Annotated in this window: 51 protein-coding genes; 34 read left to right on the forward strand and 17 right to left on the reverse strand. The window is 71.2% G+C overall.

Annotated features, from left to right (window positions below; all coding sequences use genetic code 11):
* The 9 genes from AB0J39_RS13715 to AB0J39_RS13755 form a co-directional block, all read left to right on the forward strand.
* On the forward strand, positions 1 to 590 hold a 590-nt coding region (locus AB0J39_RS13715; RefSeq protein WP_363464066.1), incomplete at its 5' end, for an EamA family transporter.
* A gap of 13 nt (positions 591 to 603) precedes the next feature.
* Entirely contained in the window at positions 604 to 1218 is a 615-nt protein-coding gene (locus AB0J39_RS13720) for a GntR family transcriptional regulator (protein WP_363464068.1), read from the forward strand.
* A gap of 75 nt (positions 1219 to 1293) precedes the next feature.
* The gene (locus AB0J39_RS13725) at positions 1294 to 1665 is read left to right on the forward strand and encodes a hypothetical protein (protein WP_363464070.1); all 372 of its coding nucleotides are present in this window, start codon (positions 1294 to 1296) and stop codon (positions 1663 to 1665) included.
* A gap of 526 nt (positions 1666 to 2191) precedes the next feature.
* The gene (locus AB0J39_RS13730; protein ID WP_363464072.1) at positions 2192 to 3661 is read left to right on the forward strand and encodes a sugar transferase; all 1470 of its coding nucleotides are present in this window, start codon (positions 2192 to 2194) and stop codon (positions 3659 to 3661) included.
* A gap of 1 nt (position 3662) precedes the next feature.
* Complete coding sequence (locus AB0J39_RS13735) at positions 3663 to 4727, forward strand: glucose-1-phosphate thymidylyltransferase (protein WP_363464073.1); 1065 nt, start codon at positions 3663 to 3665, stop codon at positions 4725 to 4727.
* A gap of 68 nt (positions 4728 to 4795) precedes the next feature.
* Positions 4796 to 5767 carry a dTDP-glucose 4,6-dehydratase gene (gene rfbB / locus AB0J39_RS13740; RefSeq protein WP_363464074.1) on the forward strand — a complete coding sequence of 324 codons (972 nt, stop codon included), beginning with the start codon at positions 4796 to 4798 and terminating at the stop codon, positions 5765 to 5767.
* A 10-nt stretch (positions 5768 to 5777) separates the two neighbouring features.
* The gene (gene rfbD / locus AB0J39_RS13745) at positions 5778 to 6635 is read left to right on the forward strand and encodes a dTDP-4-dehydrorhamnose reductase (RefSeq protein ID WP_363464075.1); all 858 of its coding nucleotides are present in this window, start codon (positions 5778 to 5780) and stop codon (positions 6633 to 6635) included.
* A 114-nt stretch (positions 6636 to 6749) separates the two neighbouring features.
* Complete coding sequence (locus tag AB0J39_RS13750; RefSeq protein ID WP_363464077.1) at positions 6750 to 7538, forward strand: WecB/TagA/CpsF family glycosyltransferase; 789 nt, start codon at positions 6750 to 6752, stop codon at positions 7536 to 7538.
* Between the two features lie 4 nt (positions 7539 to 7542).
* Positions 7543 to 8712, forward strand: coding sequence for a hypothetical protein (locus tag AB0J39_RS13755; RefSeq protein ID WP_363464079.1), 1170 nt, complete (start codon positions 7543 to 7545; stop codon positions 8710 to 8712).
* Positions 8713 to 8723: 11 nt separating this feature from the next.
* Here the strand turns inward: AB0J39_RS13755 and AB0J39_RS13760 are convergent, their stop codons facing one another.
* Positions 8724 to 9569: a glycosyltransferase gene (locus AB0J39_RS13760; RefSeq protein WP_363464081.1), complete on the reverse strand. Its 846-nt coding sequence runs from the start codon at positions 9567 to 9569 to the stop codon at positions 8724 to 8726.
* A 25-nt stretch (positions 9570 to 9594) separates the two neighbouring features.
* Complete coding sequence (gene rfbC / locus AB0J39_RS13765) at positions 9595 to 10161, reverse strand: dTDP-4-dehydrorhamnose 3,5-epimerase (protein ID WP_363464082.1); 567 nt, start codon at positions 10159 to 10161, stop codon at positions 9595 to 9597.
* Positions 10162 to 10338: 177 nt separating this feature from the next.
* On the opposite strand from rfbC, the gene AB0J39_RS13770 reads away from it, so the two are divergent.
* The 9 genes from AB0J39_RS13770 (at position 10339) to AB0J39_RS13810 (ending at position 19655) form a co-directional block, all read left to right on the forward strand.
* Positions 10339 to 11553, forward strand: coding sequence for a class I SAM-dependent methyltransferase (locus AB0J39_RS13770; protein WP_363464084.1), 1215 nt, complete (start codon positions 10339 to 10341; stop codon positions 11551 to 11553).
* Positions 11550 to 12329 carry a glucose-1-phosphate cytidylyltransferase gene (locus AB0J39_RS13775; RefSeq protein WP_363464085.1) on the forward strand — a complete coding sequence of 260 codons (780 nt, stop codon included), beginning with the start codon at positions 11550 to 11552 and terminating at the stop codon, positions 12327 to 12329. Before AB0J39_RS13770 ends, AB0J39_RS13775 begins: the two co-directional genes overlap by 4 nt.
* Positions 12326 to 12973, forward strand: a complete 648-nt coding sequence (locus AB0J39_RS13780) for a PIG-L deacetylase family protein (protein WP_363464087.1) — start codon at positions 12326 to 12328, stop codon at positions 12971 to 12973. Before AB0J39_RS13775 ends, AB0J39_RS13780 begins: the two co-directional genes overlap by 4 nt.
* The gene (locus AB0J39_RS13785; protein WP_363464088.1) at positions 12973 to 13992 is read left to right on the forward strand and encodes an SDR family oxidoreductase; all 1020 of its coding nucleotides are present in this window, start codon (positions 12973 to 12975) and stop codon (positions 13990 to 13992) included. Before AB0J39_RS13780 ends, AB0J39_RS13785 begins: the two co-directional genes overlap by 1 nt.
* Complete coding sequence (locus AB0J39_RS13790; protein WP_363464089.1) at positions 13989 to 15245, forward strand: DUF4910 domain-containing protein; 1257 nt, start codon at positions 13989 to 13991, stop codon at positions 15243 to 15245. Before AB0J39_RS13785 ends, AB0J39_RS13790 begins: the two co-directional genes overlap by 4 nt.
* A gap of 4 nt (positions 15246 to 15249) precedes the next feature.
* A complete protein-coding gene (locus AB0J39_RS13795) occupies positions 15250 to 16257 on the forward strand; it encodes a hypothetical protein (RefSeq protein WP_363464090.1) in 1008 nt (335 codons plus the stop codon).
* 16 nt (positions 16258 to 16273) lie between these two features.
* On the forward strand, positions 16274 to 17854 hold the full coding sequence (locus AB0J39_RS13800; RefSeq protein WP_363464091.1) for an oligosaccharide flippase family protein: 1581 nt from the start codon (positions 16274 to 16276) through the stop codon (positions 17852 to 17854).
* A gap of 1 nt (position 17855) precedes the next feature.
* Positions 17856 to 18743, forward strand: coding sequence for a glycosyltransferase family A protein (locus tag AB0J39_RS13805; RefSeq protein WP_363464092.1), 888 nt, complete (start codon positions 17856 to 17858; stop codon positions 18741 to 18743).
* A 93-nt stretch (positions 18744 to 18836) separates the two neighbouring features.
* The gene (locus AB0J39_RS13810; RefSeq protein WP_363464093.1) at positions 18837 to 19655 is read left to right on the forward strand and encodes a hypothetical protein; all 819 of its coding nucleotides are present in this window, start codon (positions 18837 to 18839) and stop codon (positions 19653 to 19655) included.
* 21 nt (positions 19656 to 19676) lie between these two features.
* Here AB0J39_RS13810 and AB0J39_RS13815 read toward each other — a convergent pair whose 3' ends face one another.
* Complete coding sequence (locus tag AB0J39_RS13815; protein WP_363464095.1) at positions 19677 to 20873, reverse strand: acyltransferase; 1197 nt, start codon at positions 20871 to 20873, stop codon at positions 19677 to 19679.
* Positions 20874 to 21059: 186 nt separating this feature from the next.
* On the opposite strand from AB0J39_RS13815, the gene AB0J39_RS13820 reads away from it, so the two are divergent.
* From AB0J39_RS13820 to AB0J39_RS13830, 3 genes are read left to right on the forward strand one after another with little or no spacing between them, the layout of a single operon-like run.
* Complete coding sequence (locus AB0J39_RS13820) at positions 21060 to 21959, forward strand: hypothetical protein (RefSeq protein WP_363464096.1); 900 nt, start codon at positions 21060 to 21062, stop codon at positions 21957 to 21959.
* A gap of 3 nt (positions 21960 to 21962) precedes the next feature.
* A complete protein-coding gene (locus AB0J39_RS13825; RefSeq protein WP_363464098.1) occupies positions 21963 to 22706 on the forward strand; it encodes a hypothetical protein in 744 nt (247 codons plus the stop codon).
* 23 nt (positions 22707 to 22729) lie between these two features.
* Entirely contained in the window at positions 22730 to 24124 is a 1395-nt protein-coding gene (locus tag AB0J39_RS13830) for an O-antigen ligase family protein (protein WP_363464099.1), read from the forward strand.
* Here AB0J39_RS13830 and AB0J39_RS13835 read toward each other — a convergent pair.
* From AB0J39_RS13835 to AB0J39_RS13850, 4 genes are all read right to left on the reverse strand, one after another.
* Positions 24080 to 24619, reverse strand: coding sequence for a dTDP-4-dehydrorhamnose 3,5-epimerase family protein (locus tag AB0J39_RS13835; RefSeq protein WP_363464100.1), 540 nt, complete (start codon positions 24617 to 24619; stop codon positions 24080 to 24082). The two genes, AB0J39_RS13830 and AB0J39_RS13835, sit on opposite strands and share 45 nt — an antisense overlap.
* Before the next feature lie 69 nt (positions 24620 to 24688).
* A complete protein-coding gene (locus AB0J39_RS13840) occupies positions 24689 to 25612 on the reverse strand; it encodes a glycosyltransferase family 2 protein (RefSeq protein ID WP_363464101.1) in 924 nt (307 codons plus the stop codon).
* A 128-nt stretch (positions 25613 to 25740) separates the two neighbouring features.
* On the reverse strand, positions 25741 to 26340 hold the full coding sequence (locus tag AB0J39_RS13845; protein WP_363464103.1) for a dihydrofolate reductase family protein: 600 nt from the start codon (positions 26338 to 26340) through the stop codon (positions 25741 to 25743).
* The gene (locus tag AB0J39_RS13850; protein ID WP_363464104.1) at positions 26337 to 27212 is read right to left on the reverse strand and encodes a metalloregulator ArsR/SmtB family transcription factor; all 876 of its coding nucleotides are present in this window, start codon (positions 27210 to 27212) and stop codon (positions 26337 to 26339) included. The genes AB0J39_RS13845 and AB0J39_RS13850 overlap by 4 nt, the downstream gene beginning before the upstream one ends.
* A 188-nt stretch (positions 27213 to 27400) precedes the next feature.
* Here AB0J39_RS13850 and AB0J39_RS13855 point away from each other — a divergent pair, with 188 nt between their 5' ends.
* The gene (locus AB0J39_RS13855; protein WP_363464106.1) at positions 27401 to 28210 is read left to right on the forward strand and encodes a 2OG-Fe(II) oxygenase; all 810 of its coding nucleotides are present in this window, start codon (positions 27401 to 27403) and stop codon (positions 28208 to 28210) included.
* Between the two features lie 148 nt (positions 28211 to 28358).
* Here AB0J39_RS13855 and AB0J39_RS13860 read toward each other — a convergent pair whose 3' ends face one another.
* Positions 28359 to 28670, reverse strand: coding sequence for a hypothetical protein (locus AB0J39_RS13860; protein WP_363464107.1), 312 nt, complete (start codon positions 28668 to 28670; stop codon positions 28359 to 28361).
* A gap of 13 nt (positions 28671 to 28683) precedes the next feature.
* Between AB0J39_RS13860 and AB0J39_RS13865 the strand changes: the two genes are divergently transcribed.
* From AB0J39_RS13865 to AB0J39_RS13875, 3 genes are all read left to right on the forward strand, one after another.
* The gene (locus AB0J39_RS13865) at positions 28684 to 29340 is read left to right on the forward strand and encodes a right-handed parallel beta-helix repeat-containing protein (RefSeq protein ID WP_363464109.1); all 657 of its coding nucleotides are present in this window, start codon (positions 28684 to 28686) and stop codon (positions 29338 to 29340) included.
* 481 nt (positions 29341 to 29821) lie between these two features.
* Positions 29822 to 30355: a hypothetical protein gene (locus AB0J39_RS13870; protein ID WP_363464110.1), complete on the forward strand. Its 534-nt coding sequence runs from the start codon at positions 29822 to 29824 to the stop codon at positions 30353 to 30355.
* A gap of 121 nt (positions 30356 to 30476) precedes the next feature.
* On the forward strand, positions 30477 to 31121 hold the full coding sequence (locus tag AB0J39_RS13875; RefSeq protein ID WP_363464112.1) for a hypothetical protein: 645 nt from the start codon (positions 30477 to 30479) through the stop codon (positions 31119 to 31121).
* 49 nt (positions 31122 to 31170) lie between these two features.
* Here AB0J39_RS13875 and AB0J39_RS13880 read toward each other — a convergent pair whose 3' ends face one another.
* The 5 genes from AB0J39_RS13880 to AB0J39_RS13900 all read right to left on the reverse strand — a co-directional run bounded on the left by AB0J39_RS13880 (position 31171) and on the right by AB0J39_RS13900 (position 36836).
* Positions 31171 to 31830 carry a class I SAM-dependent methyltransferase gene (locus AB0J39_RS13880; protein WP_363464114.1) on the reverse strand — a complete coding sequence of 220 codons (660 nt, stop codon included), beginning with the start codon at positions 31828 to 31830 and terminating at the stop codon, positions 31171 to 31173.
* 67 nt (positions 31831 to 31897) lie between these two features.
* Positions 31898 to 32779 carry a phytanoyl-CoA dioxygenase family protein gene (locus tag AB0J39_RS13885; protein ID WP_363464115.1) on the reverse strand — a complete coding sequence of 294 codons (882 nt, stop codon included), beginning with the start codon at positions 32777 to 32779 and terminating at the stop codon, positions 31898 to 31900.
* Between the two features lie 31 nt (positions 32780 to 32810).
* A complete protein-coding gene (locus AB0J39_RS13890) occupies positions 32811 to 33704 on the reverse strand; it encodes an NAD(P)-dependent oxidoreductase (RefSeq protein ID WP_363464117.1) in 894 nt (297 codons plus the stop codon).
* A 221-nt stretch (positions 33705 to 33925) separates the two neighbouring features.
* Entirely contained in the window at positions 33926 to 34996 is a 1071-nt protein-coding gene (locus AB0J39_RS13895) for a 2-oxoacid:ferredoxin oxidoreductase subunit beta (protein ID WP_363464118.1), read from the reverse strand.
* Complete coding sequence (locus tag AB0J39_RS13900) at positions 34989 to 36836, reverse strand: 2-oxoacid:acceptor oxidoreductase subunit alpha (RefSeq protein ID WP_363464120.1); 1848 nt, start codon at positions 36834 to 36836, stop codon at positions 34989 to 34991. Before AB0J39_RS13900 ends, AB0J39_RS13895 begins: the two co-directional genes overlap by 8 nt.
* A 367-nt stretch (positions 36837 to 37203) precedes the next feature.
* Between AB0J39_RS13900 and AB0J39_RS13905 the strand changes: the two genes are divergently transcribed.
* The 4 genes from AB0J39_RS13905 to nuoH all read left to right on the forward strand — a co-directional run bounded on the left by AB0J39_RS13905 (position 37204) and on the right by nuoH (position 39631).
* The gene (locus tag AB0J39_RS13905; protein WP_363464122.1) at positions 37204 to 37575 is read left to right on the forward strand and encodes an NADH-quinone oxidoreductase subunit A; all 372 of its coding nucleotides are present in this window, start codon (positions 37204 to 37206) and stop codon (positions 37573 to 37575) included.
* Between the two features lie 109 nt (positions 37576 to 37684).
* Entirely contained in the window at positions 37685 to 38140 is a 456-nt protein-coding gene (locus tag AB0J39_RS13910; RefSeq protein WP_346225149.1) for an NADH-quinone oxidoreductase subunit B family protein, read from the forward strand.
* Positions 38137 to 38667, forward strand: a complete 531-nt coding sequence (locus AB0J39_RS13915; protein ID WP_363464123.1) for an NADH-quinone oxidoreductase subunit C — start codon at positions 38137 to 38139, stop codon at positions 38665 to 38667. Before AB0J39_RS13910 ends, AB0J39_RS13915 begins: the two co-directional genes overlap by 4 nt.
* 10 nt (positions 38668 to 38677) lie before the next feature.
* Entirely contained in the window at positions 38678 to 39631 is a 954-nt protein-coding gene (gene nuoH, locus AB0J39_RS13920) for an NADH-quinone oxidoreductase subunit NuoH (RefSeq protein WP_363464124.1), read from the forward strand.
* Between the two features lie 6 nt (positions 39632 to 39637).
* Here the strand turns inward: nuoH and AB0J39_RS13925 are convergent, their stop codons facing one another.
* The 4 genes from AB0J39_RS13925 to AB0J39_RS13940 all read right to left on the reverse strand — a co-directional run bounded on the left by AB0J39_RS13925 (position 39638) and on the right by AB0J39_RS13940 (position 43018).
* Positions 39638 to 39829, reverse strand: coding sequence for a hypothetical protein (locus tag AB0J39_RS13925; protein WP_363464126.1), 192 nt, complete (start codon positions 39827 to 39829; stop codon positions 39638 to 39640).
* 146 nt (positions 39830 to 39975) lie between these two features.
* Positions 39976 to 41979 (reverse strand): hypothetical protein, encoded by a 2004-nt coding sequence (locus AB0J39_RS13930; protein WP_363464127.1) that lies wholly within the window; start codon positions 41977 to 41979, stop codon positions 39976 to 39978.
* A gap of 24 nt (positions 41980 to 42003) precedes the next feature.
* Positions 42004 to 42264 carry a hypothetical protein gene (locus AB0J39_RS13935; RefSeq protein WP_363464129.1) on the reverse strand — a complete coding sequence of 87 codons (261 nt, stop codon included), beginning with the start codon at positions 42262 to 42264 and terminating at the stop codon, positions 42004 to 42006.
* Positions 42265 to 42364: 100 nt separating this feature from the next.
* Complete coding sequence (locus AB0J39_RS13940; RefSeq protein ID WP_363464131.1) at positions 42365 to 43018, reverse strand: helix-hairpin-helix domain-containing protein; 654 nt, start codon at positions 43016 to 43018, stop codon at positions 42365 to 42367.
* 533 nt (positions 43019 to 43551) lie between these two features.
* Here AB0J39_RS13940 and AB0J39_RS13945 point away from each other — a divergent pair.
* The 5 genes from AB0J39_RS13945 to AB0J39_RS13965 all read left to right on the forward strand — a co-directional run.
* On the forward strand, positions 43552 to 44370 hold the full coding sequence (locus tag AB0J39_RS13945) for a 4Fe-4S binding protein (RefSeq protein ID WP_363464132.1): 819 nt from the start codon (positions 43552 to 43554) through the stop codon (positions 44368 to 44370).
* Positions 44367 to 44906, forward strand: a complete 540-nt coding sequence (locus AB0J39_RS13950; RefSeq protein WP_363464133.1) for an NADH-quinone oxidoreductase subunit J — start codon at positions 44367 to 44369, stop codon at positions 44904 to 44906. The genes AB0J39_RS13945 and AB0J39_RS13950 overlap by 4 nt, the downstream gene beginning before the upstream one ends.
* A 43-nt stretch (positions 44907 to 44949) precedes the next feature.
* A complete protein-coding gene (gene nuoK, locus AB0J39_RS13955; protein WP_363464134.1) occupies positions 44950 to 45303 on the forward strand; it encodes an NADH-quinone oxidoreductase subunit NuoK in 354 nt (117 codons plus the stop codon).
* Positions 45300 to 47216: an NADH-quinone oxidoreductase subunit L gene (locus AB0J39_RS13960; RefSeq protein ID WP_363464135.1), complete on the forward strand. Its 1917-nt coding sequence runs from the start codon at positions 45300 to 45302 to the stop codon at positions 47214 to 47216. Before nuoK ends, AB0J39_RS13960 begins: the two co-directional genes overlap by 4 nt.
* 52 nt (positions 47217 to 47268) lie before the next feature.
* On the forward strand, positions 47269 to 48806 hold a 1538-nt coding region (locus AB0J39_RS13965), incomplete at its 3' end, for an NADH-quinone oxidoreductase subunit M (protein ID WP_363464136.1).

A 48806-nucleotide genomic window follows, 5' to 3' on the forward strand; every position in this document is an offset into this window, starting at 1 on the left:
CCTGGCTGGCCGGGCGGGAGCGGCCGAGCGGGCGCTGGGCGCTCGCCACGGCCGCCGCAGTCGCCGGATGCGCGGTGCTCGTCACCGGCGGAGCAGCCGGCGGCGCGGACGCCGCGGGCATCGCGCTCGCCCTCCTCGGCGGGCTCCTGTACGCCTTCTACGCGGTCGTGGCGGCCCGGGCCATCGGCGGGGGCATGGAGTCGGGGACGGTGATGGGCGTCCTGTTCGGCGGCGCGGCCGTGCTCATGCTGCCGGTCCTCGTGCTGACCGGACCGGCCTGGCTCGCGCGGCCGGCCGGCCTGCTGACCGCGCTCTACCTCGGCTGCGCGACGACCGGGCTGGCCTATCTCCTGTACGGCCGTGGGCTGCGCACGACCCCCGTCGCCACGGCGGCCACGCTCGCGCTGGCCGAGCCGGCCGTCGCGGCCCTGCTGGGCGTCGTGGCGCTGCGCGAGCACCTGTCCCTCGTCTCGTGGGCCGGTCTGGTGCTGCTCGCCCTGGGACTGGTCGTGGTGGCGCTGCCCGCCAGGGCGGCCGCGCCGGACGCCCCCGCGCCGGACACGCCCACGGCGGCGGCCGCGACCCGTTAGTAGGCTCGGCCACGTGACCACCCTCAGACCCGTCTCCACCGTCGAGGCGCTCGCCGCCGCGTTGCGCGAGCGGGTGCTGTCCGGGGACATCGAGCCGGGCGCCGCGCTGCCCGAGCAGGAGCTGTCCGCACGCTACGGCGTGGCCCGCCCCACCGTGCGGGAGGCGCTGGCGCTGCTCGTCCACGAGGGACTGCTGCGGCGCGAGCGCAACCGCAGCGCGTACGTCCCGGTGATCACCCCCGCGGACCTGGACGACCTCATGTACGTGCGCGGGCCGCTGGAGGAACTGATGGCGCAGGCCGTCGCGGGGCGGCGGGTGACGGCGGCGGAGGAGGCGCTGGACCGCCTGTCCGGACTGCCGCCCGGCGCGCCCTGGGCGGCCGTCGTGGCCGAGCACATGGCCCTGCACGAGGCGCTCGTCGCCGCCGCGGGCAGCCCCCGCCTGGAGCGGCTGTACGCCACGCTCGCGGCCGAGACGCGGCTCGGGCTGGTCCGGCTCAGGCACGCGTACGAGGACCCTCACGAGCTCGCGGCCGAGCACGCCGGGCTGCTGCGCGTCATCGCCGAGGGGCCCGCGGACGCGGCGGTCCGCGCGGTGCGCGAGCACCTGCGGTGGCGGCATCCCTGAGCCGTGCGGGCTCCGCGAGGCCGGTGATCCGGATTCCCTTGCACGGCGCCGCTTCAAGTCGTCACAATCGCGCCCATGCACGGCAACCCTGTGCCGGACACCTATGTGTACGTCACCGAAGAAGGCGTGACGCGTCACTACGCCGACGGCAGCGTCGAAGCCCTCGCATGGGAGGACGTGGTAGAGGTCCGCGTCGGCGGCCACGGCCACCGGGAGCCGCCCGGCCAGCCGGAGGAGGTCTTCATCGTCCTGCTGGACCGTGAGGGCGAGGGCTGCGTGGTCCCCCACTCGGCGACCGACGCGAGCTTCCTGGCCCGGCTGCGCTACCTGCCGGACTTCGACCTCGACCGGCTGAGCACCGCGGTCGCGAGCGCGCGCGCGGACTACGTCGTCGTGTGGCGCAGCCCGGAGCCGCCGTCCCCGTTGCCCGACCTCGAATACGACTGAAGGCGGGCCGCTCCACGCCGGCCGTGAGCGTTTCACGCCGGCGCGGCGGCCTCCCGCGCTGCTCCGAATGCGGTTCGGAGAGTTCCGGGCCGGCATCGGCCGTCCATTCGGCGGCGCATTACGGCGAATTTGAATCGGCGGGTAAGGCCGAGTTCGATTATGGAGTTGATTCGACCAAATAGTATTTTCGAGGTGCAAGGGGCACGTCTTCGCTGGATTCGCGAGTCTGCCGCTCCTCTTCGCGGGCGTATGGGGCGACCGTATAGGCGTGTTATGTACCGGCAGATATTGGCGGTATACGCCGTGGTCGGGACCGGTGGTGCCATCGTGGACCGTTCCCGTCAAGTCCTCCAGCTGGGGTCATTGCGACCAATTGTGGACAGGGGGCTTGCGTTCCCTCCAGGGCCGTCGCTGTCTAACATCATCCTCGTGCGGGCACCCCCTCAAATGGGTGAGTCGTGAGTCAACCTTTGCGACGCGAGGGGCGTCAATCACCTGGACGGTCCGGCTACCTAGGCGCGGTGAGATGGAATCGCAAACGGAGTTGGCGGAATCGGGGGTGTTTCCCCGCGAAGTCCATGTGCGGCTGCCGGTGAGCGTGTCGTCGGGTTCCTATTCGAAGATCCTCCTGGCGGGAGACCTGCTCTGCGCTGTCGCCGCCCTCGCCGGCGTCGAGCTCACGCGGCTGTGGTTCGGCGCCTTCATCCCGGTGTACGACTTCGCGTTCGGGGCGACCCTGACGCTCTCCTGGCCGCTGGTCGTGGGCGTCGCCGGTGGCTACCGCGGCCGTACCCACGGCGAGGGGACGGAGGAGTTCCGCTCGGTCGCCCAGGCGGGCCTGGGCCTCATCGCGGCCGTCGCGATCGGGGCGTACCTCACGCAGACGAACGTCGCCCGCAGCTACGTCATGGCGATGCTGCCGCTCGCCACGGTGCTGACGCTGCTGATCCGGCACCGCATGCGCAAGCGGCTGCACCGGCTGCGCATGAAGGGCCGGTACATGCGGCCGGTCGTGGCGGTGGGGCACCGGCAGTCCATCCACGAACTGGTGCTGCAGCTGCGGCGGCAGCCGTACCACGGCATGCGGGTGGTGGCCGCGTGCCTGCCGAGCGGGCAGTACCGCAGGCAGCGCTCCGACGTCGACGGCGTGCCCGTGCTCGGCGACTTCAGGGACGTGCCCGCCGTGGTCGACAAGGTCGACGCCGAGGCGGTCGCGGTCCTCGCGTGTCCCGAACTCCACGGCGCGGCGCTGCGCCGCCTCGCCTGGGGGATCGAGTCGCGGGGGACCGACCTGTTCGTCGCCCCCGCGCTGATGGACGTCGCGGGGCCGCGCATCAGCGTCCGCCCGGTCGCGGGGATGCCGCTGCTGCACGTCGAGCACCCCGACCTCCAGGGCTCCCGGCGGCTCGTCAAGAACGGCTTCGACCGGATCGTGGCGGCCGCGTTCCTGCTCGCCCTGCTCTTCCCGATGCTGGCCATCGCGGCGGTCGTGCGCGCCACCAGCCCCGGCCCCGCCCTGTTCCGGCAGACGAGGATCGGCCGGTACGGCCGCGAGTTCCACATGCTGAAGTTCCGGACCATGGTCGTGGACGCCGAGCGGCTCAAGCCGGTCCTGGCCGCATCCAACGAATCGGACGGCCTGTTGTTCAAAATTCGGAACGATCCACGGATCACCCGCGTGGGCCTGCTGCTGCGCCGCTACTCGCTGGACGAGTTGCCTCAACTCCTCAACGTGCTGCGCGGTGAGATGTCGCTCGTCGGGCCGCGCCCGCCGCTGCCCGCCGAGGTCGAGCGGTACGGCACGGACGTGCACCGGCGCCTGGTCGTACGGCCGGGCATGACCGGGCTGTGGCAGGTCAGCGGCAGGTCGGACCTGTCCTGGGAGGAGTCGGTCCGGCTGGACCTGCGGTACGTGGAGAACTGGTCGCTCCTGCTGGACCTGCAGATCCTGTGGAAGACGTGGTCCGCGGTCACCGGCGGCAGGGGGGCCTACTGACATGAAGGCCCTCGTGCTCGCGGGCGGGTCCGGCACCCGGCTGCGGCCCATCACCCACACCCGCGCGAAGCAACTGGTCCCGGTGGCCAACAAGCCCGTCCTGTTCTACGGCCTGGAGTCGATCGCGGCGGCCGGCATCAGCGAGGTCGGCATCGTCGTCGGCGACACCCAGGACGAGATCGAGGCGGCGGTGGGCGACGGGTCCCGGTTCGGCCTGCAGGCGAGCTACCTCAGGCAGGAGGCGCCGCTGGGGCTGGCGCACGCCGTCCTGATCGCCCGCGACTACCTCGGCGACGACGACTTCGTCATGTATCTGGGCGACAACTTCATCGTGGGCGGCATCGAGAGCCTGGTCGGACGCTTCCGGGAGCGGCGGCCGAGCGCGCAGATCATGCTGACCCGGGTGTCCGATCCCCGCCAGTTCGGCGTCGCGGAGCTGGCCGGCGACGGCCGGGTCGTCGGCCTCGAAGAGAAGCCGCGCGAGCCGAAGAGCGACCTCGCCCTGGTCGGCGTCTATCTGTTCACCCCGGCGATCCACGACGCCGTGGCGGAGCTCAAACCGTCCTGGCGGGGGGAGCTGGAGATCACCGACGCCATCCAGTGGCTCATCGACGCCGGCCACGAGGTCGAGCCCGCGGTCATCTCGGGATACTGGAAGGACACCGGGAACGTCGCCGACATGCTCGAGGTGAACCGGCTGGTGCTGGAATCCCTGGAGCGCCGCGTCGACGGCGACGTCGAGGACTGCGAGCTCATCGGGCGCGTCGTGGTGGAGGCCGGCGCCTCGGTGCGCCGCTCCCGCGTCGTCGGCCCGGTGGTCGTCGGTGCGGGGACCGTCGTCGACCGTTCGTACGTCGGCCCGTTCACGTCGATCGGCGCCGACTGCGTCGTGAGCGGCAGCGAGATCGAGTACTCGATCGTGCTCGCCCGTTCGTCCATCGAGGGGGTCCGGCGGATCGAGGCGTCGCTGATCGGCCACGACGTGGAGATCACGCCGGCGCCGGACACGCCGAGGGCCCACCGGCTGGTGCTGGGGGACCACAGCAGGGTCCAGATCAGTTCCTGACGCCGCCTCCCGGCCCGTCCGGCACAATCCCTTTCCGTCCCGAGCTCGAAGACAGGTGTGGTTCTTCTGTGAAGTTACTGGTCACCGGCGGTGCCGGGTTCATCGGCTCCCACTACGTCCGTACGGTTCTCACGGGCGGATACCCGGCCTTCGCCGGGGCGTCCGTCACGGTGCTCGACCGGCTCACGTACGCGGGCAGCCTCGCCAATCTCGTCCCGGTGGAGGGGCGGTACGACTTCGTCCACGGCGACGTGTGCGACGCGGACCTGCTCGGACAGGTGGTGCCGGGCCACGACGTGGTGATCCACTTCGCGGCCGAGTCCCACGTCGACCGGTCGATCGACGGCGCGGCCGACTTCGTGCGGACCAACGTGCTGGGCACGCAGACGGTCATGGACGCGTGCCTGGCCGCCGGGGTGAGGCGCGTCGTCCATGTCTCCACGGACGAGGTGTACGGGTCCATCGAGACGGGGTCGTGGGACGAGAGCGCGCCGCTCGCGCCGCGCTCGCCCTACGCCGCCTCGAAGGCGGGCGGCGACGTGATCGCCCGCGCGTACGCGGTCACCCACGGGCTGCCGGTCTCCGTCACGCGGTGCGGGAACAACTACGGGCCGTACCAGTACCCGGAGAAGGTCGTCCCGCTGTTCATCACCAACCTGATCGAGGGCAGGCCCGTCCCTCTGTACGGCGACGGCGGCAACGTCCGCGACTGGATCCACGTGGCCGACCACTGCCGGGCCATCCAGCTCGTCGCCGAGGTGGGCGGGCCGGGGGAGATCTACCACGTGGCCGGCACGGCCGAGCTGACCAACCTGGAGCTCACGCGGCGCCTGCTCGACCTGCTCGGCGCCTCACCCGACCTCGTCAGACGGGTGGAGGACCGCAAGGGGCACGACCGCCGCTACTCCCTCGACGACCGGAAGCTGCGCGCCCTCGGCTACGCGCCCCAGGTGTCCTTCGACGACGGCCTGGAGGCGACCGTGCGGTGGTACGCCGACAACCCGTCGTGGTGGAAACCGCTGCGGGCGGAGGCCCGGTGACGGCGTCGCCATGAGGTGGCTGGTCACGGGCGCCGCGGGCATGCTCGGCGCCGATCTCACCGCGCTGCTGGCAGGCGAGGGCGAGGACGTCGCCGCGCTGTCCCGGCGCGACCTCGACCTGTGCGACCCGGACGCCGTCCGGGCGGCGGTCCGTACGGAGAAACCGGACGTCGTGGTGAACTGCGCGGCCTGGACGGCGGTGGACGAGGCGGAGACCCGCGAGCGGGAGGCGCTGGCGGTCAACGGCCACGCCGTGCGCCCGCTCGCCGCCGCGTGCGCCGGTCACGGCGTGACGCTCGTCCACCTGTCGACCGACTACGTGTTCGACGGCACGGCGCGGACGCCGTACGCCGAGGACGAGCCGGTCAACCCGGTCAGCGCGTACGGGCGGACCAAGGCGGCGGGGGAACGGGCCGCCCTGCGGCACGGCGGTTACGTCGTCCGCACCGCCTGGTTGTACGGCGCGCACGGGCCGAACTTCGCCAGGACGATGATCAGGCTCGCCGCCGGGGGCGACCCGGTGCGCGTGGTGGACGACCAGCACGGCCAGCCCACCTGGGCGGCCGACCTGGCGGCCCAGATCGTGCGGCTGGTGCGCGCGAGCCCGCCCCCCGGCGTCTACCACGGGACGAACGCGGGCCAGACGACGTGGTACGGCTACGCCCGGGAGATCTTCCGCCTGCTCGGCGCCGACCCGGACCGCGTCACGCCCACGAGCAGCCGGGACTTCCCCCGCCCGGCCCGGCGCCCCGCGTACGGCGTACTCGGGCACGAGGCGTGGGGCAGGGCGGGGCTGGCCCCGATGCGGGACTGGCGCGAGGCACTGCGCGACGCCTGGCCCCGGCTCGCCGGTTCCGGCGGGTTGTGACGTTCGCGGGCGTCCGCGCGATAACCCATGGACGGCATCCCGTGGCGGCATTCATGGACGGTGGGGATTGGTGGACGGATCGGTGGCGCACGCCGTGGACAGGACTGTCCCCCGATGACGGCGCCGGGACGGGCACACAGGCGGTCGGTGCTGGGCACGACGCTGGACGCGCTGACCATGCGGCAGGTCGTCGCCGCCTGCGTGGAGGCGGTGGACGGCGGCGGACGCCTCGACATCGGCGTGGTGAACGCCGCGAAGATCGTCACCATGCGCAGGGATCCCGAGCTGCGGCGGTCGGTGCTCGACTGCGATCTCGTCCTCGCCGACGGGCAGTCCGTCGTGTGGGCCGCGCGCCTGCTGGGCCATCGGCTGCCGGAACGCGTGGCCGGGATCGACCTGTTCACGGAGCTGCTGGCCGAGGGGGAGCGGCGCGGATACCGGCCGTACTTCCTGGGCGCGACGCCGGAGGTGCTCGCCCTGCTGATCGAGCGGGTGCGGCGCGACTTCCCCGCCCTGCGGATCGCCGGGTACCGCGACGGCTACTTCCCGGCCGAGGAGTCCGCGCGGGTGGCGGAGGAGATCGCGCTGTCGGGAGCCGACCTGTTGTTCCTCGGCATGACCTCGCCGAAGAAGGAGATCTTCGTCCGCGACTGGGGCGAGGCCACCGGGGCGAAGGTCGTGCACGGGGTGGGCGGCGCCTTCGACGTGCTGTCCGGACGCACCCGCCGGGCGCCCCGGGCCTGGCAGCGCCTCGGGTTCGAGTGGTTGTACCGCCTGCTGCAGGAGCCGGCGCGCCTCGGCCCCCGGTATTTCAAGACCAACGGGAGGTTCCTCCTCCTCGTGGCCGCGGGACTGATTCGTGACCGCGGCCGTCTCGCGAGTTCCGCCGATTCCCTGGAGTGACAACGTGACGCAGCACCGCAGAATCGCCCTGCTGGGCCCGGGCGCGCCGGCCGGCCTGCTGCCGGCCATGGTGGACCTGGCGGTGCGCGGACTGCCGCCGGGCTACGTGGACGGGGAGTTCGTGTTCACCCGCAGGGGCGTGCGGCGGCCCGACGGCACGTGGGACGCCGTCGCGGAGGGCCGCAGCGTGCGGTATTCGGCGATCGTCGCGCTCGGCGTGGCCACGCTCCCGCAGGAGCGGCAGCGCGCCGCGCTCGCCGGTGACACCGCCGCCGACCTGGCCGGGCGCCTCGTTGAGCGGCTGCCCGGCGTCCGCGGGCTCGGCGACGCGGCCCTGATCTGCTGGGCGGCGGCGGAGACGGGGCATCCGCGGCTCGACGAGGCGCTGCGGCACCTGGCCGGGATCGACCGGCTCGCGTCCTCGGGCCAGGTGTACACGGTCGAGGCCGCCTGGGAGCTCGCCGCGCTCGTCGCCGCCAGGACGACGCTGGGAGCGAGCTCCGAGCTGGACGGCAGGCTGGAAGCCACCCGGGCCCGGCTGCTCGACGGGCTGGCGTCCGACCGGCTCTACCGGCACGTGCTCGGCCCGTCGTCCGGGCCGCTCGTGCCCTGGTACCGGGCGCACGTCGGCTGCTTCGCCGACCAGGTATACCCGCTGCAGGCGCTGGCGCGGCTGCACGCCGCGGTCGGAGACGCCGACGCGCTGGCCGCCGCGGAACAGGTGGCCGCGGGGATCTGCGCGGCCCAGGGCGCCGAGGGCCAGTGGTGGTGGCACTACGATGCCCGCACCGGCGCCGTGGTCGAGGGATATCCCGTCTACAGCGTCCACCAGCTCGCGATGGCCCCGATGGCCCTGCTCGACCTCGCCGACGCCGGGGGCACGGCCTACTTCGACGAGATCGGCGAGGGCGTGCGCTGGATGAGCGAGCGGCCCGAGTCCGACGAGTCCCTCATCGACGAGCGGCTGAACCTGACCTGGCGGAAGGCGGCCAGGGCGGACCCGAAGAAGCTGGTGCGCGGCCTGCGCGCGGTGGCCACCCGCACCCGCCCGGCGGCCCGGCTCGCCACCCTCGACCGGTTCTACCCGCCGGTCGCCGTCGACCGCGAATGCCGGCCCTACGAGCTGGGCTGGCTGCTGTACGCCTGGCTGTTCGAGCTCCCGCGACCGTCATGACCTCGCGTCAGTCATGACCCCGGCGCCCGGCTGCTCTCGTCGCGCAGCCAGGTCGTGTAGTCGCCCGCCCGTACGGCGCGGCGCGCCCTGCGCCGCGCCAGCACGGTGACGCAGGCGAAGACGGCCGCCGCCGGGAGCAGCCACGGCTCCCGTGCGGCGATCCGGACCAGATCGCCCAGGCTCGTGCGCGCGGACGGCCCGCCCGGACCGGTCTCGCGTTCCAGCTCGCTCACGCTGGTCGCCGCGCGGACGCGCCGGCGCAGCAGGTCGGCGAACGTGCGGGGGGTCTGAATCCCGGCCCGCGCCTCCGCCACGACCACCCGCTCGTCCTCGCCGAACGCCAGGGAGGCGGCCAGGTCGTCGGCCATGACCGGCGGTAGCGCGCGAATCCGGTCGTTGCCCGCCTCGGTGACCGCGATGACCCCGCGGCCGAACAGTCCCGTGCGCACGTGCGGAAGCCGGGTCCAGATGGCGTAGTACGCGCGGACGGTCCAGGGCCGGCCGGCGAGCGCCAGATCGCGCTCGGGCGCCGCCGCGAGCGGCGTGCCCGGCCCGCCGAGACGGGCCACGAGCGCGCGTACGCCCGCGGTGCTCACGGTGACGTCGGCGTCCACGTAGAGCCGGGGAAAGCCGCGGGCCGCCCGGTCGCCGAGACGCAGCGCCTCGCGTTTGGACGCCACCGGCGTGCTCAGCACGCGCACGCCGTGCGCCCGCGCGACCGAGTCGGTCTCGTCGGTGCACCCGTTCGCGACGACCACGACGTCGAACTCGCCCGGCCGGGCGTCGCCCAGCAGCCCGGAGAGCAGACGGCCGAGGACCGGAGCCTCGTTGTGCGCGGGGATCACGACGCTCGTCACACGAGCAGTATGGGCCTCCGCCGGGTCAGGAGGCCCGATATCTCGGGAGGATCCCGGAATCCAGCGCCTCGCTCAGCGTGGGCGCCGCGGCGTCCTTGTCCGACAGGACCGGCTCGCCGTCGAGCCGCCAGTCGACGCCGATCTCCGGGTCGAGCGGGTGCACGCCGTGCTCGCGCCCCGGCGCGTACGGCTGGGAGCACAGGTAGAGCACCGTGGCCTGCTCGCTGAGGACGGCGAACGCGTGGCCGAGGCCCTCCGACACGTACACCGCGCGCCGCGACACGTCGTCGAGGACGAGCCCCTCCCACTTGCCGAAGGTGGGCGAGCCCACCCGCAGGTCCACCACGACGTCGAGCACGGCCCCGGAGACGCAGGTCACGTATTTGGCCTGGCCGGGCGGTACGTCCGCGAAATGGACGCCGCGCAGCACGCCGCGCCGGGAAATCGAGCAGTTGGCCTGGGCCAGCTCCATGCCGTGCCCGATCGCCTCGCGTAACTCCTGCGCCCTGAAACATTCGAGGAAGGCGCCCCGGGTGTCGCTGTGGATTCGCGGGGTGAAGCTCCACGCTCCCTCGATACTCATCCGCTCCATGGGCGGAAGCATGACACAGGCGTCTTGTAACGCTCGCAGTCCATCGCCCGACTTATGACTGTCGGACTCCGGTGCTGGGAGGGAAATGCCAGCTCAGTTTCTGTCGGTTACGCCTGCCCGGAATTCATCCGGAAAACGGCCTGCGCGAAGTTGTCCGCGCGGCCGGAGGAGGTCCTGATGACGACGTGCCGGCTGTGCGGGTCCGCGAGCCTCGTCGGCGTGGTCGACCTCGGCGCGACGCCGCCGTGCGAGCGGTTCCTCGGCGCGGAGCAACTCGACGAGCCGGAGACGACCTATCCGCTGCACCTGCGGGTGTGCACGGACTGCTGGCTCGCCCAGATCCCCGCGCTCATCACGCCGCAGGACACCTTCACCGAGTACGCCTACTACTCGTCGTACTCCACCTCGTGGGTGGAGCACGCGCGGCGGTTCGTGGCGGACGCGGCCGAGCGGCTGCGCCCCCGGTTCGTGGTGGAGGTGGCGAGCAACGACGGCTACCTGCTGCGGCACGTCGTGGAACGCGACATCCGGTGCCTCGGCATCGAACCGTCGGTCAACGTCGGCCAGGCGGCCAGGGACAACGGGGTCCCGACGCTCACCGCGTTCCTCGGGCCGGAGACGGCCGCCGCCGTACGGGCCGAGCACGGGCCCGCCGACCTCGTCGTGGCCAACAACGTCTACGCGCACATCCCCGACGTCATCGGCTTCACCCGGGGGCTGCGCGCGCTCCTGGACGACCGGGGCTGGGTCTCCATCGAGGTGCAGCACCTGCTCACCCTCATGGAGCTCAACCAGTACGACACGATCTACCACGAGCACTTCCAGTACTACACGGTCGCCTCGGCCGAACGGGCGCTGGCGAGCGGCGGGCTCGCCCTGGTGGACGTCGAGCTGCTGCCGACCCACGGCGGATCGATCCGGCTGTGGGCCCGCCCGGAGGAACTCGGCGCGGAGCCGAGCCCGCGCGTGGCCGAGGTGCTGGCGGCGGAGAAGGCCGCCGGACTGCACGAGCTGTCCGGCTACGCGCAGTTCGCCGAGCGGGTGGCGCGGGTCCGGCGGGAGCTGCTGACCTTCCTCCTCGACGCCGCCGCGCAGGGCAGGACGGTCGTGGGCTACGGCGCCCCCGGCAAGGGAAACACCCTGCTCAACCACTGCGGCATCCGCCCCGACCTGCTCCGTTACACGGTCGACCGGAACCCCTACAAGCACGGGCGGTTCACCCCCGGCGCCCGGATCCCCGTCCTCCCGCCGGAGCAGATCGCCGCCGACCGCCCCGACTACGTGCTGGTGCTCCCCTGGAACCTGAGGGAGGAGTTGACCGCCCAGCTCTCGTACGTACGCGAGTGGGGAGGCCGGCTGGTCTTCCCGATCCCCAGACTGGAGATCGTGTGAAAGTCGTCCTCTTCTGCGGAGGCCGGGGCACCAGGATGCGCAGCGACCTCCCCGGCGGGGACATTCCCAAGCCGATGCAGCTCGTCGGCCCCCGTCCGCTGCTCTGGCATGTGATGCGGTATTACGCGCATTTCGGACATCGGGATTTCGTCCTGTGTCTCGGATACGGCGCGCAACACATCAAGAGCTTCTTCCTGAACTATCAGGAAACGGCGTCCAACGATTTCGTCCTGCGCAACGGCCGGGTGGAGCTGTTGTCCACCGACATCTCCGACTGGTCGATCTCCCTGGTGGACACCGGGGTGGATTCGCCCATTGGGGAGCGGCTTCGCCGGGTGCGCCCCTATCTTGAGGGCGATGAGATCTTTCTGGCGAACTACGCGGACGTGCTCACCGACGCGCCGCTGTCCGACATCGTCGAGCGGTTCCGGGCCGCGGACGCCGGGGCGTCGATGATGGTGGTCCCGCCGTCCAACACCTTCCACTGCGTCGACGTGGGCGAGGACGGCAGGGTCGGCTCGATCACGCCGGTCAGCGAGATGCCGCTGTGGGTCAACGGCGGCTTCTTCGTGCTCCGCCAGGAGGTCTTCGACCACATCCCCGTGAACGGCGACCTCGTGGCCGACGGCTGCGCCGAGCTGGCCAAGCGCGGCCGGCTGCTCGCCTACCCCCACCGCGGCTACTGGCGGCCGAGCGACACCGTCAACCAGCGGCTGGAGCTGGATCACGCGTGGGCGCGCGGCGACCGGCCGTGGGCGCTGTGGGAGCACGTGTGATCGGCCTTCGGCCCGGCCGCGTGCGCGGGATCGCGGCACTCGCGGCGCACTGCGACGACATCGCGATCGGGGCGGGCGGCACGCTGCTGACCGTCTGCGCCGCGCACCCCGGCGTCCGCGTGGACGCCCTGGTGCTGTCCGGCGGCGGCACCGAGCGGGAGGACGAGGAACGGGCCGCGCTCGCCGCCTTCTGCCCCGGCGCCGACCTGCGGCTGACCGTGCTGAAACTGCCCGACGGGCGGCTGCCCGCCCACTGGGACGAGGCCAAGAACGCCGTCGAGGAACTGCGCGCGGCAAGCGACCCCGACCTGGTCGTCGCCCCCCACCGGGGCGACCTGCACCAGGATCACCGGGGCCTCGCCGAGCTGGTGCCGACCGCGTTCCGCGACCACCTGGTGCTGGGCTACGAGATCGTCAAGTGGGACGGCGACCTCGGCCGGCCGTCGGTCTACCAGCCGCTCACCCCCGATGTGGCGAAGGAGAAGGTCGCCCTGCTGCAGAGCCACTACCCCTCACAGCGGCACCGCCCCTGGTACGACCCGGAAGCCTTCCTCGGCCTCGCCCGCATCCGCGGCATCGAGTGCCACGCGCGGTACGCCGAGGCGTTCCACGTGGACAAGCTCACCCTCGACCTGGAGAACTGATGCGGCTACTGCTGACCGGACACCAGGGCTACCTCGGCACGGTCATGGCCCCGGTGCTCGCCGAGGCCGGCCACGAGGTGGTCGGCCTCGACTCGGGGCTGTTCGCCGACTGCGTGCTCGGCCCCCCGCCCGCCGACCCAGAGACGTACGCGGTGGACCTGCGGGACGTCCGGCCCGAGCACCTGGCGGGGTTCGACGCCGTCGTCCACCTCGCCGCGCTGTCCAACGACCCGCTCGGCTCGCTGGCCCCCGAGCTGACCTACGACATCAATCACCACGCCTCCTCGCGGCTGGCCAGGCTCGCCAGGGACGCCGGCGTGCGCCGGTTCCTGTACGCGTCGACCTGCTCGGTGTACGGCGCGTCGGGTGGCGACGACCTGCTGGACGAGGACGCGCCGCTCCGGCCGGTGACCCCCTACGCGGAGTCGAAGGTCCGGGTGGAGGACGACCTGGCCGCGCTGGCGGACGACGACTTCACCCCCGTCTTCATGCGCAACGCGACGGCCTTCGGCTTCTCGCCGCGGCTGCGGGCCGACATCGTGCTCAACAACCTGACGGGCCACGCGTGCCTGTCGGGGGAGGTGCGCGTGCTGTCGGACGGCACGCCCTGGCGCCCGCTCGTCCACGCCCGCGACATCGCGGAGGCGTTCGCCGCCGCGCTGACCGCGCCCAGGGAGGCGGTGCACGCCAAGGCGTTCAACGTGGGCACCGAGCGCAACAACCTGACCGTGGCGGAGATCGCGGCAGAGGTCGTCGAGGCCGTGCCCGGCGCCACGCTCGTGATCACCGGCGAGGCGGGCGCCGACCCGCGCTCCTACCGGGTGGACTTCTCCCGGATCAGGGCCGCCCTCCCCGGGTACGAGGCCCGCTGGTCGGTCAAGGACGGCGCGGTGGAACTGGTCGACGCCTACCGCGAGTACGGGCTGACCAGGGAGGACTTCGAGCGCCGCTTCACCCGGCTCGCCCGCCTGTCCGACCGGCGGGTGGCCGGCGCCGTCGACTCCTCGCTGCGCCCATGAGCGAGATGCACGCGCTGGTCAGGCGGCTCTACCCGCTGTGCCGCAGCATCACCGGATCCGGCCTGCGGCGCACCCTGGAGATCATCGGCGAGTCGATCCAGCTGGAGATCAGCGAGGTGCCCACGGGCACCCAGGTCCTCGACTGGACCATTCCCAAGGAATGGAACATCCGCGACGCCTACATCAAGGACTCCACCGGGACCCGGATCGTCGACTTCGCGGCGTCCAACCTGCACGTGGTCGGCTACAGCGTGCCGGTGTCGGCGACCATGACCCTGGAGGAGCTGCGCCCGCACCTGCACACGCTGCCCGGCCGGCCCGGCCTGGTGCCGTACCGCACCAGTTACTACGCCGAGACGTGGGGGTTCTGCCTCAGCGAGGACACGCTGGCGGGGATGGGGCCGGGGCCGTACGAGGTGCGGATCGACTCGACGCTCGCCGACGGGCACCTGACATACGGCGAGCACGTGATCCCGGGCCGCAGCGCGGAGGAGGTCCTGATCTCGTGCCATGTATGCCACCCCTCGCTGGCCAACGACAATCTGGCGGGCGTCGCGGTGGCGACCCGGCTGGCGCGGCTGCTGGCGCGGGAGGAGCGGCACTACACCTACCGCTTCCTGTTCGCGCCCGGCACCATCGGCTCCATCGCCTGGCTGGCGCGCAACCGGGACCGGGCCGGCCGGATCAGGCACGGGATCGTGCTCGCCTGCGCGGGCGACCGGGGACCGATCACCTACAAGCGCAGCCGGCGGGGGGACGCCGAGATCGACCGGGTCTTCGCCCACGTCCTGCGGGACCGCCCGCACACGCTGGTGGACTTCTCCCCCTACGGCTACGACGAGCGGCAGTACTGCTCGCCCGGGTTCGACCTGCCGGTCGGCTGCCTGACCAGGACCCCGTACGCCGGCTATCCGGAGTACCACACCTCGGCGGACGACCCGGACTTCGTCACCGAGGAGGCGATGGAGGACACGCTGGACGCCTGCCTGCGGGCCGTCCGGGTGCTTGAGCGCAACCGCGCCTACGTGAACCTCAGCCCGTACGGCGAGCCCCAGCTCGGCAGGCGCGGCCTGTACGAGTCGCTCGGCGGGCGCAGCGACACGAAACAGGCGCAGATGGCGATGTTGTGGGTGCTGAACCAGTCCGACGGCGCGCACAGCCTGCTCGATATCTCGGAACGTTCTGGACTGCCGTTCGACGTGGTGGCGGACGCGGCCCAGGCTCTGCTGGTCGCGGGACTCGTGAAGGAGTAGCCGGATGACGCAGTTCGAGACCTCCGCACGACCGGAGGCCCTCGGCCTCAGGGTCGGCGAGGTGGTGGAGGTCCGCAGCGTCGAGGAGATCATGACCACACTCGACGAGAAGGGCGAGCTCGACGGCCTGCCCTTCATGCCGGAGATGCTGTCGTTCTGCGGGCGGCGGATGACGGTGCACAAGGTGGCCCACAAGCTGTGCGACACGCTGACCGGCACGGGCATGCGGCGGATGCGGGACGCCGTGCACCTGACCGGGGCGCGCTGCGACGGCTCGGCCCACGGCGGCTGCCAGACCTCGTGCTCGCTGTACTGGAAGGAGGCCTGGCTCAAACGGGTGGACCCGGGTGCGCCCGTGCCCGATGCCGCACCCGAGCCCGTACGCAGCCTTCCCCTGCTTCAGATCAATTCCCGCCGGGAGCCGGCGGCGGACGGCGAGGTGCGGTACCGCTGTCAGGCGACCGAGTTGCTGCGCGCCGCTCCCGAGCCCCTGCCCTTCAGGGACCTCGGCCAGTACGTCACGGACGTCCGGGTGGGCAACGCCGGCGTCCTGGCCACCCTCCGCACGGTCTTCTTCGGGCTGTTCAACCGATTACAGCGGGCGAGCCGCAGGCTGCCCCGCCGGCTGCGGTTCAGGGACGGCATGGCGTGGGGCTTCGTACCGGCCGGCCCGAACACCACGACCCCGACCGAGCTGAGCGACCTGCAACCGGGCGAGCTCGTGCGGGTCAAGTCGCGGGAGGCGATCGTCGCCACGCTCGACACGAAGCGGCTCAACCGCGGGATGGGGTTCGAGGAGGAGATGGCGCGGTACTGCGGGCGCGAGGCCCGGGTCGCCGCGCGCGTGGAACGGTGCATCGACGAGAACACCGGGCGCATGCTGCAGATGAAGAACCCCTGCATCATCCTCGACGGCGTCGTCTGCGCGGGTGTGTACAAGGCCAACTGCCCACGGGCGTTCGTGCCGTTCTGGCGGGAGATCTGGCTGGAGCGGGTCACCGAGGAGAGCTAGGGATCGGGGAGTGCCGATGCGAGAGAGCCAGGACGCGGAGCCGGCGGAGTCAGCGGAGTCAGCGGAACCGCCGGAGCCGGCCGAGCCGCCGGACGGCGAGGCCGGCCACCTCCGGGATATCGGCCGTAAGGCCGGACGCGGGCTCGGCTGGAGCCTGCTGGGCACCCTGGCGACCCGGGCCGGGTCGTTCCTCATGGGCCTCGTCCTGGCCCGTCTGCTGAGCCCGGAGGACTTCGGCATCTACGCGGTCGCGCTGGCCGCGACCCAGTTCGTCATGGTCGTCAAGGACATCGGCGTCATGGCCGCGGTGGTGCAGTGGCGGGGCAAATTGGAGGACGTCGCGCCGACCGCCACCACCCTCTCGATGATCTCCGCCGTCACCCTGTACGGCGCGTTCTACGTGGGCGCGCCGTACTTCTCCAGCCTCGCGGGCAGCGAGGAGGCCACCCCGGTCGTCCGGCTCCTCACCGCGGTCATCCTCATCGAGGCCGTGACCGCGGTGCGCAGCGCGACACTGCTGCGCAGGTTCCACGTGGGCAAGAGCTCCAAGGCGATCCTGGCGGGGTTCCTGGTGAACGCCCCGGTGGCGATCGCGCTCGCCGCCGGGGGCGCCGGGCCGTACAGCTTCGCCTGGGGACAGGTGGCCGGAGCCGTCGTCACCGGCGTGTTCATGCTCGCCTACGCCCGGCTGCCCTGGCGTCTGGGATTCGACCGGGGCGTCGCGAAGAGGCTGCTGGGGTTCGGCATCCCCTCCGCGGCGGGCATCGCCCTGGAAATCGTGCTGCTCAACGTCGGCTACATCATCGTCGGCGCCATCATGGGGCCCGACTGGCTCGGCTTCTACCTGATGGCCTTCAACGTGTCGAGCTGGGTGCCCGGACTGATCGGCACCGCGATCCGTTCGGTGTCCATCGCAGGCTTCTCGCGCCTCGCCGAGCGTGACGAGGAGTCGCTGTCGCTCGGCGTGCAGAAGTCGGTGCCGATCCTGGTCACCGCGATCCTGCCGCTGGCCGTGGCCATGGCGGTGCTCGCCCACCCGCTCATCCACTTCCTGTACGGCGACAAGTGGGGGCAGGCGGCCGGCGTCCTGCGGTTCCTCGCGGTGCTGATGGTGGTGCGCATGCTCACCTCCTTCGCCCTGGACATCCTCAACGGGCAGGGGGCCACCCGCTCGACCGTCTGGATGAACCTGGGGTACGGCGTGGCCCTGATCCCCGCGGTGATCGTGGGCACGCACCTCGACGGCATCCGGGGCGCTGCCGTGGGCCAGGCGGCGGCCGCGCTGCTGGTGGCCCTCCCGCTCGCGATGCTCGCCGTGCAGCGCACGGGGGTGCGGCTGCGGCCGATCCTGCCCCAGCTGGTACGGCCGTTCGCCGGGGCCGCGGTGTCGTTCGCGGTCACCGTGGGCCTGGCCGCGCTGACCGCGGGCAGCCAGTTCCTCCAGCTCGTCGTGGGAGGCGCCGGAGGACTGCTGGTCTACGTGCTGATCGTGGTGCCGCTGCACCAGATGAGAACGGTGGGCGGACACGTGATGGAGCGGCTGCCCGCCGGTCACCGGCATCCGGTGCCGGTCGAGGCGACGGCGAAGGAGCACTGAGTTGGCGGATTCACGGAGACTCGTCTCCATCGGCATACCGGTCCGCAACGGCGCGGACCGGCTGGAGGAGGCCGTGCGGTCCGTCCTCGCCCAGGACCACGAACGGCTCGAGGTCGTCATCTCGGACAACGCGTCCACGGACGGAACGGAGGAGCTGTGCCGGCGGCTCGCCCGGGAGGACTCCCGGGTCGTCTACCACCGCCAGCCCCGCAACATCGGCATCGTCGGCAACTTCACCGAGGTGCTGCGCCTGGCGCGGGGCGAGTTCTTCCGCTGGATGGGCGACGACGACCATCTCGAGCCCCACTGCGTGTCCCGTTCGATCGAGCCGATGCTGGCCGACGAGCGGCTCATCCTGGTGACCTCGGACACGGCGTACACCAGCCCGGACGGCTCGGTGCACCGGCCGTCCTACCAGGGCACGGGGATGCTCTCCGACGATCCCGTCGACCGGCTGGCGGAGCTGTGGGACGCGGTCACCACCGAGCACATGCGCCTCGACCCGCTGTACGGCGTGATGCGGCGCGCGGCGGTGGTGGGCATCCGCAGACCCGTGATGATCCGCGAGGACGAGGTGTACGCCACCATGCTCGCCCTGACCGGGCCGTGGGGCCACGTCCCCGAGGTGCTGGCCCAGCGCGACCTGCGCTGGAAACGGCTGCCGAACATCGCCCGGGCCCTCGGCGTGCCGGTGTGGACCGCGCACTTCGCCAACACGCTCCAGTTCCGCGCTATGTACCGGGCGCTGCGCGCCGTGGACCTCACCCCCGAGCAGCGCCGCCGGGGCCGGGCCGTGCTGGCCCGCACATACGGGCGCCGCCAGCGCCAGGTGCTGGCCCACCGCGGCCGCAAGCTCACCGGTCTCGCCGTTCGCCTCCTGGGAGGCTGACCCGCGGGCACGGCGGCCGCAATCCACCCACGTGACCAGAAGAAAGGCCGACCCACCATGACGTCCTCGCCGCGAAGCGGGTTCGACCGGAACGTGATACGCCTCGTCCGGGTGCTGATGCAGCCCGGACGGTCGGTTCTCGCCGTCATGCGCCGCCTGCCCCTCGGCTCGTACGAGCTGCGCTGCGCTCTCGATCTGTTCCCCCGGCCGCACTACGCCTACGGCGTCCAGCAGGCGGCCGAACTGGCCAGGCGGCTCGGCGTCGACCGCATCAGCGTGGTCGAGTTCGGCGTCGCGGGCGGCGCGGGCCTGGTCGAGATGTGCCGCCAGGCACGGCTGGCCACCGCCGCCACCGGCGTGCGGATCGACGTGTACGGCTTCGACACGGGGGAGGGCCTGCCGAAGCCGACCGACTACCGCGACCTGCCCTACATCTGGCGCGAGGGCGACTTCAGCATGGACGTCGCGGCCCTGCGCGCGCGCCTGCCCGAGGCCCACCTGGTCCTGGGTAACATCACCGAGACCGTGGCGGAGTTCCTGGACGACAGGCGGCCCGCGCCGATCGGCTTCGTCTCCGTCGACGTGGACTTCTACTCCTCCACGGCCGCCGCGCTGCGGATCTTCGCGGGCGACCACAAGTACTTCCTGCCCCGCGTCTTCTGCTACCTGGACGACACCGTCGGCGACGACGACCAGATCCTGCACAACGACTACGTCGGCGAGCTGCGGGCCATCAGGGAGTTCAACGAGGCGAACGAGACCCTGAAGATCGCCCCGATCAACGGCCTGCGCCACAAGCGCGCCGTGCCCGCGCCGTGGAACGACAACATCGTCGCGCTGCACCGCTTCGACCACCCCGACTACGGCCGGTACGTCGGCCGCCCCGACAGCCAGACGGAGCTGCCGCTCTAGACGGAAGTGATCGGGCGGCGGCTATCGCCGCAGGACCGCCGCCCGCAGCGCGCCCCAGCCGCGGTGACGCTGGAACGGCAGCTCGAAGACCGACGCGAACAGCCACGCCGCGAGCAGCGTGAGCGGCACGGTCAGCACGAGGGTGGCCAGGAACATCGTCACGCCCGGGGCGAGACGGGGGGCGAGGACCATGCGGTTCACCACCACCACGATCGGCGCGTGGATGAGGTAGAGGCTGTAGGAGAACGAACCGAGCCGGCGCAGCGCCCGCGTGTCCAGCAGGCGCACGAGGAGCCGGGGCCGGCCGGCCGCCACGGAGGCGAGCAGCAGCCCGGCCGCCGGGCCGACGGCCAGGTCGACCCAGAAGTAGTGGTCGACCGTCCACTCGGGACCACGCACGACGATCAGCAGGACGACGGGTGCCGCGGCGGCCAGGGCCAGCCAGGGAAGACGCGACGGCCACGGCGACGCGTTCTCATGAGTCTCCCCGTGCGCCGTCATGCCCGCCGCCACTCCCGCGGCGACCGCGCCGATCGCGAAGAGCACCGCGAACTGCGGGGTCAGCCGCATGAACAGGTCCACCGCGGGGACGCTCGGCGCGAGCAGCCCGATGAGGGCCACGACGACGGTCAGGACGGCGAGCAGGACGGCCGCGCCGGCCCGCCGCAGCACGAGGAGCATCAGCGGGAACACCACGTAGAGCTGCGCCTCCACCGCGATGGACCAGAAGGCGCCGTTGGGGCTCGGCGAGCCGAACAGGTCCTGGACCAGCAGGCCGTAGACGACGACGGACTTCACGGTCGGGCTGCCCTGCCCGGGCTGCGGGATCAGCGTCCACGCGACCACGAGGCTGAACAGCAGGGCCGCCCAGTAGGGCGGGAGGATGCGCCAGGCCCGCCGGTAGGCGAACCGGCGGAGGCCGTTCAGCCGCCAGCCCGACCTGGCGGGCGAGACCGCCAGCGAGAAACCCGACAGGACGATGAACATCACCACCGCGAGGTGCCCGTAGACGAGCCAGCCGGCCCACGCGGGGCCCGTGTCGGCGGGGAACCCAGGGAAGGACAGCAGCCAGCAGTGGTGCAGGACCACGAACAGGGCCGCGACCCCGCGGATCCCGTCGAGGCCCGGCAGACGCGCGGGCGCGCGTGTCGCCCGGGTGGACGCGGAGGTGGACGCGGAGGTGGCCGGAGCCGTCGCCTGGTCCGCAGAGGACTCCATCCGCCGCACTCCCGTCGTCGCCCGGACCGGTCGCCGCAACGTATATCGGAGGAAGTTCGCCGAACGTAACCACCCGGCGCGGGACATCGGATCGTTGTAACGTGACAGCCGCGCGTGACGATGTATCCAAGCAGGGTCCGGACGCCTGCTGGCAGGCCGACGGCACTGGACAGGCCGGGGGGATACGTGGAGTTCTGGACGACGATCGCCGGTCTCCTACGGAAATGGTCGGTCGGACTCCCCCTGCTGGCGATCTCGATCCTGGCCGGCACGGTCACCTTCTTCGTCGCCCCGACACGTTACGAGGCGGACACCTCGCTGGTGCTGGCCACGCCCGTCAACGGCGGCGTCTACTCCAGGGACCCGAACCGCCCGCTGCCCCGGGGCAACCCGCTCCTGCAGTTCAACGACGCGCTGAAGACGGCCGCGAGCATCGTCATCCAGTCCATGAACACGCAGGACGTGTGGACGCAGCTCGGCGCGCCCAAGGACGGGCCCACGACGATCACGATCGACGACGGGCGTAGCAACCCCCGGGTTCTGGACATCAGCGGGCCGTACATCTACATCCGCGTCGTGGCGCCGTCCCCGGCCATCGCCTCCGACGTGCTGACGAAGGCGCAGCGACGCGTCCGCGACGAGCTGACCGGGTGGCAGCGGACGCTCGGCGCCCCGCCCTCGACCTACCTCACGGTCGCCAACATCGTGCCGCCCTCCAAGCCGGAGGCCATGCTGTCCACGCGATGGCAGGTCGCGGCCGGCGCCGGCCTCCTGGTCGCCTGCGCGGGTCTCGGCCTGGTCTACGCCCTGACGCGCAGGGGCGAGCGCCCGCTGCTCCGCAAGGCCCCGCCGCCCCCGCGTGCCCCCGTGCCGCAGGCCGCCGCGCTCCCGGCGGTTCCCGTCGCCCCCGTCGTCTCCGCGTACGAGGACGACGACGTGGACGTGGTCCTATGGGACACCCAGGAGATCGTCGTCGTGACGGAGCCGGTGAAGGGGCAGGACGCGGCCGAGGCGCTGCGCGCCGACGACGACCGTCGCTTCGCGAGTGTGACCAGAGACGCGCGCACGGACGACGACAAGGACTGACGCATGGACTTCTGGGCGACGGTCCTCGTCCTGTTCCGGCGGTGGTACGTCACCTTCCCCGTCTTCGTGCTCGTGCTCGCGGGGGCGGCCGGCGTCTACGTCAAGTTCCCGAAGACCTTCGTGTGCTCATCGAGCTTCGTGCTGACCGTGCCCCGCGACGGGGGAAGCCTGCCGGCGGACCCCAAGTTCCCCAACCCGGTGACGAACCCGCTGGTCAACGTCGACAGCGGGCTGGGCCTTTCCGCCTCGATCCTCATCCAGGGCCTCAGCTCGGCCGAGGTCGCGCAGCGGGTGGGGGTGGCGCCCGGCGGACGGACCACGTTCAAGGTCAGCAACGGCACGACCAACCCGGAGCTGATGATCACGCTGCCGTTCGTCGTCATCTCCGCGGAGGCCCCGACGGCGCAGGAGGCCCATGACGTGGTGGCGCGGCTCGGCCGGATCGCCCAGGACAAGCTGGTCGAGCAGCAGCGGGCGCTGGGCGCGCCGCGGGCCACCTATCTCAAGGCGTTCGAGGTCGTGCCGCCGACCACTCCCGAGGAGAAGACGGGGAGCAGGCTGCGGGCGGCGTGCGTCGCGCTGGCGATGGGCCTGTTCCTGAGCATGGCCGCCGCCTTCGCGGTCGAGAGCTGGGCGCGGTCGCGCCGCGCCCGCCGCTCCGGCGCCTCGAAGCCGCAGGCGTCTCTCAACGGATCCGCCTATCCGGCCGGCGCGCGGACGAAGTCGGCGCCGCTGCTCCGGCACTGACAGCCGTGACCATCGGGAGTCCCGTGAGGATCGACAGCCCGCTGCCGCCCGGATCGCGCCGGCGCGCCGACGGCGCGACGCTCGTCTGCCTGTTCGTGCTCTCCCTGCTGCTCATCCCGGCCCGGCTGGTCCTGCGCGGGCTGCCGATGTCGCTGACGCTCGCCGACGTCGTCGCCCTCCTGCTCCTCCTCGTGTGGCTCCTGGCGCAGTTCACGACCACCCTCGGCGCCGCCAAGGGCGCCAACCCCGTCCGCACCGCGATCTTCGCGTACGGGATGGCGTTCCTGACCTGCTACGGCTTCGCCAGCCTCGGATACCTGCCCTCGGACGAGCTCAACCTGGCGGACCACTCCCTGGTGCTGTTCGCCGGGTACATCGGGCTCGTGCTCGTGATGTGCGACGGCGTCAGGGGACGGGACCGGCTCGACTTCGTGCTCAAGACGGTCGTGGTGGCCGGGGCGATCGTGTCGGTCGTCGCCACGTGCCAGTACCTGCTGGAGTTCGACCCCACGACCTACATGTCCCTACCCGGATTCCGGCACACCTCCGTCGAGGGCACCGAGACCGTGATGTCGCGGGCGGACCTGCGCCGGGTGGCCGCGACGCTGGGCCACCCGATCGAGTTCGGCGTCTTCTGCTCGATGGTCCTGCCGTTCGCGGCGCACTTCGCCCTGCAGGCGCGGGACCGGGGCGAGCCGTGGCGGCGCTGGTGGCTGTGCGCGGCCCTGATCGCGGCCGGGCTGATGTTCTCGGTCTCCAGGTCGGCCGTGCTCGGGATGGTCGTGGTCGGCGCGGTGCTGTTCACCGGCTGGCCGCTCAGGCGCTGCCTGGTGAGCCTTGGGGCGCTCGCCGTGTTCCTGGGCGTGATGAAGGTGGCGGCCCCCGGGCTGCTCGGCACCTTCTACAACCTGTTCGCGAACGCCGGCTCCGACGACAGCATCCTCTACCGCACGCACGACTACCCGTTCGCGCTCACCGAGGTCACCAAGCATCCGCTCTTCGGCCGGGGCATCGGGACCTGGTATCCCTACAAGCACCAGGTGTTCGACAACCAGTACCTGCTCTCGCTGGTGGAGACCGGCGTGGTCGGCGTGCTGGCCTTCGTCGGCGTCATCGTCTGCGGGGTGGTCGTCGCGCTGCGCGCGCGGCGGCTCAGCGGCGATCCCAACGTCCGCAACCTGGCCCTGACCATCGCCGCCTGCCTGCTGGTTCCGCTCGTCGGCGCGGCCACCTTCGACCTGCTGTCCTATCCCGGCGTCACCAGCCTGATGTTCCTGCTGATCGGGGCCGCCGGCGCGCTGCTGCGCACGCTGAGGGCCGAGAACGCCGCCGCGGCCCCCGCCCCGCCTGCGGCGGAGGCGGCGCGTGCCGGGCTACGCCCCGAGGCGGTCGCGCAGCTCGGCCCAGGACCCGGCTGACAGGTCCCGGCCGCTGATCGCGCCGACCGGCAGCGGCCACGGAAGCGCGAGATCCGGATCGTCGTACCGCACGGCGAGATCCTCCGACGGGTCGTGCTCCCGGTCGATGCGGTAGCACACGTCGGCCTCGGTCAGCGCCTGGTAGCCGTGCAGGAGGCCCGGGGGCACGTACAGATGGGCGAACGTCTCGTCGTCGAGCAGCACCGTCAGGTGGCGGCCGAAGGTCGGCGAGCCGGGCCTGGCATCCACGAGCACGTCCAGGACGGCGCCTCGGGCGCACCGGACGAGCTTGGCCTCGCCACGCCCCGAACGGCCGTGCATGCCGCGGACGGTGCTCTTACGGGAGCGAGACTGGCTGTCCTGGATGAAGGCGGCGGGGTCGAGCCCGTGCTCGGCTGCGACGGCCGCGTCGAAGGTCCGGGTGAAGAAGCCGCGCTCGTCGTGGTGGGGCGTGGGGACGAACAGCAGCACGCCCTCCAGGGCGAGTCGCGTCACTTTCACATGTCTGTAGTCGCGGCGGACGGGCCGGCCGTTACGCCGCCTCCGCCGGGCCGCCCCGCCCGCTCACTGCGGCAGCACCCGCATGCGCCTGGAGGGCCGCAGCAGGGCCACCAGCGAGGCCCGTGCCGTACGCCGGCCGGCGAGCGCGCGCAGCGCCTCGCCGAGAACCACGGCGAGATAGAAGGCGAGGGAGGAGACGGGCCCGCGCCGCCGCCGGAACAGCCGCACCCGGTTCGTCGTGAGCAGCGCGGCCAGCACCGGGTTGACGTTCGCCTCGCCGCCGATGTGCTCGACGACGGCCTCGGGCTCGTACCAGAGCGTCCAGCCCCGGTCGGCCGCCCGCAGCGCGAACTCGGTCTCCTCGCTGTAGAGCAGGAAGGACTCGTCCCACGGCCCGAGGTCGCGTACGGCCGCCACGGAGACGAGCAGGGCGGCCCCGGTGGCCCACTCGGCGGCGCCGGGCGTCCGGTAGCGACGGGGATCGGTGATCACCTCGCCGAGCCGTCCGACGCGGCCCGCGAGCCGTCCGCCGATCACCGCCTCGGCCAGCGCGCCGCGTACGGTGGGGGCGCGGCGCAGGGAGGGATGCGTGTGGCCGTCCGGGCTGACCAGCCGGGGTACGGCAATGCCGTGACCGGGGGCGCGCAGCGCGGCTGCGAGACGGGTGAGCGCCCCTTCGCGGGTGCGGCAGTCCGGGTTGAGGATGGCGACCGCGTCGACGCGGTCGAGGTGTCCCTCGCGGTCGAGGGCGGCGATGCCCGCGTTGATGGCCGCCGCGTAACCGGCGTTGCGGCCCAGCGGCACCACCGTCGCCCCGGCCCGCTCGGCCAGCGGCACGGACTCGTCCCGTGACGCGTTGTCGGCGACGACCACCCGCACGAGGTCGGCGCCTCGCGCGCCCGCGGCGAGCGACTCCAGGCACTCTGCCAGCACGCGCGCGCTGTTGTAGGTCACGACGACGACCGCGATCCGCGGGGTCTCGGACATGCGGCCCTCCGGGGGTCGGGAACTGCCCGCCAGGCGCATGCTAGAGGCGGCGCACCCGGGAGGCAACGCATTCCTCGATCTTCACCCTGGTGGTGCCCGCCGGAACGTGGCCGGGTGGGCGTCACCGCTCAGCGGACGCGGTCGTAGACCATGGCGATTTCGCCCAGCTCGCCGGTCCGCTGATGTGCGAGCGTCCACTTCGTCGACGGCAGGCCGTCGTCGAACAGCCGCCGCCCGCCTCCGGCGATCTCGGGGAGGATCATGAGGTAGAGCCGGTCGAGCAGGTCCGCCGACAGGAGCGGCTTGATGACACTGGCGCTGCTGTTGACGAGGATGTCGCCCTCGCCGGTGGCTTTGAGGCCGGCGACGACCTCGGCGGCGGGAGCGTTCACCACGCGGGTGCGTTCCCACGGCGCCTCGGTCAAGGTGGTCGAGAGGACCACCTTCTCCGTGCCGACCAGCCACTTGGCGTATCCGCGATCACGCGGGTCGGCGTTGTCGTCCTCGGCGACCGGCGGCCAGTAGCCCATGAACCCCTCGGCGTTGATCCGGCCGAGCAGCGCCGTCGTCGCGTCCGCCCAGATGCGGTTCATGTGGTCCCGCGCGACCTCGGTGGTCACGTAGGGAACGAACGCGGCGAAATCGCCGGGCCCGCCGGGACCGTGGTAACGCCCGTCGAGGGTGAGGCTCAGGTTCGCGGTCACCCTGCGGCCGGTCGAGTGGGTCATCTCGTGCTCCTCGTGTCCGTGTCGTGCTCGGTGTCGTGCTCGGTGTCGTGGGGGTCGGCGGCGAGAATCGCCGCGAGTCTGTCGAGGCTCTGGCCGAAGCCGATCTCGATGCCCGCGATGAAGTCCGCGGATTCGACGGTGCTGTCGCTGACGCGGAAGAGGACGTCGAGGTCGGTGCCGGTGCCGGTGCCGGTGGGCCGGAGGCCGAGGTCGACATGGGCGGTGAAGGCGAGGCCGCCGCCGGGAAGCAGCGGGGAGAGCCGGTACGCGAGGTGTTCGTGGAGGCGCACCTCCTCGACGGTCCCCTCCGCGTGCCCGGCGACCAGGTCGGAGCCGTCGGCGTCGTCCGCGTCACGATACTGCTGGACGATCCGCCCACCCGGCCATGCCTCGAACGCGAGCTCGGAGACGCGTAGGTCGTCGGGCGTCCACCAGCGGGCGAGCAGGGCGGCGTCGGTCAGATGACGCCAGACCAGCTCCGGATGCCCCTGCAGAGACCGGTGGAACCTGAACGTGCGGCCGTCGGCCCATCCCGGCTCCTCCGCGGCGAGTCGCTCCGCGTCGAGGCTGAGCCCGTAGCGGTCGAAGGTCTCGCGCGCGCCGCCGGCCTGGTCGGCGGTGTCGGCGAGCCGGCCGAGCGCGGCCGCCAGCTCCCGCAGGGATTCGGGCCGCAGCGCGTAGACACGGCGCTGTCCGGTGCGCTGTGAGGTGACGACGCCGGCACGTTCGAGAGTCTGCAGGTGCTTGGTGGTCTGCGGCTGGCGCGCTCCGGAGAGCTGGGCCAGGACGCCGACCGGGCGGGGCCGCTCGGCCAGCAGGTTCACGAGCCGCCAGCGGGCCGGGTCGGCCAGTGCGGTGAGGAGTGCCTCCATGAGGATGAGTATTCCCCTCAGAGAATATTCGTGTCAAGGAATAAGCTGTGGCCGGACGCGGCGCTGTAACACGGGCGGATTCGCCGCACGATATTCAAGTCGGAGCCTCGCCGTTCCGTGTGCGGTGGCGAGCGCGGGGGCGACGGATCGGGACGTACACCTTTCAGCCGGCGGCGAGGGAGAGATCGATGCAGGAGACCCAGGCGTTCACCTTCCGTCGGGAGGACCTGTTCCCGCTGGCCGACCGCCGGCGCCAGGACTTCCTCGACGCCGCGCCGTTCCGGCACGTGGTGATCGACGACTTCCTGCCGCCCGGCGTGCTGGAGCCGATCCTGGAGGAGTTCCCGGAGCCGCGGGACGCGAGCTGGCAGCAGTTCGACAGCTCGCGCGAGATCAAGCTCGCGCTGTCGGACACCGAGCGGATGGGACCCGCCACCCGCCACCTGCTCGCCGAGTTCAACGGTCAGGTGTTCGTCGAGTTCCTCGAACGGCTGACGGGGATCACACAGCTCGTCTCCGATCCGCACCTGGAGGGCGGCGGCCTGCACCAGATCAAGCCCGGCGGGTTCCTGAAGGTGCACGCCGACTTCAACCGGCACCGCAGGCTCAACCTCGATCGCCGGCTCAACGGGCTGCTCTACCTCAACAAGGACTGGAAAGAGGACTACGGCGGCCACCTGCAGCTCTGGGACAAGGACATGACCCGGTGCGAGCACAAGATCCTGCCGGTCTTCAACCGCTTCGTCGTCTTCGCCACGACCGACGACGCGAACCACGGGCATCCCGACCCGCTGACGTGCCCGGACGACCGCGCCCGCCGTTCGATGGCGCTGTACTACTACACGAACGGCCGGCCGGAGGAGGAGACGGGCGCGGACCACACGACCCTCTTCAAGCAGCGGCCCGGCGAGCAGTGGAAGAGCAACCTGCGTCAGACGGTGAAGCGCTGGACGCCCCCGGCGCTGGTGGACCTGCTCAACCGCGACGGCAAGGCGTAGCCGGACGGGGCGCGGCAGGCTCGCCGCCGGTATTTCCGGCGTGGGACGGACCCGCCCGGTACGGTGATGGCGGCCGGAGATCCGCCGGGCTGCACGGCGCCGACAGGCCCGCCCGACGGGCTTAGGGGGGAGAGCGCGGTGAGTCGCATCACGTCATGCCGGTGTGTCCGAATCGCCCGTGGAATCGGCCCGGCGTGCGCCGGGCGGTGACGAGGCGTACGGCGGTCCTGCTCGCGGGAGCCGTACTGGTGACCTCGCAGACCGCGTGCCAGGCGACCACGGACGGCGGCCCGGGCCGCTCCACCCCTCCGGCGAGGCCGTCCGCGCCCACCACGCCGAGCCCCGCGCCCTCACCGTCGCGGCCGGCGGCCTGGCCGGGACCTGACAACACCGGGGTGCCGAAGGGGACGAAGCTGCGCCCGTCCGGATCGATCACCGTGACCAGGGACGGCACGGTCATCGACGGCCTGGAGGTGCACGGCGCGATCACGGTCGAGGCCGACGACGTGATCATCCGCAACACCAGGGTTCGCGGTACGCCGGGGTGGTGGGGGATCCTCCAGCGGCAGGGGCACTCCGGGCTGACGGTCGAGGACGTCGAGATCTTCGGCAACGGCAGGGAGCGCACGCAGTTCGGCGTTCTCAACCAGGGTGTGATGATCACCGTGCGGCGGGCGAATATCCACACGATTTCCAACGGCATCAGCACCGAGCAGGGTCTCATCGAGGACAACTACGTCCATGATCCGAAGCTCTACAAAGACGATCACGTCGATATGATCATGTCGTCCGGACCGCCCGCCCGGGGAACCGAATTGATCATTCGCCACAATACGGCGGTCAATACGCTCGACCAGACCAGTGCCATCGCGTTGTTCCAGGATTTCGGCGTGATCCGGAACGTGACGGTGGAGGGCAACCTGCTGGCGGGCGGCGGCTGGGCGTTGTACGCGGGGGCGGGCGTCAAGGGCACCTCGTCGAACGTCAAGGTCATCGGCAACGTCTTCAGCCGCAGGGTGTGGCCCAAGGGGGGATTCGCCGGTCCGGTGGCGTACTGGGACGCCCGCGGCCGCGGGAACGTCTGGCGGGACAACGTCTGGGAGAGCGGCGGGAAGGTAACGCCCGAATAACACCCGTTGTCGCCTGAATGCGATTTATACGCGGATTGGGACGCATGTAGATTGCGCTGAAAATGGTTCCTTTTGCGAAAACAGCCCACATTGTGTGTCAGGTGTGGCTACCCTCCCGAAGGAGCCTCCCCCTATAGAGGCGGACAGTCGGCATTACCGTGGACCGGAAGGAGTCGACTGTGCGGATATATAAGGACGCCCGGAAAAGCGGGCTGCTGGTCGTGGCGGGTCTGTCCGCCCTCGCCGTCCTCGCCGGCGGCGGATGCGGCGTCAGCGGCCAGGACGCGTCCGACGGGACGGTCGCGCTGACGGGCGCCGGCACGCGGGACGGCACGCGAGACGGCACGGAGCAGGACGCAGGGGCGGAAGCGCGGGCGGCCGGTGCCGAGGCGGTCAGGGCCTCGCCCTCCTCCCGCCGCGGCCGCAAGGGGGCGACGCCGGCTCCCGCAAGCCGGCGGAACCCGTATCCGGCGGTCACCTGGTGGACCACCCTGCCACCCCGGAGGGGACACCGGCCCACTGTACGGCCCACTCCGAGGGTGTCCTGGACGGCGAGACCGTCGGCCTCCCCACGTCCGGGCATCCCGGCCGGCCCTCCGCCGGACGCGTCGCCGACCCTCATTCCGACGACTCGCCCGACGACTCGCCCGACCTTCTGGCCGACGAGACGCCCGACGACCCGCCCGACCTCCTGGCCGACCATCCGGCCGACGGTGCGTCCCACGCGCAGTTCCTCTCCCAGCGCCGTCCCTTCGCGCAGCGCGACCCCTTCGCGGAGTGCCACCCCCTCGCGCAGCGCGAGTCCCTCGCCCGACGTGACGCCCACGCACAGCCCGGCGCACAGCGCGACACACAGCCCGGCACACAGCCCGGCGCACAGTCCCGCGCAGAGTCCGGCGCAGAGCCCGTCGCGTACCCCCTCCCCGGACCGGCCCTCGCCGACGCCGTCGAGGTCCGCGTCCGCCCGTCCTTCCCCGACTCCCTCGAACGGGCCGACGCCGCCGCGTACGGGTGACTGGCCGGGCCCGGGCAACACGGGCGTCCCCGCGGGCGTCACGCTCAAGAGGTCCGACTCGCTCGTCATCACGAAGGACGGCACCGTCATCGACGGCCTGGATGTCTACGGCGACATCACGGTGGACGCGGACAACGTGACCATCCGCAACACGCGGGTCCGCGGGCAGCGGGACTACTGGGGGATCCTCCAGCGTGAGGGCCACTCGGGGCTGACGGTCGAGGACGTCGAGGTCTTCGGCAACGGCAAGGTGCGCACCCAGTTCGGCATCCTCAACCAGGGCAGGATGATCACGATCCGGCGCGTGGACATCCACACGATCTCGAACGGCATCTGCACCGAGCAGGGCGTGGTGGAGGACTCCTACCTCCACGACCCCAAGTACTACGCGGGCGACCACACGGATATGATCATGAGTACCAGCGCGCCGGCCAAGGGCACGCAGCTGATCATCCGGCGCAACACGGTCATCAACACGCTCGACCAGACCGGCGCCATCGCGTTGTTCCAGGACTTCGGGGTGATCCGCGACGTGACGGTGGAGGGCAACCTGCTGGCGGGCGGCGGCTGGGCGTTGTACGCCGGGGCGGGCACCAAGGGCACCTCGTCGAACGTCAAGGTCATCGGCAACGTCTTCAGCCGCCAGGTGTGGCCCAAGGGCGGGCACGCCGGTCCGGTGGCCTACTGGGACCACGAGGGCTCCGGCAACGTCTGGCAGGGCAACACCTGGGAGGACGGCGGGGCCGTGAACCCCGGCAAGTCGTGACGACGACGAGCGGCCGGACCCTCGACGGGGCCCGGCCGCTCGTCCGGCGTCAGGCGCGCCTGTAGGCGATTACGGACTTCACCAGGCCGGCCAGTCGTTCGAACCGGATCCGCGAGCCGGGGAAGTAGTGCCGCATCTCCGTCACGCTGAGCAGCTCGACGTCCATCACGATGCGCCGCGCGGCCTCCCGATCGGAGGTCGGCGTGTGGATGAGCGGCCAGCGACGGAGGATCTCCGTCCGGGCCGTCAGCGGGAGGAACTGGAAGCCGGGGAACAGGAAGTGCGGCTCGACCGGGAAGTAGCGGTAGGGGGTCTGCACCCAGTGCCGGTCGGCCAGGGCGTGCACGGTGTCGGCGAAGATCTGCCGGCGCTGGTGACCACCCACGTGCTCGATCACCGCGTTGGAGAAGACCAGGTCGTAGCTGCCGCTCCGGATGGCGGCCGGCAGGTCGCAGGCGTCCGCGACGTCGGCGCGCAGCCAGGACGGCAGGTCCGCCGGCGGCTTCTCCAGGTTGACGATGTGCACGTGGGCCGGTCTGACCGGGGCGCGCAGCCAGGCTCCGGCCGTCCCGCCGAGGTCGATCACGTTCATCCGGTCGAGGTCCGGAAAGCACTCGGCGAACCAGCTCCACCGCCGCGCCCGGGCCTTCGCGCCCAGCGAGCCGGGAGCGTCGACGAAGCGGTTGCGCAGGGCGTTCAGACGGCTCATGGGCGGGGCCTCTCTGCTGCGGGGGCTCCTCGGGGCGTGCGGAGACTGTCCGATGCCGGACTGATCATCAGCCCTTGCCCTCGTAGGCGAGCGCGACATCCTCCGGCAGCCGCTCCAGATCGGAGACGCGCAGGAAGTCGCGGAGTGTGGTGCCGGTGCACGCGCAGTCGACGTTGGGCGCCTCACGCCGCGCGATGACGTCGTCCACGTTGACCGTACGGAAGTCGATGCTGAAGCGGGTCCTGCCCGACGTGTTCGGCACCGACGAGTGCAGCTGGTTGCCTGAGAAGATCATGACGCCGCCCGGCTCGGGCACGAGCGTCACCCGGGGTTCCAGCTCGATCGGCTCCTCCGGCTTGGGCTGCTCCCGGGTGTCGGTGCCGATGTGCTGCGCGGCGTTGAACCGGCTGGTCCGGTTCCACTCGTCATAGTCGTAGCGGGCGGACCCGTTCTTGACCGGGGTGCTCCAGTAACGCGGATGGAACGTCATCACGTTCTCGGGCACGACCTCGTAGATCGGGATCCACCAGTTGACCTGGCTCAGAGGCGCCGAATACCAGGTGTCCCGGTGGGGGTGGAACGCGTAGGCGATCCCTGTGGTGAGGTAGTCGTCGGAGGTGGACGACCGCATCCTCGGCACGTCGAAGTACGTCCGGTCGGCGTCGCAGCCGAAGGAGAGCAGCAGCGCCCGCAGCAGTTCCTTAGCGCGCGGGTGGTGGATGAACGTCGGCTTGAGCTCGGCGAGGATCGCGGCGAACTTCTCCACGGGCAGTTCGTACTGGGCCGTTTCCGGGTCCAACGCGCCGAACGCGTCGCCGATCAACTCCCGCGCGAACTCGATCAGCGCCAGGGACTCGGGACGGGCCGGATACAGGAAGACCTGCCCCTCGTAGAGGCGTGTGCGGCGCTCTTCGTCCGTCAGAAGGGGACCTGAGAAGATAACGGTCACGGTACGGCTATCGCCTTTCTGGAGTCTTCTGTTACCTGTGCTCGGCGTACCAGGCCAGCGTCCGCCGCAGCCCCTCTTCCAGGCCGACGACCGCCTTCCAGCCGAGGATCTCGGCGGCCGGCCCGGTGTCGGCGGTCTGGGCCACGTCGAGGGGACGGTCGGCGACCGCGCCGAACCGCGGCCGGAGTGGGGTGCCGGAGATCCGGAAGAGCATCTCCACGGTCTGCCTGACGGAGGTGAGAACCCCCGTGCCGACGTCGAGCACCTGCCCGGCGGCCCGGTCGCTCTCCCCGGCCAGGACGAACGCGTCGACCACGTCGTCCACGTACACCCAGTCGGCCCGCTTGCTCCCGCTGGTGAGACGTGGCTCCTCATCGCGCAGCAGAGACAGCGCCAGGTATGGCACCAGCTTCCGGGCGTCCCGCTGGCCGGGACCGTAGACCATGGTCGGCCGCAGCACGGTGACCGGGACGCCCCACAACCGGTGGAACAGCTGTGCGTAGCCGGTGGCCGCCCATTTGGCCATCGCGTACGGCGACGGGGGTGGCGACTGCTCGTTCGCGGGCCGGGGCTCCTCGCTGGAGCCACAGAGGATCACACGGAGCCCGGAAAGGGCCGCGGCGTGACTCAGCAGGTTCACCGTGGCCAGGAGATTGCTCTCCAGCGTGGGCGGCACGAGGCCGACGTCCCTCGCTCCGTCGACCTCGCCGGCCAGGTGGAAGACGACGTCCGGGCGGATCTCGTGGAGCAGCGCCCCGATCGTCTCCCGGTCGCGGAGGTCGGCCGCGTGCCAGATCGCTCGTTCACCCAGGCCTGGGTCCTGCCGGTGTGCCGCACTTCGGCTGACGGCGTGGACCTCGGCGCCCCTGCCGGCGAGCCGGAGGGCGAGACGGCTCCCGATGAATCCCGACGCTCCCGTGATCAAAACCTTCCTCCCCACCCATGGCGGTTCTTCCGGCCGTACGGGTGACGGCGGTCCGGAGGAAGGGGGCCGGGCCATGCGCTCTCCCTTGCTGCTCGATCATGCTGTGTCTCGGCAAGGGAGACGGTCCGGTCGAGAGCCGGGTTGACGGCGAGAACAATGTTCGGGGCCGCTAATGCGAAAAGGGACCCGTCCGAAGACGGGTCCCTTCTCTGGTGGTTCGCTCAGCCGATGGTCCAGGTGTCGCCACCGTGGAGGAGGTCGGCGAGGCTGCCGGTGCCCTTGTCGGTCGTGGCCGCCTGCACCTGCTCGTTCAGCAGGTGGTCGTAGGACGGCCGGTCGACCGAGCGGAAGACGCCGATCGGCACGTGCTGGAAGGCCGGCTCGTCGAGCCTGGACAGCGCGAACGCCAGCGACGGGTCGGGGTTGTGGGCGTCGTGGACGAGGATCTCGCTGTCGGCCACCTCCGAGCGCCGGACGACCTCGACGCCGCCCGTACGCGACAGCCGTACGGCCTGCTCGTTGTCGCCGGTGCCGAAGACGATCGGCTGGCCGTGCTCCAGCTTGACGGTGATCTCGTCGCGGGTGGCCGGGTCCTTCAGCGTGTCGAAGGCGCCGTCGTTGAAGATGTTGCAGTTCTGGTAGATCTCCACCAGCGAGGCGCCGCGGTGCTCGGCGGCCTGGCGCAGCACGCTCTGCAGGTGCTTGCGGTCGGAGTCGATGGTGCGGGCGACGAACCCGGCCTCCGCGCCGATCGCCAGGGAGATCGGGTTGAACGGCTTGTCCAGCGACCCCATCGGCGTCGACTTGGTGATCTTCCCGATCTCACTGGTCGGGGAGTACTGCCCCTTGGTCAGGCCGTAGATCCTGTTGTTGAACAGCAGGATGTTCAGGTTGACGTTGCGGCGCAGCGCGTGGATCAGGTGGTTGCCGCCGATCGACAGCGCGTCGCCGTCGCCGGTGATGACCCACACCGACAGATCCGGCCGGGAGGCGGCCAGCCCGGTCGCGATGGCCGGGGCCCGCCCGTGGATGGAGTGGAAGCCGTAGGTGTCGAGGTAGTACGGGAAGCGCGAGGAGCAGCCGATGCCGGAGACGAAAACGATGTTCTCCCGGCGCAGGCCCAGGTCGGGCAGGAAGGACTGCACCGCGGCCAGGATCGCGTAGTCACCGCAGCCGGGGCACCAGCGCACTTCCTGGTCGGACTTGAAGTCCTTCATGGTCTGCTTGGCGTCGGTGCGGGGGATCAGGGCCAGCCCCTTGCCGTTGAGGCTCCCGTTGAGGGTGTCAGTCACTTTCGATCACGTCCTCAATGACGGCGGCGAGCTCGGCGGCCTTGAACGGGAGCCCGCGCACCCGGTTGTAGCTGATCACGTCGACCAGGAAACGGGCCCGCAGCAGCATGGCCAGCTGGCCGAGGTTGATCTCGGGCAGCAGCACCTTGTCGTAGGAGCGCAGGACCTCGCCCGTGTTGGCCGGCAGCGGGTTCAGGTGCCGCAGGTGCGCCTGGGCCACCTTGTGACCGGCGGCGCGGACCCGGCGGGCCGCGGCCGCGATCGGCCCGTAGGTCGAGCCCCAGCCGAGCACCAGCACCCGGGCGTCCCCGTCGGGGTCGTCCACGGTCAGGTCGGGCACGTCGATGCCGTCGATCTTGGCCTGGCGCAGCCGGACCATCCGGTCGTGGTTGTCGGGGTCGTAGGAGATGTTGCCGGTGCCGTCGGCCTTCTCGATGCCGCCGATCCGGTGCTCCAGCCCGGCGGTGCCGGGCACCGCCCACGGCCGGGCCAGCGTCTCGGGGTCCCGTTTGAACGGAAGGTAGGTCGTGCCGTCCTCACCGTTGGGAGCGGTGGTGAACTGCACCGAGATGTCGGGCAGCTCGTCGATCTCGGGGATGCGCCACGGCTCGGACCCGTTGGCCAGGTAGCCGTCCGACAGCAGCATGACCGGCGTGCGGTACTTCAGCGCGATCCGGCCGGCCTCGACGGCCATGGTGAAGCAGTCCGAAGGGGTGGCCGGGGCCAGCACCGGCACCGGCGACTCGCCGTTGCGGCCGAACATCGCCATCAGCAGGTCGGTCTGCTCGGTCTTGGTCGGCATTCCGGTGGACGGGCCCGCCCGCTGCACGTCGACGATGATCAGCGGAAGTTCCGTGGTCACCGCCAGGCCGACGGTCTCGGCCTTCAGCGCGACACCGGGACCGGAGGTGGTGGTCACGCCCAGCGACCCGCCGAAGGAGGCTCCGAGGGCGGCGCCGACACCGGCGATCTCGTCTTCGGCCTGGAAGGTGCGGATGCCGAAGTGCTTGTGCTTGGACAGCTCGTGCAGGATGTCGGAGGCCGGCGTGATCGGGTAGGAACCGAGGAACAGCGGCAGCTTGGCCTGCACCGACGCCGCGATCAGCCCGTAGGCCAGCGCCTGGTTGCCGGAGATGTTGCGGTAGGTCCCCGGGCGCAGGGTGGCCGGCTTGATCTCGTAGGAGACCGAGAACGACTCGGTCGTCTCGCCGTAGTTCCACCCGGCCTGGAACGCCGCGATGTTCGCCTTGGCGATCTCGGGCTTGCGGGCGAACTTGGCCTCCAGGAACGCGACCGTGCCCTCGGTCGGCCGGTGGTACAGCCACGACAGCAACCCGAGCGCGAACATGTTCTTGGCCCGCTCGGCGTCCTTCTTGGAGATGTCGTAGCCTTCGAGCGCCTTGACCGTCAGCGAGGTCAACGGCACCGCGTGCAGCCGCCACTCGGCCAGGGAGTCGTCTTCGAGCGGATTGCCGTCGTAGCCCACCTTGGACAGGTTGCGCTTGGTGAACTCGTCGGTGTTGGCGATGATGTCGGCGCCCTTGGGCAGGTCGCCGAGGTTCGCCTTCAACGCGGCGGGGTTCATCGCCACCAGCACGTTGGGGGCGTCGCCGGGGGTCAGGATGTCGTGGTCGGCGAAGTGCAACTGGAAACTCGACACCCCGGGCAGGGTGCCCGCGGGGGCGCGGATCTCGGCCGGGAAGTTGGGGAGCGTCGACAGGTCGTTGCCGAACTGGGCCGTCTCCGCCGTGAACCGATCACCGGTGAGCTGCATTCCGTCGCCCGAGTCACCCGCGAACCGGATGATCACGCGGTCGAGTTGCTGAACCTGCTTGGTCACAGCTCCTCAGTCCTCCTTGACGCGCCCAGGCCAGCCTGCTTGTGGCACGTTGTCATATCCATGCTAGATCCATCGGGGTCACGCTGGTTTTTCGTAGATGCGCACTTGAGGTGCGGTCTACCGGGACTTTCCACGCCTGTGGCGCGTTCCCGTTTGGTGCCTGGCCGCCGGGGGCGGCGCACCGTCAGCCTCGCGAACCTTCCGGGCGACACAGGCCCGACGCGAGCCGGCACAGGTCCAGGTGCAAGCGGGCGACGAGCTTGATTCGGGTCACGATCCTCAACTATATGCGCGGGACTCACATGTGACCGCCAAGTGTTCAGCCCTTGAGATCGTGCCGGGGTTATCCTCGAAGTCTGGAGGCGGTATGAGTGGATATTTCGGCTCATATGCCGTGGTCGTCGCCCTCTTCCTCGTCGGCATCGCGATCTTCGCCGGCGGCCTGTTCGTGAACCGCATGTTACGACCCAGCCGGCCGACCCCCGAGAAGCTCACGACGTACGAGTGCGGAGTCGACCCGGTCGGCGAGGGCTGGGCGCAGTCGCAGATCCGCTACTACGTCTTCACCTATCTCTACGTGGTCTTCGCCGTCGACGCCGTGTTCCTCTTCCCCTGGGCCACCGTCTTCGCCGCGCCCGGGTACGGCATGACGACGCTGGTGGAGATGTTCGTCTTCCTCGCGTTCATCGCGCTCGGCATTCTGTACGCCTGGCGCAAGAGGGTGCTGGGCTGGACGTGACCCGACCGGCCACGGGGAGGACAATGGACGGCATGGCGGTGACCGCATGCCCGTGAACGATCTCCCGATGCCCACGGTGGGGCCGGTGTCCCGGCTGGCGCCCAAACCGATGAAGTTCGTGCTGAACTGGGGCCGTCGCTACTCCCTGTGGGTCTTCAACTTCGGGCTGGCCTGCTGCGCCATCGAGTTCATCGCCACGTCGATGAGCAGGCACGACTTCATCCGCTTCGGGGTGATCCCGTTCGCCAACGGGCCCCGGCAGGCCGACCTGATGATCGTGTCGGGCACGGTGACGGACAAGATGGCCCCGGCCGTACGCCGGCTGTACGAGCAGATGCCCGATCCCAAGTACGTCATCTCGTTCGGCGCCTGCTCCAACTCGGGCGGGCCGTACTGGGACTCGTACTGCGTCACCAAGGGCGTCGACCAGATCATCCCGGTGGACGTGTACGTCCCCGGCTGCCCACCCCGCCCCGAGGCGCTGCTGCACGGGATCATGAAGCTCCAGGAGAAGATCGCGGCCGAGACGCTGGAGGACCGCTACCTGCCGGAGGCGGACGCATGAGTGCGGACGCCGTGCGCGAGCGGTACGGCTCACGCGTCACCGACTCCTTCGGCCAGGACGTGCTCGACGTGGACCCCGGCGAGTGGGTCGAGGCGCTGGCGTTCGCGCGATTGGCCGGGTTCGAGTTCTTCGACTGGCTGACCGCCGTGGACGAGCCGCCCGAGGCGTTCGCCGTCGTGGCCCACGTGTTCGACCCGGTCGCGTTCGCGCACCTGCTCGTGCGCACCCGGGTCCCGCGCGCCGACCCTCGCCTGCCGACCGCCACCGGTGTCTTCCGCGGGGCGAACTGGCACGAGCGGGAGACGTACGAGATGTTCGGCGTGGTCTTCGACGGCCACCCGGACCTGCGCCCGCTGCTGCTGCCGGACGGTTTCGAGGGCCACCCGCTGCGCAAGGACTTCGTGCTGGCCGCCCGCGTCGCCAAGGCCTGGCCCGGAGCCAAGGAACCGGGGGAGTCCGGCCACGGCTCGCCGAGCCGCCGAAGGATGTCGCCCCCGGGCGTGCCGCCCGACTGGGCCTCCGGCTGAGAGGGGTTCCATGGCCGAGGTGCTCGACGTCGCGGTCCGGCTGGTCGTCGTGGTGGCGGCGTTCCTGCTGCTGCCGCTGATCGTCGGGCAGATGGAGCACAAGGCCATGGCCCACATGCAGTCCCGCCTCGGGCCGATGTACGCCGGCGGTTTCCACGGCTGGGCCCAGCTCCTCGCGGACGGCGTCAAGTTCGTCCAGAAGGAGGACGTGATCCCGGCGGCGGCCGACCGGCGGGTGTTCGCGATCGCCCCGGCGGTGGCGCTCGTGCCGTACCTGGTCGTGATGGTCGTGATTCCGGTCGGCCCCGGGCTGGCGGCCGTGGACCTCGACGCGGGGCTGTTCTTCGTGCTGGCGGTGATGGGCGTCGGCGTGCTCGGGGCGATCATGGCCGGGTGGGCCTCGGCCAACAAGTACAGCGCCCTGGGCGGCATCCGGGCCGCCGCCCAGCTCATGTCGTACGAGCTGCCGCTGGTGCTCGCGGCCTCCAGCGTGGCGATGGCCGCGGGCACGTTGTCCCTTCAGGGCATCGCCGAGCAGTGGCGCTGGTGGTGGCTTCCCTGGCAGGCGATCGGCGCCTTCGTCTTCTTCGTCGCCGGACTGGCCGAGCTGCGCCGGCCGCCGTTCGACATGCCGATCGCCGAATCCGAGCTCATCATGGGCCCGATGACCGAGTACACCGGGTTTCGCTTCGCCCTGTTCATGCTCGCCGAGTACGCCGGGATCGTCGTCCTGTCCGCCCTGACGACCGTGCTGTTCCTCGGCGGCTGGCAGGGCCCGCTCCTGCCCGGACCGGTCTGGACGCTCGTCAAGGTCTTCGCCCTGGCCTTCGTCGTCATCTGGGTCCGGGTCAGCTATCCCCGGATGCGCGAGGACCAGCTGCAGAAGTTCGCCTGGACCGTCCTTGTGCCCCTCGCCCTCCTCCAGCTCGCCCTCACAGGCGTCGTCAGGGTCCTCACAGCCTGATCGGCCTCACAACGGGCACCTCCACCCCGGCCACCCCGCCGTCGCCTCGTCCTCCCACACCTGCAGCGTCTTGCCGCGGAAGCTGGTTTCCGCGTGGCTGCTCGCCCAGTCCACGAGGGCCGCAGTCTGCTGCACCTTGCCGTTCTTGAACCATGAATGGCTCTCCGCCTCGCTCCGCGCCAGCACGTTGTGGTCCACGAAGCATTGGACGACGGCGACGAGAGCCTGGCCCCGTCGTTCTGCTTCGCTTGCCTCAGTAGCAGGGGGCGATTCTCTCCGGGTGCAACTCGCCAGCATCTGGGTGCAGACGGCGACGGCCAGGAGGCCCGCCAGGTGACGCCTGATCATTGTTGCAACCTCATCGCGTCCTGCGCCTCTTTGACCCATTCCGTGAGAGTCTTCCCCGAGTACCTTGTGTCGGCATGCCGGCTTACCCAGTCGACCATCGCCGCGTTGGGAGCGACAACGCCGTTTTTCGCCCAGCTTGCATCGTCGGGCGGATCGATCGCGCCGGCCAGTATCAATCCCTGTAATACGGGAGCCTCGACATGCAGGACCTGAGAACGAAAGTCGTCCGCGTTGCTTCTGAACGCCTGAAGGGCGTAGTCGGTGTCGAACTTGGCGCTGAGCGGCGGGGCGGCCAGGGCGACGAGGATCTGCGTGATCGTCCCTGGGCCGAGTGGATTGCTGAAACTCAATGCGCCGAAGCCTCCGCTGATTACCGAGATCGCGGTCTGTGTGCGTGTGGCTTGTTCGTCCTTCAGTTGTTCCTCGGCGAAGTGGTGGTCGCCCTGAATTCTCTGGATCATGCCGTAGAGGCCACCCATCTCCCGTAGGTAATTCTGATCTGAGGGGTCTCTGATTGTGGCGGCGACGGCAACGCTTATACGCCCGTCCATCTTTCCCTTGTAAGCACCGAACTCTTTCGGTTCCTGCAGTGCCTGCCCGAACAGAGCCTCCAGTTCAGCCGGCCGTACGACAGCAGCCCAGGGATTTGCGGCATCCTCGCCTCTCTGCATCGCGATGGATGCGGTGAACTCATGACTTGCCGAGGCGGCGAAATCGGGGAGGTGCCGGTCGGCGGTGTAGATCAGCGCGTGCCGGATCTCTCTGGGAAGCACCGTCTGCGGGTGGAGCTTGGAGAACTCGGCGGTGGCTTGGACTATGTGGACGACGGACCAAGCCGACTCCTTGGCGTCCACTGAGGTGCCCCGCTCCGCTGAGACGGCGGCCTTGAGGAAGGCGGCCGTGGAGGAAGAAGTGTCGACCTTCCCTGGTGGTTCGAGGTAGCCGGGGGCGGCATCCCTGCTGACTGGATCGAGATAGGCGCTGGAGTACAGGCTCGCGTCGTAGCCGGGGGTGTGCCAGGAGTCGCTGACGAGCATGCGGGCGTACTTGGGGCCGGTGGCAGGATCGCCCAGCACGTGCCGGGCGGCCATTCCGTTCTCCGCGGCCCGCTGGAGGACGGCCCCCACGGCGTCGTACTCCGCCATCAGTCGCTGGTGACGTGAGGCGTCGACGTCGGTCTCCAGCTTGCCTCGGGTGGGCGGCCAGATGGTCTTGCCGGCGGCGCGGGCGTCGAGCATGGCGCGGGTCAGGTCGGCGAGCAGGCGGGAGTCCCACGACCTGCCCTCGGGGCCGTACTTCACGAGCATGCCGACCGACCAGGGGTCGGAGCTTCCGGTGAGGGTGGCGCGGGTCGCGGCGGGCAGCAGGGGGCGGCGGTCCGTGCCCGTGCCGACGCGCATCTGGCTGGCGGCGGCCAGGGACGCCCCGAGCGCCCGCAGTACGCTCACGCTCTCCGCGCTGAAAAGGGCGCTACCCGCCCGTTCGTAGAGCGCGCGGGCGGCCCGCAGCGCGAGCGGGCCCGCTCCCGCCCAGAAGGCCGCCTGGTAGTCCTTGTCGGCCAGGTGCCGCCGCAGACTGTCGGGCAGTCCCAAGAGGGCGATGCGTGCGTCCTCGGGGTCCTTGGCCGCGAGGGCGGCGGCCAGCGTCTCCGCGTCGCGCTGGCCCTGGTAGCCGCTCTGCCCCGTCGCCTCCCAGTCCAGCCGTACGTGGGGCGGCCGATGGAAGGTGAGGCCGGGAACGCCGGGCGCAGGACCCAGCGCGCTCCAGCCCTGCTGCCGCGCCAGTTCGTACGCCCTGGTCGTCCGGGCGTCCATGTCGCGGACGTCGTCGAGCGCGGCGGCGATGAGGCCGGGCAGCGCGGTGACCGCGACTTCGCCCCCCCATTTCTGCATTTTCTGCTGTATGAGCGGACTATGCCGGGCCAGCAACTCATGAAGCTGTTCCAGTCGTTTGGTCAGCTCCTTGAGATTTTCGGGATCGACTCCGACGAATTCCCCCATGGCGATCCTTCCCGGTGCGGCGGCCTACGAGGCGGCTTTGCGGCGCTCCGCCTCCTCCACACGGGCGATCAGGTGCGGCTGCTCGGCGAGCACGGCGTCGAACAGCCTGGTGAGCTGGGTCCTCCTGGCGTTCCAGCCGGTCGCCCAGCGGTCGGCCGCCGGGCCCTGCCAGGTGTGGTCACCGAACAGGGCGGGGACGGCGCTGAGCATCTGGAGGATCTCCCGCACGGCGGTGGCGGCCGCGGCCATGTCCGCCCGGCATTCGGCGATCTCCGGTGACGTCACTGGCCCTCCCGTTCCTCACGGCCGACGCACCGTAAAGCCTAAGGAAACGCCGATCGGTCAGCCAGGGATATGTGCGACGACAACCGGGATTACCGAATGACTATGGGAGATAAATGCCGTATTCGGCGAGATCGGCGGTGAGGTTCGGAGGCAGGGACGCGGCGGCCGAGACGTCCTCGGCGGAGACGAAGCCGCCGACCTGGTCGCGTACACGCACGATCTGGTCGGCGAGCGCGGGGGTCAGGCCGGGCAGGCCGGCGATCACCGACGCGGGGGCATGGTTGACGTCGACGAGACCGCCGTCGTCGTATTGCCGGGGCAGGTCGGGCCGCCCGATCCGCAGCTCGCGCGCCATGACCGGATCGTGCTGCGCCAGTTCCCTGGCCTGCTGCCGCAGTGCGCGGCGCTGCTGAGCGATGGCCAGCGCGTGCTCGTTCCCGGGCGCGTACGGCGTGGCGTCGCCGAAGACCTGTCGCCTGACCGCGAGCGAGTGCACGGTGCCGAAGAGCCAGGGCCCGAGCATGCACAGGACCATGACGATGGACGCCAGAGCCGGCGCGTCCATGCCCTCGTACAGCTCGGACAGGTAGATCCAGGCTCCGGTGGCCGTGGCGTACCCGGCGGAGGCGGCCCCGTACCACGCGCTGCGCTTGCGGATGGCGGCGTACAGCATGCTGAAGGGAGTGCCGAAGCCGCAGGTGTACAGCGGGGCGAGCGCCCACAGGTAGCTTGGGGCGCTGGAAGGCCGCCGCACCGGGGGCGGTGGGGATGGCGGCATCGGCGGGGAAGGGGGTGGTGGCACGGGCGGCTGTGCATGCGGCGCCGGATGCGCGCCGTAGGGGCCCGGCCACTGCTGCCCGTACGGTCCCCGTTGCCGGTACGGATTCTGTGGTCCCTGCCCCTGCGGCCCCTGCTGTCCGTTCCCCTGCGGTCCGTGCGGACCGTTCCCCTGCGGTCCGTGCGGACCGTTCCCCTGCGGTCCGTGTGGTCCGTGCCTCTGCGGCCCCTGCGGTCCCTGTCCATGCGGTCCGTGCGGACCGTTCCCCTGCGGTCCGTGCGGTCCGTGCGGTCCCTGCGGTCCCTGCGGTCGTTGCGGTCCGGGCGGGTAACCTCCCGGCCCCCCATAGCCGTTCATGGTCCAGACGATACGGATATGTCGGTGTTTGCGCTGCCCCCTTCTCCCCACACGCTGTGGACAACCTGGGGATGACCATGTGGATGATGTGGAAAACCGTCGGGATGGAGTCACACGTTCACTCGCCGCCGATAGTGCGCGATGATGAGCGTGTGGCGCGCATTCCAGGAGAAGGGCTGGCCAAGGGCCTGGCCGTGACGATGCGGCACATGCTGCGTAAGTCGGAGACGCAGCAGTACCCGGAGGTCCATCCCGACCTGCCCGCCCGGAGCCGGGGCGTCATCGCCCTGGTCGAGGAGAACTGCACCGTCTGCATGCTGTGCGCGCGGGAGTGTCCCGACTGGTGCATCTACATCGACTCCCACAAGGAGACCCTGCCCGCGCCCGAGGGCGGCCGTCCGCGCGCCCGCAACGTGCTCGACCGCTTCGCGATCGACTTCTCGCTGTGCATGTACTGCGGCATCTGCATCGAGGTGTGTCCCTTCGACGCGCTGTTCTGGTCGCCGGAGTTCGAGTACGCGGAGTACGACATCCGCGACCTCCTGCACGAGAAGGACAGGCTGGGCGAGTGGGCCGCGACCGTGCCCCCGCCGCCGGCACACGAGGTCGGCGCCGAACCGCCGAAGGAACTGTCAGCAGGTTCCCGCCCGGCGCCGGCCGGCCGTACGGCGCGGCCCGCGCAGGTGAAGGGACCGGCCGAGGGCGCGTCCGCGGCCCAGGACACGGCGCAGGACCCGGCCCAAGGGACGGCACAGGACACGGCACAGGACACGGCGCAGGGGACAACCCAAGGGACGGCGCGCGAGACCGCGCGACCGGCGGCCGAACCGGCGGATGCCCCGGAGAGCCGCCCGCGGCGTGAGCCGCCGAGAGCCATGCGCGACATCCGCTCCATCCGGCCGCCGGGCTCGCTGCCCAGGAAGAACGGATCGTCGCCGGAGAAGAAGGACGGGCCCGAGGGGGAGCGATGACCTCCCAGGCTCCGGGGTTGTGGCCGCCCTCGGGGCCTGAGATCGTCTTCCTGTTGCTCGGCGCCGTCGCCGTCGGCTCGGCGCTGCTGGTCGTCACGACCAGGCAGCTCGTCCACGCGGCGCTGTGGCTCGTCGTCTGCTTCGGCGCGCTCGCGGGCGGCTACCTGGTGCTGACCGCCGAGTTCGTCGCCTGGGTGCAGGTGCTCATCTACGTGGGCGCGGTCGTGGTGCTGCTGCTGTTCGGGATCATGCTGACCCGCGCGCCCATCGGGCCCTCGGCCGGCCTCGACTCCGGCAACCGGTGGGCCGCCGCGCTGGTCGCCGTCGCGACCGCCGCCGTGCTGGTCACCGTGGTGGTCACCGGCTTCCGCTCGGCGTACGCGCCGCTCCGGCCCGGCCAGGGGTCGGCCGGTTCTCTGGGGGCGAGCGTCTTCCGCACCTGGGTGCTGCCGTTCGAAGCGCTGTCGGTGCTCCTGCTCGCCGCGCTGATCGGCGCGATCGTCCTGTCCCGCACCGACATCAGGGGGCGGGAATGACCTCGTTATCGGCCAGACCCGCGGTCCGAAGGCGGTGAACGCGATGCACGTCGTCTACCCGGTGGTGGTCTCCGCCCTGTTGTTCTCCATCGGTGTGTACGGCGTGCTGGCCCGGCGCAACGCGATCCTCGTGCTGATGTCGGTCGAGTTGATGCTCAACGCGGTCAACCTCAACCTGGTGGCCTTCGACGTCTGGCTCGCGGACCGTCTGCACGGCGGTCAGGTGCTCACGCTGTTCGTCATCGTGATCGCCGCGGCCGAGGTCGGCCTGGGGCTGGCGATCGTGCTGGCGGTCTTCCGCACGCGGCGGACCGTCGACGTCGACCGGTTGCGCGCGCTCGCCGAAGTCGTACGGACACCCGGCTCGGGGCGCCCGGAGGGGGAGGACGTCTCGTGATCGCCGTGGTGGCCCTGATCGTCCTGTTGCCGTTCGCCGCCGCGGCGGCCGGGCTGCTCGCGACCCGCCTGGGCACCCGGAATCTCGGCGCTCGCGGCGAACCGGCGGCGTACCGGCGGGCGGCGTGGATCGCGGTCGTCCCGGTCGCGGTGTCGGCGGCGCTCACAGTGTGGCTCGCCGCGGCCCTCGCGCGTGGTGCGGCCCCGGCGGACGGGCGCTTCTGGTCGGAGCTGCTCCCCGGGCGGGCCGAGGGCACGCTGACGCTGGTCGAGACGGGAACGGCGCCGATCTCCCTGACTCTGCGCGCCGACGGATTGTCAGTGCTCGCGGGCATCCTGGTCGTCGTGGTCGCGCTGGCGGTGCAGGTCTACTCGGTCGGGTACATGCGGGACGAGCCCCGCTACCCGTCCTACAGCGCGTTCGTCAGCCTGTTCACCAGCGCCATGCTGCTGGTGGTCTACGCGGGAGACCTGATCGTCCTCTACGTCGGCTGGGAGATCATGGGCCTGTGCTCCTACCTGCTCATCGGGCACTGGTGGGAGGACCGGGCCAACTCCCGGGCGGCGGTCAAGGCGTTCCTGGTCACCCGGCTCGGCGACGTCGGCTTCCTGTTCGGGATCTTCATCCTCGGCACCGCCGCGGGCAGCTTCCGGATCGACGACGTCCTGCGCGCGGACATCCTCCAGCACGCCGGAAACAGGGGCGCGCTGATCGCCGCGACGCTGCTGCTGCTCGCCGGGGTCGCGGGCAAGAGCGCGCAGGTGCCGCTGCAGACCTGGCTGCCGGACGCGATGGCCGGGCCCACCCCTATCAGCGCGCTCATCCACGCGGCCACGATGGTGGCCGCGGGGATCTTCGTCGTCGCCCGGCTCTATCCCGCCTTCCTCGCGGCGCCGCCCACGCTCGACGTGCTGGGCGTGGTCGCGGCCGTCGGCATGCTGGGCGCCGCGCTGGCCGCGCTGGCCCAAAGCGACCTCAAGCGCGTGCTGGCCTACTCGACGATCAGCCAGCTCGCCTACATGGCCGCCGCGCTGGCGGCCGGGTCCGACCGGGCGGCGATGTTCCACCTGGTGTCGCACGGTGCGTTCAAGGCCCTGTTGTTCCTCTGCGCGGGCCTGGTCATCCACCACGTCGGGTCGAATCTGATCAGCCACATGGGCGGGCTGCGCACCGCCCTTCCCGTGACGTTCTGGACGATGACCATCGGCTTCGCCGCCCTCGCGGGACTGCCGCCGGCGAGCGGCTTCTTCAGCAAGGACGCGGTGATCTCGGCGATCGAGCACGGCACGGGTCCCGCCCAGCCGTTCGTGCAGGCGTCGGCGCTGCTGACCGTGGGCGTGACCGGGGCGTACGCCGCCCGCGCGTGGCTGCGCACGTTCTTCGGTCCCACCCGGATCGAGCCGCTCGCGGAGCCGCCGCCCGGTGTCGCCCACGTCTTCGACGGCAGGGAGGCGCCCGCGTCGATGCTGTGGCCGGCCGGCGTGCTGGCCGTGCCCGCCCTCTTGCTCGGCCTCGCCGGTCCGATGACCGGCGTGGAGATCGAGTGGGGGCCGGCGGCCGTCAGCCTCGCCGTGGCGCTGCTCGGCGCGGGGATCGTGTACGCCGTGTGGCGGGCCGCGCCCGAGCAGGACCCCGCCCGCGTGCTCGGCCCGTTCCGGGTGCCGTGCGAGCGTGCCTTCTACGTCGACGCCGCGTACGCGGCGCTGGTCGCCCGGCCCGTCCTGCGCCTGGCCCGGGGAGTGGTACGCGCGGACGCGCGGCTGGTGGACGGCGCGGTCCGGGGTTCGGGCCGGGCGACGCTCGGCCTGTCCACCCTGGTGCGGTTCGCCCAGAACGGCAACGCGCAGCTCTACGTCACCGGCCTGCTGGCCGGGATCGTGCTGATCGCGGTCGCGGCGGTGGTGCTGACATGACGCGGCTGGCGCACAACGGCGGCACGCGGCTACACGCGGTGGTGGTGACGACGTGAGCTGGCTGCCGATCACGCTCGTCGCCGTGCCGCTGCTGGGAGCGCTCATCGCCCCTGCCGTCCGGGACAAGGCGGTGACCTGGGGGATCGCCGTCTCCGCCGTGGTGCTGGCCCTCGCCGTCACGCTCGCCGCGGTCTTCGACCACGCGCGCCCCGCCGCCATGCAGCTGCGGACCGACCGGCCGTGGATCCCCGGCCTCGGCCTCCGGTTCCACCTGGGTGTGGACGGCGTCTCGCTGCCGCTCGTCGTGCTGACCGCGTTGCTGACGTTCCTGTGCTTCGTCCACCTCGCGGGGCACCCGCCCGCGGGGGGCCGCACAGGCACGCTGGTCGTCACGCTGCTCGTGCTCGAGGTCGGCATGATCGGCACGTTCCTCGCCCTCGACCTGCTGCTGTTCTTCGTGTTCTTCGAGGTCGTGCTCGTCCCGATGTACTTCGTGATCGCCCTGTGGGGCGGCGCGGGCAGGCGGGCGGCGGCGCTGAAGTTCATCCTCTACACGCTGCTCGGCTCGGCGATCCTCCTCATCGGCCTCCTCGTGGTCTGGACGCAGGCCGGCACCCTCGACATGGTCGCGCTGGCCGGGCGGCACGGCTCGGGAATCGCCCGGTCCGCGCAGATCGTCGCGTTCCTCGCCATCGGGCTGGGTCTGGCGGTGAAGACGCCCATGTGGCCGCTGCACACCTGGCTGCCCGACGCGCACACCGAGGCGCCGACCGTCGGCTCGGTCCTCCTCGCGGGCGTGCTGCTCAAGATGGGCTCGTACGGCTTCGCCAGGATCGCGATCCCGGTGCTCCCCGAGGGCGCCGCGGCCCTGGCCCCCTGGCTCGGCGCGCTCGCCGTCGTGGGCATCGTGTACGGCTCGCTCGCCTGCCTGGCCCAGCGCGACCTCAAACGGATGATCGCCTACTCGTCCGTCGGCCACATGGGCTTCGTGCTGCTCGGGTTCGCCTCGCTCACGCCGGTGGGCCTGAACGGCGCCCTGTTCGCCAACGTCGCCCACGGGCTCATCACCGGGCTGCTGTTCTTCCTCGCCGGAGCCGTGAAGGAGCGGTACGGCACGGCCGACATGCGACGGCTGGGCGGCGGCATGCTGCGCCGCCTGCCGTACGTCGCGTCGCTGCTGACCTTCGCCTGCGTCGCCTCGCTGGGCCTGCCCGGCCTGGCCGGGTTCTGGGGGGAGATGCTCGCGTTGCTCGGCGCGTTCCGCCCGGCCGCCGAGCTCTCCCGGCCGCTGTTCCTCGTGTTCATGGCCGTCGGCGGGCTCGGCACGGTGCTCACGGCGGCCTACTTCCTGCGCATGCTCTCCCGGGTGACGCACGGCCGGCCGGTCGAGACGATCCCGCCGGGGCCGCCGCTCGCGACCGCCGAAGGCGTACGCGCGGTGCTGAGCGAGGCGGGGGAGGGCGCCGAACCGGTCGAGCCGGTCGCGGCCGGGGCCGCGGTGGCCGCTCTGGAGGGGGAGGCCGACGTCGTGGTGGACGCCGAAGAGGCCGGTGCGACGGGCGCCGCCCAGGCCCGCGGGGCAGGCGCCGG

It is taken from the genome of Microbispora sp. NPDC049633, assembly GCF_040675265.1.
Classification (GTDB): Bacteria; Actinomycetota; Actinomycetes; order Streptosporangiales; family Streptosporangiaceae; genus Microbispora; species Microbispora maris.

Coding starts and splice junctions, on each gene's coding strand:
- AB0J39_RS13915 (WP_363464123.1), top strand. CDS start 38,137: ATGAGTGCGGACGCCGTGCGCGAGCGGTACGGCTCACGCGTCACCGAC.
- AB0J39_RS13800 (WP_363464091.1), top strand. CDS start 16,274: ATGCGAGAGAGCCAGGACGCGGAGCCGGCGGAGTCAGCGGAGTCAGCG.
- AB0J39_RS13750 (WP_363464077.1), top strand. CDS start 6,750: ATGACGGCGCCGGGACGGGCACACAGGCGGTCGGTGCTGGGCACGACG.
- AB0J39_RS13815 (WP_363464095.1), bottom strand. CDS start 20,873: ATGGAGTCCTCTGCGGACCAGGCGACGGCTCCGGCCACCTCCGCGTCC.
- AB0J39_RS13950 (WP_363464133.1), top strand. CDS start 44,367: ATGACCTCCCAGGCTCCGGGGTTGTGGCCGCCCTCGGGGCCTGAGATC.
- AB0J39_RS13785 (WP_363464088.1), top strand. CDS start 12,973: ATGCGGCTACTGCTGACCGGACACCAGGGCTACCTCGGCACGGTCATG.
- AB0J39_RS13725 (WP_363464070.1), top strand. CDS start 1,294: ATGCACGGCAACCCTGTGCCGGACACCTATGTGTACGTCACCGAAGAA.
- AB0J39_RS13825 (WP_363464098.1), top strand. CDS start 21,963: ATGGACTTCTGGGCGACGGTCCTCGTCCTGTTCCGGCGGTGGTACGTC.
- AB0J39_RS13795 (WP_363464090.1), top strand. CDS start 15,250: ATGACGCAGTTCGAGACCTCCGCACGACCGGAGGCCCTCGGCCTCAGG.
- rfbC (WP_363464082.1), bottom strand. CDS start 10,161: ATGGAGCGGATGAGTATCGAGGGAGCGTGGAGCTTCACCCCGCGAATC.
- rfbD (WP_363464075.1), top strand. CDS start 5,778: ATGAGGTGGCTGGTCACGGGCGCCGCGGGCATGCTCGGCGCCGATCTC.
- nuoH (WP_363464124.1), top strand. CDS start 38,678: ATGGCCGAGGTGCTCGACGTCGCGGTCCGGCTGGTCGTCGTGGTGGCG.
- nuoK (WP_363464134.1), top strand. CDS start 44,950: ATGCACGTCGTCTACCCGGTGGTGGTCTCCGCCCTGTTGTTCTCCATC.
- AB0J39_RS13860 (WP_363464107.1), bottom strand. CDS start 28,670: ATGACCGTGCCGTCCCTGGTCACGGTGATCGATCCGGACGGGCGCAGC.
- AB0J39_RS13840 (WP_363464101.1), bottom strand. CDS start 25,612: ATGTCCGAGACCCCGCGGATCGCGGTCGTCGTCGTGACCTACAACAGC.
- AB0J39_RS13910 (WP_346225149.1), top strand. CDS start 37,685: ATGAAGTTCGTGCTGAACTGGGGCCGTCGCTACTCCCTGTGGGTCTTC.
- AB0J39_RS13930 (WP_363464127.1), bottom strand. CDS start 41,979: ATGGGGGAATTCGTCGGAGTCGATCCCGAAAATCTCAAGGAGCTGACC.
- AB0J39_RS13770 (WP_363464084.1), top strand. CDS start 10,339: ATGACGACGTGCCGGCTGTGCGGGTCCGCGAGCCTCGTCGGCGTGGTC.
- AB0J39_RS13790 (WP_363464089.1), top strand. CDS start 13,989: ATGAGCGAGATGCACGCGCTGGTCAGGCGGCTCTACCCGCTGTGCCGC.
- AB0J39_RS13845 (WP_363464103.1), bottom strand. CDS start 26,340: ATGACCCACTCGACCGGCCGCAGGGTGACCGCGAACCTGAGCCTCACC.
- AB0J39_RS13850 (WP_363464104.1), bottom strand. CDS start 27,212: ATGGAGGCACTCCTCACCGCACTGGCCGACCCGGCCCGCTGGCGGCTC.
- AB0J39_RS13735 (WP_363464073.1), top strand. CDS start 3,663: ATGAAGGCCCTCGTGCTCGCGGGCGGGTCCGGCACCCGGCTGCGGCCC.
- AB0J39_RS13905 (WP_363464122.1), top strand. CDS start 37,204: ATGAGTGGATATTTCGGCTCATATGCCGTGGTCGTCGCCCTCTTCCTC.
- AB0J39_RS13880 (WP_363464114.1), bottom strand. CDS start 31,830: ATGAGCCGTCTGAACGCCCTGCGCAACCGCTTCGTCGACGCTCCCGGC.
- AB0J39_RS13730 (WP_363464072.1), top strand. CDS start 2,192: ATGGAATCGCAAACGGAGTTGGCGGAATCGGGGGTGTTTCCCCGCGAA.
- AB0J39_RS13855 (WP_363464106.1), top strand. CDS start 27,401: ATGCAGGAGACCCAGGCGTTCACCTTCCGTCGGGAGGACCTGTTCCCG.